Raw genomic sequence first — 57671 nt, 5'->3', positions numbered from 1 at the left:
GCCCAGGGTGGCACCCACGGAAATCATGGTGAGCTGGAAAACGCCCAGGGTGCGCTTCAGCTGCCCGCCGCCGTTGTCGGCGCGGGCTGACTCCACCATGTGGGAAATCGACTTACGGCGTCGAAGCTGCGCCGTAAGCGTGGGGCGTGGGGACCTGGTCAAGCCGCTCGGTGTACTCATGATGTTCCTTGCGTAGCTGTTCATCCATCGCTTTCCAGACTAGGTCTGTGAGCGGCATCTCAACCCTAGCCGATTTGAACTAAACTTTGAGCACATGGGACAAAATGCACCGGACTGGTTGGATCGCGCACCTGTGGCTGAAGACGCCGAGGTGCCCTGGGAAGGACTGACGGTGGCCCGCTTCCTGCGCGAAATCCGCGGCGGGGTGCGGGTCGTGGTGGAGGGCGGGGACGCCCCGCTGCACTGGGTGGAGCCCAGCGACCTGGCCGACCCCACCGCCTACCTGATCCCCCACGAACTGGTGCTGACCACCGGCGCCCAATGGCTGGACGTGCCGGCCGGGCCGCAGCGCGATCGGCGGATCGATGACTACGTGGCCGCACTGGTTGGTGCCCGGGCCAGCGCCCTGGGCTTTGGCACCGAACCCTATTTCCAAAACGTGCCTGCGGCCCTGAGCGCCGCCTGCCGCCGCCACGGACTGAGCCTGTGGCAGATCGATGTTTCCGTGCCGTTCGCGCACCTGGGCATCACGTTCGCCAAACTGCTGCGCAGTGACACCGCGCGGATGATGAAGTATGTGGCCGAGGCGAACCGGGCGCTGCTGCGCGCCCTGGACCGCGACCGGCCCGAGACGAGGCTGATCGAGGAGCTGGCCCCACGCATCGGCGCGGCCGTGCAGCTGTTGGACCCCAATGGCCGCCTGCGCCATGTGGCCCGCGGCAGCAGCGTGGACCTGCCCGATGAGGATGCCCTGCACGCGGTGCGCCACAAGCTCGCCTCCCACCGTTCGGCACGCCTGGAGGTGCTCAGCGACGGGGAGGTCACGCACCTGGTCTACCCGTTGCGGGCCCGCCAGCCCACGGCCTCCCCCGGCCAGAAGGATGCCGCCAGCCAGCGTCCGGACCCGGGAACCGGCACCCTGGTGCTCTCCCTGGCCGAACCCCCGTCGGTCGCGGTGCGCAGCATCGCCGGCACGGCGTTGAGCCTGCTGGAGGTCATCTTGCATCAGCGCCTGGTTGGCTCCTTCGCCGCGACCCAGCTGGCCACGCTGCTGGTGCTGGGAATCACCGGGCAGGACCCCGAATCGGGGCGCACCGATGAGCTGCTTGATGCTGCGGTGGGCGGAAACCCCAGGCAGCCGCTCCACGTGGTGCTCGCCGCCGGGCAGGAAGACGGGGACACCGATCCCGATCACCAGGTGGTGCTTTGCCGCAGCCTGTTCGACACCCGGCTGGTGGCCCGGCTGGATGGGCAGCTGGCCGTGGTCACCCGCCAACCGGTCGACGACCCGTTGATGCTGCGCGCCCGGGAAGCGGGAATGCTGGTGGCGGTCTCCCGTGCCCTGGATCCGTCCGCCGCCGGGTGGCGGCAACGCGGCGCGGAACTGCACGAGGCCTATCTGCAGGCCGCGGGGCTGCTGCGGCGGGTGCTCGATGAGCAGCGCAGCCTCAGGGCCGCGGATCTGGGCAGCACCTTCGCCGACTTGCTGCCGCTGAATGCGGCTCGACAACTGGCCCATGACCTGCTCGCCCCGCTGCTGGAACTGCCCGCGGCCCGCCGCGAGCTGTACTTGAGGGTGCTGCGTTCCTGGCTGGAGGCCAACGGGCAGTGGGATGCCTCGGCAGCCGCTGCGCAGCTGCACCGCAACTCCATGCGCCGGCACATAAGCGCCATTGCCGAGCTGTTGGGCGTGGACCTGTCCGAGGCGGCGGTGCGTCAGGAGCTTTATCTGGCGCTGCGTTTCATTTCCAATACCGGAACATAGTCCAGCCCAGCGGCTAGTCCGCCCGGGTTTCGGCACCCCAGCGCTGGTAGAGGTCGTTGCGCAGTTCGGCCAGGTAGGGGGTGATCCGCTGGGCTTCGCTCACCTGGCGGGCCGCAAGGTCGGTGATCAGCAGTTCGGCCTCGGCCCCGGCGGCGGCCAGCACGGTGCCGGAGGGCGCCGCCACCACCGAGTGCCCCGAGAGCTCCAGTCCGGCCTCCATGCCGCTGTGGTTCGCGTACGCCACGTAGACCCCGTTTTCCATGGCGCGGGCCGGAATCAGCGAATCGGTGACCGGATCATTGCCCACGCTCAACGCGGTCGGCACGATGACCAGCTCGGCACCACGAACGGCCGCGGCGCGTACGGTTTCGGGGAATTCAACGTCAAAGCAGATCATCAGCCCGATGCGCAGGCCCTCAAGCTCGAACAGGGCCGGGGCGCCGGTGCCGGGCTTGAACACCCGTTGCTCCTCGGGTCCGTAGAGGTGCACCTTCACATAGCGGGCCAGCTGGGCCCCGCTCCGGTCCACCACATAGCCGACAATCATCCACTGGCCGTCAACGTATTCCGGTAGGCAATAGGCAATCGCGATCCCGGCGGCGCGCGCCACCTCGGGCATCCGCTGGCCCCACGCCGCGGCCTGCTCGGGGGCAAGCCGCTGGAGGATCTGCTCGGGCGCGTACCCGCTAATGAACAGCTCAGGCGTCAGCAGCAGGTCGGCCTCGGCCTTGGCGGCCTGCTCGGCCGCATGGGCGATCAGGGAAATGTTCGCGTCCCCATCCAGCACGGTCGCGGTGTCTTGCAGCATTGCCAGTCGCATGGTGATGTCCACTTCCTCGTCAGTACTACTTCAAGGCTAGGGGTCGTTACCGACGCCGCCGAGTTAAAAAAGTCCCAGCTTCCCGGGGGCGCAGGATGTTTTGCACCAGCCATGGCTGGTTTCGCTGGGCGCCCGGACGGGTCAGGCCGACCCGGAACCCGGCAGCTGGTGCAGGATGTCGGGGCCACTGAATGGTTGCGCGTCCGCCTTAACGAGTGGAGGCACCAGCCCATGGCTGGTGCCTCCAGTGGTTCAGCGCGCCGGGACTACTTGGTCAGCAGTTCCAAAGCAGCGTTCAGGGTCTTGCTCGGACGCATGACCGCGGTGGTCTTGGCCTCGTCCGGACGGTAGTAGCCGCCCAGTTCAACACTGTGGCCCTGGACCTCGGCCAGCTCGCTGAGGATGGTTTCCTCATCGTTGGACAGTGCCTTGGCCACGTCGGCGAAGGCGGCCGCCAATTCGGCGTCCTTGTCCTGCTTGGCCAGCTCCTCGGCCCAGAACTTGGCCAGGTAGAAGTGGCTGCCGCGGTTGTCCAGCTCGCCCACCTTGCGCTTGGGCGACTTGTTTTCCAGCAGGAAGGTACCGGTCGCGGCGTCCAGCGTGTCGGCCAGCACCTGGGCGCGGGCGTTGTCGTAGTTGCTGGCCAGGTGCTCGAAGGAAGCGGCCAGGGCCAGGAACTCACCCAGCGAGTCCCACCGCAGGTGGTTCTCGTTCACCAGCTGCTGTACGTGCTTCGGGGCCGAGCCACCGGCACCGGTCTCGAACAGGCCGCCGCCAGCCAGCAGCGGAACGATCGAGAGCATCTTGGCGCTGGTGCCCAGCTCCAGGATCGGGAACAGGTCGGTGAGGTAGTCGCGCAGCACGTTGCCGGTCACCGAGATGGTGTCCTCGCCCTTGCGGATGCGCTCAATCGAGTACTTGGTGGCCTCGATCGGCGAGAGGATCTTGATGGTCAGGCCCTCGGTGTCGTGCTCCTTGAGGTATTCGTTGACCTTCTTGATCAGCACCGCGTCATGGGCGCGGTTCTCATCCAGCCAGAACACCGCCGGGGTCTGGGAGGCGCGGGCGCGGTTGACGGCCAGCTTCACCCAGTCGCGGATGGCAACGTCCTTGGTCTGGCAGGCGCGCCAGATATCGCCGGTGAAGACCTGGTGCTCGATCAGTACGGTGCCGAACTCGTCCAGCACCTGGACGTGGCCGTTGCCGGTCATCTCGAAGGTCTTGTCGTGCGAGCCGTATTCCTCGGCCTTCTGGGCCATCAGGCCCACGTTCGGCACGGTGCCCATGGTGGTCGGGTCGTAGGCGCCGTTGGCGCGGCAGTCTTCGATCACGGCCTGGTAGACGCCGGAGTAGGAGGAGTCAGGCAGCACGGCCAGGGTTTCGGCTTCCTCGCCGTCCGGGCCCCACATCTTTCCGCCCAGGCGGATCATGGCCGGCATCGAGGCGTCGACGATCACATCGGAGGGCACGTGCAGGTTCGTGATCCCCTTGTCCGAATCCACCATGGCCAGCTTCGGGCCCTCTTCCAGGCCCTTGGCGATCAGCTTCTCCACGCCCTCGCGGACCTCGTCGGTCAGCTCGTCCAGCCCGCCGAGGATGGCGGCCAGGCCGTTGTTCGGGTTCAGCCCGGCGGCTTCCAGCTGCTCGCCGTAGGTGTCGAACAGCTCAGAGAAGTAGGCCTTGACGACATGGCCGAAGATAATCGGGTCGGAGACCTTCATCATGGTGGCCTTCAAGTGGGCGGAGAACAGCACGTCATCGCGCTTGGCGCGGGCCACGGCGTCCTTGAGGAACTCGTCCAGGGCCACCACGTGCATGACGGTGCCGTCGATGACCTCGCCGGCCAGCACCTTGAACGGCTTCTTCAGGATCTTGACTTCACCGTCTTCGGCGACAAAGCGGATCGAGATGCTCTTGTCCTTGTCGATGACCACGGACTTCTCGTTCGAGGCGAAGTCATCGGCACCCATGGTGGCGACATTGGTCTTCGAGTCGGAGGACCAGGCACCCATCGAGTGCGGGTTCTTGCGGGCGTAGTTCTTCACGCTCAGTGGCGCGCGGCGGTCCGAGTTGCCTTCACGCAGCACCGGGTTTACGGCCGAACCCTTGATCTTGTCGTAGCGGGCGCGGATGTCGGTTTCCTCATCCGAGCTCGGGTTGTCCGGGTAATCGGGCAGGGCGTAGCCCGCGGTCTGCAGTTCGGCGATCGCGGCCTTCAGTTGCGGGATCGACGCGGAGATGTTCGGCAGCTTGATGATGTTGGCCTCGGGGGTCTTGGCCAGGTCACCCAGCTCGGCCAGGGCATCGGCGATGCGCTGTTCCTCGGTCAGGTAGTCCGGGAAGCTGGCGATGATGCGGCCGGCCAGCGAGATGTCGCGGGTTTCCAGCTCCACCCCGGCGGTCGAAGCGTAGGCCTCGACGATCGGCAGGAACGAGTGGGTCGCCAGCATCGGCGCTTCATCGGTGTGGGTGTAGATAATCTTGGCCATAGGTGTGGCGTCTCCCTGATCGTCGTGCGGAAGCGGGGTTAACCGCCCTAAACTCAACGTTCCCAACTTACCTGATTTCGGGCTCCACGACACGTTTTGTGGCCTAGTTATCCCTGCGAACTGCCTTGATTTTGCGCTGAAATGTCGGGCCTGGCGGCCCGAGATCGGCATCCCCGCTTTAAGTTAAGGTCTCGTAACTCAAACCGCTTTTTCGCAAACCCCGCCATGGGAGGGGCATAACAGCAACCCAGACGCCCCGGGACTGCCGCCGGAAGAACCCGGCAGCAAGCACGCAACCAGATTGTTGAACAATCCCGTCATTTGCTGCATGGTTAAGGTCGGAGGCAAGTAGAGACGGGGATCACAGTGCAATACATCGACCTGAATTCCGATGTGGGCGAATCGTATGGAAGCTGGAGCATGGGAGATGACACCGAGATCTTCCAATCCGTCTCCTCGGCCAACGTGGCCTGCGGATTCCATGCCGGTGACCCGCGCACCATCGCCCACACCTGCCGCGAGGCGGCGAAGGCGGGCATCACCATCGGGGCTCATGTCGGGTACCACGACCTGGCCGGGTTCGGCCGCCGTTTCATTGAGGTTCCGGGCAACGAACTGGCAGATGACTTGCTCTACCAGCTAGGGGCGATGGATGCCATGGCCCGGGCTGCCGGCAGCGAAGTCAAGTACGTCAAACCGCATGGCGCCTTGTACAACGCCATCGTGCACCATGAAGAGCACGCCCAGGCGGTGATTGACGCGATACGGGCCTTCGGACGCGACCTTCCCGTGCTCCTGCTCCCCGGGTCGATCGCCCTGGACAAGGCCAAACGTTCTGGGTTGCGGGCGGTCAGCGAGGCCTTTGCCGACCGCAGCTACAACCCGGACGGAACCTTGGTTTCGCGTACGGATCCCGCTGCCGTCCTGCATGACCCCCAACGCATCACCCAGAACATGATTCGCCTGGCCAGCGAAGGCACCATCCGGGCCATCGATGGCACCATCATCCGCACTTCCGCTGAGAGCATCTGTGTTCACGGGGATACGGCCGGAGCCGTGGCGGTGGCCGCCGCGGTGCGTGCCGGGCTGGAGTCCTCGGGGATAGACATCAAGAGCTTCGCATGACGATCGATGCCGTCCACTTTGCCGGCACCCGAGCGGTGCTCGTGGAGCTGTCCGATGCCGCGTCCGCGATGGCGCTGACCGCCTGGTTGGAATCCCATCCCCTGCCAGGACAGCAGGATGTGCAAACCGGTGCGCGCACGGTGCTGCTCAGGACCGACTGCCTGCCCAATGCCGGCTACGCGTACCGGCTCATTCCCACGCTGCATCTTGACCTGGACCGCCGGCACGAAGGCGAGCTCATCACGGTGAACGTCAGTTACGACGGGCCGGACCTGCACGCGGTGGCCGAGCTGCTCGGCCTGAGCACCGAAGCGCTGATCGAACTGCACAGTTCACGACGATGGGCTGCCGCATTTACTGGCTTTGCCCCGGGGTTCGCCTACCTGCAGTCCGAGGGCCCGCCCCTGGAGGTTCCACGTCGCAGCACGCCTCGAACCACGGTGCCCGCCGGCGCGGTTGCCCTGGGCGGGAAGTACTCGGCCATCTACCCCGCGGCGTCCCCGGGCGGCTGGCAGCTGCTCGGGCATACCGACACCCGCATGTGGGACGTGAACCGCACGCCCCCGGCCCTGGTGCAACCGGGCGACAAGGTGAAATTCGTGCCGCAACGCGCGGCACTGCGACTGAGCGTTCCTGCCGCGAACCACCAGCCACCGGCACCACAGGTGACGTCGGGGGTGGAAGTCATCAGCCCCGGCCCGCAATCAACGATCCAGGATGCAGGACGCCGCGGCGTCGGCAACCTTGGCGTTTCCCCCTCCGGCGCTGCCGATGCGATTTCGGCGCACCAGGCGAACAGGCTGGTCGGGAACCTGCCCGGTGCGCCCGTTATCGAGACCCTTGCCGGTTCGCTGCGGGTGCGGGCCATTGGCCACCAGGTGCTGGCGGTCAGCGGGGCCGAGGTGCGGCTCGAGATCCACGGCGAAGCCGAGGATCACACCAGCATGCGCACCGCAGCGATGAACGTGCCGTTCATCCTCAGGGACAAGGAAACCTTGAGCTGTTCCGCGGCCACGGCCGGGCTTCGCAGCTACCTGGCGGTCCGTGGCGGCTTTGATGGCCACCGGGTTCTGGGCTCCCTGTCCACCGATTCCCTCTCCGGCCTCGGACCGGCACCCCTGCAACCCGGCGAGCGCCTGCCCACGGCGAGGATTCGCGGCACCCATCCGGTGGGCGGCGCCGAACCCTCCACGCTGCCCCAGCCCGAGCCGGACGGATGTTTTAGGCTGCGCATCGTGGCCGGTCCACGCGATGATTGGTTCGGACCGCAGGGCCTGGAACGGCTTGTTTCCCAAACGTGGGAAGTCAGCGCCCAGTCCAACCGGGTGGGAATGCGCCTGAGCAATGCCGCGGGCGGCAGGCCGCTGGTCCGGCTGCGCGCCGGTGAGCTTGAAAGCGAAGGCATGGTCCGCGGTTCGCTTCAGGTTCCCCCTTCCGGATTGCCCGTGCTGTTCCTGGCAGATCACCCGGTGACCGGCGGCTATCCGGTCATCGCGACCTTGGTCGATGAGGACGTCTCAAAGGCCGCTCAGCTCGCCCCCGGCACCCCCATCCGCTTTGTGCTGCTGGAACCCGGCTCATCGATGCCGCGGACGGGAGGTGGGCGCAGATGAACGAGCCCCATCAAGCAGCCGCCGCCACGGATGCTGCCCCCTGCCACGGCCTTTTGGAACGCGGGGTGGCCGCTCACGCGCACACCGGCGCGTGGGTGGCCGAACGGCTGCGTGCGCTCATCGCCGCAGGCAAGATGGTTCCCGGCCAAAAGCTTGGGGAAAAGGCGCTCTCCGAAACCTTTGGGATCTCCCGCAACACCCTGCGCGAGGCGTTCCGGATGTTGAACAACGAACTGATCATCACGCGGGTCCCCAACCGCGGGGTGTTCGTGGCTTCTCCCGGGCCGGAGGATGTACGTGAAATCTACGCGGTGCGCCGGATGATCGAACCGGCGGCGGTGGCCTGGGGCGCGGACCTAAATGTTGCCCAGCTGCACCGCACCGTGGTTTCTGGCCTGGAGGCGATGGCGGCCAGCGACACGGTCGGGGTCGCGGATGCGAACCAGCGGTTTCACCAGCAGATTGTTGCCGGGTCAGGCAGCAGGCACCTGCAGGAGCTGATGCACCGCGTGCTGGCCCGGATGCGGTTGGCGTTCCAGTCGGCGCAGGGCACCACGGATCTTCATCGCACCTACCTGCAGGGCAATGTGAACGTCGTGGGACTGCTCGATCGCGGGCAGCGGGTCGCGGCAGCCGATGAACTGCGCAGCTACCTGGAAGCGGCCGAAACCGAGCTGCTCTCACGGTTATCCGCCACGGCGCCGGGCGCTGCCCCTCGACGCGGTTAAAGCGCGTTTCCGCTGCCGCCACCGGCGGCTTGCCGACACAAAATCCCCGGGAGGCACCGGCAAGACGCGGCAGGCCCCCGCCCGCCTGAGTCATTCAGGTCGTGCGGGGGCCCGCGATGCGCCAGGACCTAGTGGAAGAAGTGGCGGGCGCCGGTGAAGTACATGGTGATGCCGGCTTCGTTCGCCGCGGCGATCACTTCCTCATCGCGTACCGAGCCGCCGGGCTGGACTACCGCCTTGACTCCGGCGTCAATCAGGATCTGCAGGCCATCGGCGAACGGGAAGAACGCGTCCGAGGCCGCCACGGCGCCCCGGGTGCGGTTCTTGGACTCGGCGCCGTCCACGTTCTCGGCTCCGCCGGCGGCGTCGGCCCCGGATTCAACGCTCACGCCCAAGGTGTTGGCGCGTTCCACGGCCAGCTTGCAGGAGTCCACGCGGTTGACCTGTCCCATGCCGATGCCCACCGCGGCGCCGTCCTTGGCCACCAGAATGGCGTTGGACTTGGCGGCGCGCACCGCGCGCCAGGCGAAGGCCAGGTCGGCCAGGGTCTGCTCGTCGGCGGCCGAGCCGGCGGCCAGCGTCCAGTTGGCCGTGTCATCACCGTCGGCTGCGATGGTGTCCGACGCCTGGATGAGCATGCCGCCGGAAATCTGGCGGAACTCGTTGGCGGCGCGGCGGTACCCCTCCGGCAGGGTCAGCAGGCGGATGTTCTTCTTGGCCGAAAGGATCTGCACGGCCTCATCTTCGAAGTCTGGGGCGATGACCACCTCGGTGAAGATGCCCTTGACGGTGTCGGCCATCGCCTTGGTGACGGTGCGGTTCGCGGCGATCACCCCGCCGAAGGCGGAGACCGGGTCGGTGGCGTGGGCCTTGGCGTGGGCGTCGGCGATCGGGTCCGCGGCGCCCGGTGTGGCCACCGCAACACCGCACGGGTTGGCGTGCTTGATGACGGCCACGGCTGGTTCGCTGAAGTCGAAGGCGGCGCGCAGGGCGGCGTCCGCGTCCACGTAGTTGTTGTAGCTCATCGGCTTGCCGTGCAACTGCTTGGCCTGGGCGATCCCGGCCGGCGCGGCGGCATCGGTGTACAGGGCGGCCTGCTGATGCGGGTTTTCCCCGTAGCGCAGCACCGCTTCGCGTTCCAGGGCCACCCCGGCGTAGGCCGGCCACTGGACCTGGCCCTGTTCGTCCTCGTCCAGGAACTGGCTGGCGGTCCAGGAGGCCACGGCCGTGTCATAGGCGGCGGTGTGGGCGTAGGCCTTGGCAGCCAGGCGCTGGCGGGTCTTCAGGTCGAAGCCCCCGGCCTTGGCGGCGTCGATGACCTGCCCGTAGAAGGAGGGATCCACCACGATGGAGACCGCAGCGTGGTTCTTCGCGGCCGAACGCACCATGGCCGGACCGCCGATGTCGATCTGCTCGACCACGTCGTCCTGCGCGGCGCCGGAGGCGACGGTCTGCACGAACGGGTAGAGGTTGACGACCACCAGGTCGATCGGGTCAATGTCCATGGAGGCCAGGGTGTCCATGTGCTTGCCCACGCGGCGGTCGGCCAGGATGCCGCCGTGGATCCGCGGGTGCAGCGTCTTCACGCGCCCGTCCAGCATTTCCGGGGAACCGGTGACCTGTTCCACCTCGGTGACGGGGATGCCGGCCGCGGCGATGCGCTGGGCCGTTGAACCGGTGGAGACCAGCTGCACCCCTGCCTCATGCAGTCCGGCGGCCAGCTCCTCCAGACCGGTCTTGTCGTAAACGGAAATCAGGGCGCGACGGATCGCTACACGGTCTAGGGCGGTCTTGCTCACGTAAATGGTCTCCCGGGCAGTGCGACATTGTGGTTGCGGCGGCACGGCGGCCGCCGCAACCATTCTAGCCCCGGGGTGCGGTCAACCTTCAGGATGTTTCGGACAGGGTCTGGTCCTGGACGATGTCGGGGAAATGTTCGCTGAGCTGTTCCGGGGTGAGGCACAGCTTCAGCAGTCTCTCGGCGTGGTCGTCGTCGGCCACGTAGGTGACCAGGTCCAGCTTGGTGCGTTCGTTCAGGGCATCACGCAACCCGATGGCCACCCTGACCATGGTGCGGTAGTAGGCGCGGATGGTTTCGCTCCAGCCCTCACGCTGGGCCTGGGTGGCCAGCGCGTCGCTCCAGATTTCGGCGGCCACCTCCTCCACCAGCCCGATGGAGGACCAGTGCCATTCGGTGGGTTCCCACTTGTCCGAATAGAATCCGTCATCGTCGTCGGCTTCCAGGTCCGCTTCCAGCGCCTGCAGCACATCGTCCAGGTCCTGGCCGTCGTGGTCCTCGTCCTCGGCCCCGTGCCCGTCGGTGGAGTCGTCCTCCGTTTCACGGTCCCCGGGTTCGACGCCGGAGTAGTCATCGGCGTCCGCCCGGTCCTCGTATTCCTCGTCCTCGTCCAGGTCCTCGCCGCGCGCCACCAGCAGTTCGCGGGTTTCGGTCAGCCGGTCGCGTTCCAGCGCCTGGATGGAGTTCAACGCCAGCAGGGGCATGTCAATGGACTCGGACTCCTCGCTGCTGACCCCGTGCAGGGCAATCGCGTAAAAGTCCTGGGTCGGGTGTTGTTCCAAAATCTCCGCCGCGTGTCGAAGGGCGGACACCCGTAGCGCCTCTTCGAGAGCGGTCCAATCTACTCCCATGTCCAGAGATTACCCCGTTCGGCGGGCCACCGGTAGGCCTTGACGCACCGGGCAATCGGGCGTAGCGATGTGCCCGAAGCCACGGCAGTGTCGGTAGGCTACTGCCTGTTGCCTCCGCAGCCGCATCCTCCACCGAAGGACTTTGACCGTGTCTACCATTACCCGCCCCTCCGGCGCCCGCATTGTGCAGGAGCTGCCCTTCAAGTGGTCCGTGCAGGGCTCGATCTTCATCATCGGCGGCCTGGGGTTCATGTTCGACGCCTGGGACGTCACGCTGAACGGCGCACTGATCCCGCTGGTCGCCGCCGAGTGGGGGCTGGAGCGCACCACCGCGGCGCTGCTGGGCACCTCGAACCTGGTGGGGATGGCGATCGGCGCGTTCATCTGGGGCGGGCTGGCGGACCGCTATGGGCGCAAGAAGGCGTTCTCGGCGACCCTGCTGATGTTCTCGGTCTTCACGGTGCTGGGCGCGCTGTCCCCGAACTTCGGGTTCTTTGTGGCGTTCCGCTTCCTGGCCGGTGTGGGCTTGGGCGGCTGCATCCCGGTGGACTATGCGCTGGTGGGCGAGTTCACCCCGGCCCGGCTGCGCGGCAAGGTGCTTACCGCCATGGACGGGTGGTGGCCGGTGGGTGCGGCGCTGTCCTTCTTCATTTCCGGGGCCGTGATTGCCACGACCGAGAACTGGCGGCTGATCCTGGTGGTGATGATCCTGCCGGCGCTGCTGGTCTACTTTGTGCGCCGCCAGGTGCCCGAGTCCCCGCTGTACCTGGCCTCCCGGGGCCGGGAGTCCGAGGCGCGGGCGGTGATTGACGACCTGGTGACCCGCACCGGGGCCAAGGTGCGCGAGTACCGGATCGAGATGCCGGACGCCAAGCCCACACCGTGGTGGCAGCAGGTGGTGGCGCTGTGGCGGTACTCCCCGTCACTGACCGCGACCAGCTGGCTGCTGTTCATCACCATCCTGCTGGTCTACTACCTGGCACTGACCTGGCTGCCCACCATCCTGGCCGAGGCCGGGATGGCCCAGTCCGCGGCCCTGTTCACCACCGCGGTGATGGCGTTGATGGGTCTGCTCGGAGTGGTGATCGCCGCCCTGCTCGTTGAGCGGGTGGGCCGCAAGTGGCTGCTGGGCGTTTCCGCGCCGCTCTCCGGCCTGGTGCTGGTGCTGGTTGCCCAGGTGCTTCACGTGCCGGCCGCCGCCATCGGCTGGGTGCTGGTGTTCGGGATGGTGGTGCAGGTGGCGATCCCGGTGCTCTACGCCTATGTCTCGGAGCTGTACCCCACCGAGCTGCGCGCCTCGGGGTTCGGGTGGGCCTCGACCATGTCCCGGCTGGCGGCCGGGTTCGGTCCGCTGCTGTTCGCCGCACTGTGGCCGGTGGTGGGCCTAAGCGCCCTGTTCGCCGGGGCGACCGTGCTGGTGGTGCTGGCCCTGCTGGTCATGGCGCGGGTGGCCCCGGAAACCAAGGGCCGCGAGCTTGACTGAACTTCCCGCCCACCTGCCGCAGCACCTGCTGCGGCTGGCCGCGGACGGCGGGGCCGAACCGGTGTGGCGCAACGAGCTGGGCGGGACGACCTTTCGGCTGGCCCCCCGCAGGCCGGTGCCTGTACCTGAAGTGGCAGCCGCGCCCGCCGGTTGACCGGCAAGATGCGCGGGCGGTGGATTTGGCGGCCGAGGCCCGGCGGCTGCGCTGGGCCCGGATGTATCACCCGGTTCCCCTGGTGCTCGGGCAGGGAGCCACATCCGCCGGATCCTGGCTGCTGACCCAGGCGGTTGCGGGCACCAGCGCCGTGGATGAGCGGTGGCGCGCCCAGCCGCGCACCGCCGTCGTCGCGATCGCCCGGGGCCTGCGAAGGCTGCATGAGACCCTGCCGGTCGAGGACTGCCCGTTCACCGGCAGCTGGGCGCAGCCCCACGCGGCACGGCTTCTGGCACCGCAGCAGTTGGTGGTCTGCCACGGGGATCCGTGCGTGCCGAACACGTTGCTGGATTCGTCCGGCGATTTTGCCGCCCACGTGGACCTGGGGCTGCTGGGGGTGGCGGACCGCTGGTCGGACCTGGCGATTGCCAGCTACAGCATCGGCTGGGACATCAACTTCGGCCCCGGCTACGAGGAGCTCTTCTTCAGCGCCTACGGGGTGGCGCCGGATTGGGAGCGCATTGCCGCCTACCGGGCGTTGTGGGACGCGCCGGAATAGTGCGCCCGGGCTACGCCTTGCCGGCGGCCAAATCCGCCAGGGTGGCGATCAGCAGCCGGCGTTCGACCACCTTGATGCGCTCGTGCAGGGATTCCTCGGTGTCCCCGGGCAGCACCTCGACCGGCTCCTGGCGCAGGATCGGGCCGGTGTCCACCCCGGTGTCGGCGATGTGCACGGTGCAGCCGGTCACCTTCACCCCGTACGCCAGGGCGTCACGCACCCCGTGGGCGCCGGGGAAGGACGGCAGCAGTGCCGGGTGGGTGTTGATGTAGGTGCCCTCGAAGGCATTGATGAACTCCTCGTTCACAATGCGCATGAAGCCCGAGGAGATGACGTAGTCCGGGGCGTAGGACAGACACTTTTCGGTCAGCGCATGGTTCCATTGCGCCCGCTCGGAATAGTCCTTGAAGTTCACCACGAAGGTTTCAATCCCGGCATCCGCACAGCGCTGCACCCCCAGGGTGCCATGCTTGTCCGCGCCGACCGCCGCAATTTCCACATTGGGCAGCTCGCCGCTGGCGATCGCGTCGATTACTGCCTGGAGATTCGAACCGGTGCCGGAAACCAAAACCACAATACGCATGGCTTCAATTCTACGGTGGCTGCGCCGGCTGCCTGGCACCGGCAAGGTGGGCGGGCGCAGCAGCGGGCCGCTAGCCGAACACCACCAGCCCGTAGACCACGAACAACGCCAGGTGGGCGGCCCCGTGCACGGCGGTGACCCGCTTCGCACCGAACCCGGCCACGGTCATCAGCAGGGTCAACCCAAGCAGCAGCAGGTTTGCCGGGGATTCACCGAGCACGACGCTTTGCCCGGTGAGCATGCCGATGACCAGCACGGCGGGAATCGTGACGCCCACCGTGGAGACCAGCGCGCCGTGGCACAGGTTGCTCACCCGCTGGATTTCCCCGTTCAGGGCGGCGCGCACCGAGGTGATGGATTCGGGCAGGAACACGATCATGGCAATCAGGATCCCGGACAGGGCCACCGGTGCCCCCAACCGGCCCAGGCCGTCATCCAGCAGGCTGGCCATGTCATGGGAGAGCAGCACGATCGGCAGCACCGTGATGACCAGCAGTCCCAGCCGAAGCAGCACTTCGGTGCGGTGGGTGGCCAGCAGCTGGCCGATCGGGGTCCGCTGCCCACCGGCTTGGCCCTCGGTTCCGCCAATCCCCAGGCGCTGGATCACCTTGGGGTCCACCTCAATGAAGTCCCCGGACTGCGCCCCCATTTGGCGGTACAGGAAGTAGGCGTACAGCACGACGGTGAGCAGAACCAGTGGGATCTCCTGCGCGGTGGTGTAGCTGCCCCCGGTGCCGATCAGGGCCGGCAGGGCGAACGCCAGGGAGGTGAGCACCACCAGCATCGCCAGGTAGGCCGAGGCACCGGTGCGGTTGGGGGCCATGGCCCCGTGCCGGGTGCCTCCCACCAGCAGGGACAGGCCGATCACCAGGTTCATGATGATCATCGACACCGCCATGACCGAGTCGCGGGCGATCGTCGAATGATCGCCCGGGCCCAGCATGACCGCGGAAATCAGGATGACTTCGATCAGCACGATGGACAGGGTCAGCACCAGCGAACCGTAGGGGTCTCCCAGCCGGCGCGCGAGCTGCTCGGCCTCGTGCACCACCCCGAAGGAGCACAGCAGGATGACCGCGACGATGACTGACAGGGCCAGCACCAGCAGCCCGCCGGGCACCGGTGGGGCGAGGAACCGTCCCAGCCCGAGCAGCAGGAAGAAGGTGCCCCAGCCAAGGACGAGCCGGAGGATGGCCACCGGGGTGACGATTGATCGCAACAAGGAAGTGGAACGCAAGGGTTCAGAACCTATTCCATGGGGTCGTCCCCATGTCGAGCGAGCGGACGGGTCGTCCCGACCGGAAAAACGGCAATGTGCCTGCCTTCAGGGTAGAACAGCGGGCAGCGGGGAGCCAATCGATGGCCCGGCACCGCGTGGTGCTGGCCATGGGCCCAGCCCACCGCCTGGGCTATCGGCCGGCAGGCGGCGCACTGGCGCTCTTGACCCAGGAGGTTGCTTGGGTGGCAGCTCAAGAGTCAGCCGGAAGACACTGGACATCCCTCGGAATGCGTCGGCCACGGCCCTAGACTGGAGCCACCATTCTTCGATTCCCAGGAGGAGCAATGGAAGGCATCGTCCCCGACGACAAGGACTGGACCGTGGTGCTGGATGAAATCTGCACCGAATGCGCCCATGACGTGCGCTCGACGACACCGGAGGAAATCGTCGATGAGCTGCCGGACAAGGTGGACCGCTACCTGTTGGCCCTGCACCGTGAGCACGCCCGCGAGCGCACCGATCCCTCCCGTTGGAGTGTCCAGGAATACGTGGTGCATGTGGCGGACATGCTGCGGGTGATGGTGCTGCGCTTTAATCTGATGCTGGCCGAAGACGAACCCACGTTCCCGAACTGGACCAGGATGAGGCGGCCGAGCAGGCCCGGTACAACGAGCTGGATCCGGAGGAGGCGGCCAGCCGGCTGCGTGCCGCCTCGGCGATGTTCATGACCCGGCTGGATGGGATTTCACCGCATGAGTACTCCCGCAAGGGACTGCGTTCAAACGGCGCCGCCTTCACGGTGGCCAGCCTCGCACAGTACGCGTGGCACGATGTGCTGCACCACTTATGGGACATCAAGGCGTAGCGGCCGCCGTGCCCGGCCCGGCGGAAGGACCTGGCTACCCTTCGAGCACCGGGTCCGTTTCAAACAAGGGCGCAATCAGGTAGCCGATCGCCGTGCCCAACCCGACCTGCAGGGCCAGCCATCCGGCCGAGGCCCACAGGTGCGGGCCCACCTCGGTCAGCCGGCCCACCGCCAGTGAGCCGGAGGACAGCCACGCCCCGGCCAGGCTCAACACCCCGGCAACAATGCCGGTGAACACCGACAGGGCCGCGGTGGAGGTGGCCAGTGAAAGCCAGTGGTAGGGGATGCGGCGGGCGAACCAGTCCTCCAGGTGGTTCTCCCCCACCCGCAGGAAGTACCAGCCGGCCGCCACCCCGGCCAGCACCGGCAGCAGCATGAACAGCCAAAAGTTTCCATGGTCGCCGGAGGGCAGCGCAGCCAGCAGCGGAATCGAGGGCAGCGGTCCCACCGTTGTCTCCAGGGTGGACAGCGTGCTGCCGGCGCCGATGGCGAACCCGCCGCCGCTGATCCAGGACAGCACCCAGAACACGGCATTGGGGATGAACCCCAGCTGCAGCAGGGTCAGCGCAAAGGAACCCACCGCCCCGGGCCGCAGTTCCTGGTACACATTGGCCACGTCCACCCAGTGCGTGCCCACCGCCACGGAAAGCACCACGCCGCTGATGCCCACGGCCGCGACATACCCCACGAAGCCGGCCACGATCACGTGCCAGACGTAGGAGCCGGCCCAGCGCCGGTGCGGGGAGATGCTGGTCAGGTACTTGGCCGTGTCGATTCCGATCAGCCTCCCCCAGGACCCGGCTTCACGCCGGGCACCGATAAGCAGTCCGAAGAACACGATCACCAGCGGCAGCAGCGCCGCGGCCACCACATTGACCGACGCGTAGTCGTTGCTGACCAGGAACCCGGTGGCCAGGCCCACCAGCCCATAGGCGGTGAAGGCGCCCAGCAGGCCCTGCCAGAGCTGGTCGGTGTAGGAGGCGCGGGCGATGCGCCGCCCGGCGCGCATGGCGAAGAACAGCGGGATCAGGCTCAAACCCAGCGGAATCAGGGTGAACCACCCGGAGACCGAACTCGGGTCGGTTTCCGGGCCGAGGTTGTGGATTTGGATCGGCACCCCGTGCACGGCCAGCCAGATCAGTCCGCCGAACTGCATGATCGCTTCGAAGGATTCCTCGCTGAAGCCCCCGCTGAAGTAGACCGCGATCAGCGGCACCAGCAGGATGGCAGCGACGAACACCACCGATTGCAGGATCTCAAATACTCCCTGCAGCATCAATGGCATCGGCCAGCCATTGCGCAGGCGCAGCATTACTGCCTTCATGGGTTTCTTTTCGCGGCTCATTAAAAAACAATGTTGCCACCATTGGCGTCGTGCTTTGCTCTGCGACGCGCAATGATGGCAACTGCTGGGGTAGTGCTGAGGTTGACCTGCTCAGTAGCTGGCCGGGGCGTCCGTCGGTCGTTCCTCGCCAAAGGACGCGGCCAGCGCCTCGCTGGCGCGGGCCAACAGCGCCACGTCGGCCCCGACCCCCACGTAGTGGGCCCCGGCGTCGATGTAGCGCTGGGCGGTGGACTTGTCGAACGCGTTGACGCCCACGAACTTGCCAGCAGCAAGTCCCGCGTTGATCGACGTGGTGACGGCCTGGACTACGTCCGGGTGGCCCTGCTGGCCGATGACCCCCATGGAGGCGGCCAGGTCCGAGGGCCCGATGAAGATCCCGTCAACACCTTCGGTGCCCACGATCTGTTCCACGTTCTCGACCGCTTCGGCGGATTCGATCTGCACCATCAGCGTCAGGGTTTCCGAGGCACGCTGCAGATAGCCGTCGATGCGGTTCCAGCGGGCCGAGCGGGCCAGCGCCGAACCCACCCCGCGCACCCCGTGCGGAGGGTAATGGCAGGCGGCCACCGCGTTGCGCGCGTCCTCGGCGGTGTGCACCATGGGGATGATCAGTGACTGGACGCCCAGGTCCAGGTACTGCTTGATCAAGACGGTGTCGTTGAACGGCGGACGGACCACCGGCACCACCGGGTAGCTGCGCACCGCCTGCAACTGGGCCAGGATGCTGGACAGGTCGTTGGGTGAATGCTCCGCGTCAATGAACAGCCAGTCAAAGCCGGCTCCGGCGCAGATCTCGGCGTTCAGCGCCGACCCGGAGCACACCCAGATGCCCAGCAACGCCCGGTCCGCGCCGTGCAGCGCGTCCTTGAAGGAGGGATCGGGTTCTACTCGAAATGGCATGTCACGGTTCCCAACGGTCCGTAGTCGGCGAAGACGGTGTCGCCCTGGTACACCCACATCGGGCGGGTGAAGGAGCCGGCGAGGATGATCTCCCCGGCCTGCAGCTTGTCGCCGTGCGGGGCGATCTTGTTGGCCAGCCAGTACACGCCGGCGGCCGGGTGGTTCAGTACGCCGGCTGCGACGCCGGTCTCCTCCACGGTCTGGTTCTTGAACAGGATGCCCGAAACCCACCGCAGGTCCAGGGTGTCCACCTTGACCGGGTTCCCGCCGATCACCATGGCACCCATCGCGGCGTTGTCGCTGATGGTGTCCACAATGGTGCGGCCTTCCATCTCAATGCGCGAGTCGAGGATTTCCAGTGCCGGGATCACGTATTCGGTGGCCTGCAGCACGTCAAAAATGTTCGCATTCGGACCTTCGATGTCCTTGTTCAGCTTGAAGGCCAGTTCCATTTCAATGCGCGGGTGGGTGTAGTCCTCCCACTGCACCGTGCAGCCAGAGTCCAGCACCATGTCATCGAAGATGATCCCGTAATCCGGCTCGGTGATGCCGGTGGCCATCTGCATGGCACGGGAGGTCAACCCGATCTTGCGTCCGGCCAGCACCCGTCCGTTGGCTTCCGAGCGCTGACGCCACAGGTTCTGGACCCGGTAGGAATCCTCCACGGTCATTTCCGGGTAGCGGGCCGTGAGCCGCGGCACCGGGGTGCGCGTGGCACCGGCCTGGACCAGCTCATCGGCGATTGCCGTGATCGTTTCCTCGGATAGCATCGACGGATCAACCTTTCACATTCGATTCGTTGCCCTGCGAGCCGGATCACTTCACGGCTCGTAAGGGGAATGCTATCGAGGATGTCGACGCTTTGGCACATCGTACTTAGATTCCCGGCCCGCCAGGGCGGGCCGGGAAAGCCGATGTTCCTTTAGGAGTTGATGCCCGAACGAACCTGTTCCAGCAGCTGTTCGAAGGGCAGCGACGTCATCTCGTCACGGGACGAGGCGTTCTCGCTGACCCGGGGCGCAATCGAGCGGGTATCTCCCAGATCCAGGTCCGCGCTCAGCCCCTTGCTGCCGGCCAGGGTGGCCACCACTTCGCGGGCCACGCGCTGTTCGCGTTCGGCCAGCGTTCCCGACCCCTGGTCCGCACCCCAGTCCTCCGAGGAGGCGAAGACGGTGGTGGGCAGGATATGGGTGCGCAGATAGGAGAAGATCGGGCGCATCGCGTAGTCGATGGCCAGCTGGTGGCGGGCGCTGCCGGCGGTCGCGGCCAGCACGACCGGCTTGCCTTCCAGCGACTTCGGGTCCAGCACATCAATGAAGGACTTGAACAGGCCCGAGACCGAGGCGGTGAAAACCGGGGAGACGGCGATCAGCACGTCGGCGCCCACCACCGAGTCGATGGCCTGCTGCAGTCGGGGCGGGGCGAAGCCGGTGAGCAGGTTGTTGGTGATGTCCGTAGCGAAGTCGCGCAACTCGATGACGTTGATATCACCCTGCACGCCGGTGACGGCCAGTTCGCGGGCAACGGCGTCCGCCAGCTGGCGGCCCAGCAGTCCGGAGCTGGAGGGGGTGCCCAGTCCCCCGGAAATCACAACAATCGATTCGCTCATCTCATACCCTCCCGTAGTTCATGCGTTTGCATACAAAACACCCTCGTCTGCAAAAACATTCCCGTGGACTCAAGGAGATGCCCCTCATGCAGTCGCCATCCGTTCACGGTTTCACCATTGTGACGGTCGCCATGATATTGATACAGTTTGGGGTATGACTACTGAGCAGCAGGGCACCAATCAGCGCGACATTGAACCGGGAGTGCACACCGACTTCCACAACACAATGTCCTACGGCAGCTACTTGGATCTGGAACGGATCCTCTCCGCCCAGCATCCGGTGAGCCAGCCCCAGCATCATGACGAGATGCTGTTCATCATCCAGCATCAGACCAGCGAACTGTGGCTGAAGCTGATGCTGCACGAGCTGATGGAGGCCCGGCGCCTGCTGACCCAGGACGAGATCGGCAAGGCGCTGAAGTGCCTGGCCCGCGTGAAGCACATCCAAAAGACCCTCACCGAGCAGTGGTCGGTACTCGCTACCCTGACTCCGCGTGAATACGCCCAGTTCCGCGGGTTCCTTGGCTCCTCCTCCGGCTTCCAGTCCTTCCAGTACCGTGCGGTGGAGTTCATCCTGGGCAATAAGCACGCGGGAATGCTCAAGGTGCATGAGGCCGACCCCAAGGCGCACCAGTTGCTGGAGCAGCTGCTGCATGAGCCGACGCTCTACGATGTGTTCCTGGCCGCGCTCTCGCGCAAGGGGTACGCCATTCCGGCAGAAGTCCTGCACCGCGACGTGACCAAGGCCTGGGAATTCCAGCAAGGGTTGATCCCGGTCTTCAAGGACATTTATGAATCCGAGGACACCTTGTGGAGCCTCTATCAGGCCTGCGAGGACCTGGTGGACGTGGAGGACAACTTCCAGGCTTGGCGCTTCCGCCATATGCGGGTCGTACAGCGCACCATCGGCTTCAAGACCGGAACCGGTGGATCATCCGGGGTTGGCTTCCTGAAGCGGGCCCTGGACCTGACCTTCTTCCCCGAGCTCTTCGCGGTGCGCACCGAAATTGGCGCCAGCTAACGCACTGGCCGCGTTCACGCTGGACGACTTTGAATCCCGCAGCGGCAGCGCGACCTCCATCATCCGCACCATCGCCGGCCTGTACCTGCGCCATCACGAGGCCCCGATAGCTCGCGCCACCGTGCTGGAGCTGGCAGTTGCCGCCGGCGTAAGCCAACCGGCGGCCCAAACCGCCCTGTCTCGACTGGTGGATCGGGGGCTGCTGGGCACCAGCGGTGACGGGGCCATCCACGTCACCTCACCGGCCCAAGCCATGTTTGCCCGCGGCAACCGGCGCATCTTCACCCCCCGGCAGATGAGCGCCCATGATGGGTGGACCCTCTTGACCTACTCCGTGCCCGAATCCCTGCGCCCCCTGCGTCACCAACTGCGCAAGCACTTCGGCCAGCTCGGCGGCGGACAGGTAACGGCTGGGGTATGGATCTTTCCCGAATACCTGCACGATGAGGTCTCGGCCGTGGTTCAGGCCCTGCAAGCCAGGAACCACGTCACGGTGTTCCGCGCCCACACGCCCGACTTTCCCGGCTCAGCGCGCACTGCCGCCGAGCAGTGGTGGGACCTGGAGCGGCTGTCACGGCGACACGAGGACTTCCTGCAGACCGTCTCGACCATGGACCAGGAACGTGAGCTCACCGACGCCCTGGCCTACCGCCACTATGTCCGGCTCATCGATGCCTGGCGTGCCATTCCCTACCTGGATCCCGGGCTGCCGGCCTACATGTTGCCGGGGACCTGGCCGGGCAGCACCAGCCGGGAGCGATTCCTCAAGTTATCGCGGCGCTTTGCCCACAGCGCCGACGACTATGCCAGGGGGCTCATCATTTAGACCTACGAAGGTTCCCGGGTGTCCCACACCGGTTCGTCCGCGCCGTAGGCCGGTGGAGGCCCGGGATAGTCAACGGTGCGGTGCCTCCTATTAAAAGGAGGTGGCACGTAGGTCAGGGTTCCATACGGGCTCGGCATCGACCGCAGTGGCGCGTCCGGCAGCCGCTCCGCCTTAACCTGCGGCACCGGGGCGTCAATGAGTTCCCTGGCGGTGCGTGCCAGCGCGAAATGGGCCACCCCGCACTTTCCGCTGCGAGTGCGTTCTGTAAGCAGGGCGATGGCCGCTGCCGCCATGCCGTACCCGGTGGCGTAGTCCAGAGCCTGCACGGGCAGGGCGCCGGGCGCACCATCCGGCGCTCGATAAAGTTCTGCAATCCCGGTGGCAGCCTGAACGATGCTGTCAAAACCGCGTCGCCCGAACCAGGGGTTCGCATCTCCCCAGGCATCGAGGGTCACGAGTACCAAGTGCGGGAAACGTTCCCGTAGGCCCTGAACGGATAGCCCATGGCGCTCCAGGGCCCCTGGGCGGTAGCCGAGCAGAACAGCGTCCGCCTTGGTTAAAAGGTCCTCCAGCTGCCTTCGTCCCGCGCGGCTGCCGGCATCCACCGTGGCGCTTCGCTTCCCGAAGCCGGTCTCGATGTGCTGTCCGATGATTTCAGGCAGCTGAGGCGGGTCAATCCGCAAGACACTGGCCCCAAACACGGCTAGCGTGCGGGCAGCCGTAGGGCCAGCTAGCACCCGGGTGAAATCCAGTACGCGAAGGCCGCGCAGAGGGGCGTCGGCGGTGGGCCCGGGCTGCCATGATCGCGTTGGGCCCCCAGACGCCATATCGAACTCGACCCAGTCCGGCGTGCTCGGACTGCCGCGCTCGATCATGGCATTCCACTCGTTGCGTGTTCTTACGGTGGCGGCCACTCCCCCGGCATTCACAATTTTTTGCTCGGCCTCTAGCGCCGTCAGTTCCCGCAGAGACTGCTCCACATTGCCATCCGCCCCCAGCCCCAACCCGCGCAGCAGGGCCTGCTCGTGGTGCGGGTAGTTGGCATGCGTCCTGATCCATCCCTCGGCGCAGCGAAAGAACCCGGAATGAGGCGCAAAACCCGGGATGGGCTGGGAATCGACACGAAGCAGCCCGAAGGAGTTGAAGGCCTGCGCCACCCGGTGCGCTGGCGTCGTCAGCCGGTGCGCGCCAGCGCCACAGCACTCAAGGGCCTGCACGCATAATTGGACCGCAGCCAGGGCCAGCCCCTCCACATCCAGGGGCCCGGCCCACCAACGACGCGGGCCCGGCGGCGCGCTGTGCACGTCAGAAGGCAGCAAACCATGCGCAAGAAACGGTGCATTCAAAGGCGGCAACGCCGCACCAGCGGAACCGGGGACCAATTGAGTGCTGCGCGACATGGAACCATCATGCCCAGGTCGGACAGCAGGTGCACAGTGTTCGCGTGGACTTACCGTGAACCACCAGCACGGGTATTACGTCGCGCCATAGGGAAAGCTCCGGCAACGCGTGGCTTCGATAGTGTCTAGCCGACTTGCAAAAGGTGACTCTTGCCTCTGCTCGTGTCTTCAGTGGGCAGCGCGCGGATGAGTGCTGTGTTGCCTGTGGGGAACATCGACGGCGTGGCGTGCGCCATGCAGTGGTTGGGCAGTCAGTCAGTTCACGCTCGAAGGCATTCTCCGCTCTGCCTACCGTTAAGGTGCGTACCTCTTTAACGTGTTCAGCCCCGGACATTGCCGCATGCGGCAGTGTCCGGGGCTGAAGACCAGGTAGGTGATTACTTGGTCGGCACGTTCAGGGTCTGACCCACGAAGATCAGGTCCGGGTTGGACAGCTTGTCGCTGTTCACCGAGAACAGCGAACGCCAGTCGTCCAGACCCAGGTCCTGGGCGATCTTGAACAGGGTGTCGCCAGCCTTGACGGTGTAGTTCTTGCCCGAGTCGGTGGCCTTCACGTTGTATACCGGAGCCTTGGCAACCGGTGCGACGTGCTTGCCGGACTGAGTCTTCACTGCGGTGCGCTCCACCGACTTCAGGGTGGTCTGCTTCTTCGGGGCAGCCTTCTGAGTGGTGTACTTCTTGGCAGTGGTCTTCTGGGTGCTCTGCTGCGGAGCAGCCTTCTTGGTCTGAGCCTTCGGGGTGCCGGTCGGCTTCCCGCTCAGACCTAGCTTGGCCGAGCATGCGGGCCATGCGCCCCAGCCCTGGCCCTGCTGGACCTTGGTGGCAACGCGGATCTGCTCAGCCTTCGAAGCGTTGGCTGCCGAGCCCTTGCCGCCGTAGGCCTTCCAGGTGGAATCCGAGAACTGCAGGCCACCGTAGTAGCCGTTACCGGTGTTGGTCGACCAGTTACCGCTCGATTCGCACTGAGCCAGGGCGTCCCAGGTGCTGGCTGCGGAGGCCGGAACTGCTGCTACGGCCATGGCGCCACCTGCAACGGCGACTGCTGCCAGAGCGGCGGTGCCGCGACGGATGGTCTTCTTGCTCTTCTGCTGGATCATGGTTCTCCAGTGCTCTTCCCACGCGTAGGCTGTCCAAGCCATCCTGGCGCTGCGCCCAGCGTCGCATTTCGACATTACTGAAACGCCTACCGAATGGGCACACGGAAGTTCCGGCGGCGTTTTGCTTTTTCCCATAACACTGCGAGTGTTATCGAAACGTTATCCATGACGATAGCCCACACCCTGACCCCCTTGGCAACTCAGGTTCCTTCCAGAATCGGCGTTTGTTGCAGTCAACCCCATTAAAAAATTTTCAAAAAAAGTTCTTCGAGACACCCCGGAGCGCCGAATTTTGGAACCAAAACGTTATTTGGATGGAAGCGAATTTGGGGTGATGCGTGCTACAAAATGTGGTATTAGCTGTTCCCTTGCTGGGAAGCTGCCGCACGCTCCCGGCGAGCTCAATGAGGCAACGGAGGGCGATCCGACAGAGCCTTTGAACCATCCAGAACCCACTAGATGACCGACGCGATCAGCTTCTCAAATCGCATTCGTCATCCGGTAGCCATGACCGCTCTGAGCAGGGCGCTTCCGACCAGTTTGGGTAGGGTGGGACTGATCAGGGTGCCCGTTGCCCTTGGTGAGCCAAACGAGCCGAGAGGACATCCATGACCAGTAGTGCCAGCCCACGCAAGGCACCGGAAGTCCTGCAGGCATTTTCCCGGGCGGTGCGGGAGTTCTTCCGCAACAACGGGTTGGACTCGGCGGCATCCCTTTCGTATTTCATGGTGCTGGCGCTCTTTCCCGGGGTCCTGGCCCTGGTTTCTCTGCTCGCACTGGTGGGTGCCAGCCAGGGAGCGACCGAGGCGATCCTGGAGATCCTGCACCAGGCGCTGAACCCGCAGGGCCATGAGCACCTGGGCGAAGACGCCCAACAGGTCATGGACATGGCCGAGCAGCTGCTGACCGGTCTGGCGGCCGAAACCTCGGGCACCAGCCTCACCATTTTCCTGGGCATCGCCGGCGCCCTGTGGAGTACCTCCGGCTACGTCAACGCCTTCAGCCGCGCCATGAACCGCCTGTACAAGGTGCAAGAAGGCCGTCCTCAGTGGAAACGCCGTCCCCAGATGCTGGGCATCACCATCCTGATCATGATTGTCATGGTGGTCTCCTTCGCACTGTTGGTCACCTCCGGGCCAGTCGCCCGCGGCATAGGCAACGTGGTGGGGCTGGGAGACCAATTCGCCACCGTGCTGAACTGGCTCAAACCACCGACCATGTTTGTCATGGCGCTGTTGGTCCTGGCACTGCTGTACTACTTCACCCCGAACGTGAAGCGCCCCTTTAAATGGTTCTCCACCGGCACCATCAGCGCCCTGGTGGTGCTGGGGTTGTCGGTGGGCGGCTTTTCCTTCTATATCGCCAACTTTGCTTCCTATTCGGCCACCTACGGCGCCATTGGCGGTGTAATCATCCTGGTGGTGGCCTGCTGGATCATCAACATTGCCCTGCTGATGGGCGCGGTCGTGGACGTCGAGTTCTCCCGCCTGTCGCAGTTGCGCAAGGGGGTGGCCGCCGATGAAGAACTGCAGTACCCGGTGCGCGATGACACGCTCTTTGCCCGCCGGGAACTGAGCAATTTCCGCGACCTGGTCCACGCCCAGCAGATTCGGATCCAGCACGGCGGGGACCCGTTGGAGAGCGTGGACGGTTCCATGCTTCCGCAGCACAAGTCGCACCATCGGCTGATTTTCGCGGCCGGGGCCGCCACCGCCGCCTGGCTGGGAATGCGGCATCTCATCAGGAAGCACGAGGCCTCCGCCGATCCGGCCGCCGCCTCAGATCAGCAGGATGAGACTGCGCACCGCTAGCCACAGTCCGCTCCCGGCAAGCGTCAGGATCACCAGCAGCCAAATCCCCGAGAACGTTCCGGTGGACGTCCCGATCAGATAGGCGTCGGATTGGCGCACATCCTGCCGGCGCCAGGTGTGCACGGCCAACAGCTTTAGACAGTCCCGGGCCCCGGCGACCAGCAGGAACCCTGCCAAAAGCAGGGCCACATAGACGAACATGTCCACCGGCGCGAAGAACACGATGCCCAACGCCAGCGCCGCGCTGGCTACGCACACCAGCAGGGCCGCGAGGTTGCGCACGAAAACCAGGGCCAGGCAGAAGAGGATCGCGTAGGCCCCCAGGGCCAGTCCGGGGTAGCCGGCCGCCGTTGCGGCCAGCAGTCCCGCCGAACACCACAGCGGAGCCGGGTAGCCGGCAACGCCCGAGATGATCACCGAGGCCTTGCCGCGCCCCCGGCTGACCACCTCCCCGGAGTGGTCCCAGCCCAGGCGCAGCCCGGTGACAAAGCGGCCGGTGAATAGCGCTAGCACCACGTGCCCGAGCTCGTGAACCAGCGTGGAGTACATCCCGGTCAGCCGCCAGGCGGGTCGCGGCAGCACCAGCAGCGCCACCAGTGCGCCCAGCAACACCCATTGCCAAGGGCTGAGCTGCAGTTCATGCTGCAGGCTTAGCCGCTGCCACATCGCGTTGAGCGTTTCTCCCACACCGCACCTTTCAGCTTTTGATTGGCGCGTCGGGCGGCGCGCCTGCAGTCGAGCTTACGCAACACCGGGCCCGTCGCCCGGATTTCCGTCCTCCCGTGCCGGGTCTCGCGTTACCGGACCGTGCGGCGAGCGCCCGGGAACCGGAGGGGCTCGGCATAGGATGGCATCAGTACCAACCACCCCGACGCAAGGAGCACCCATGTCGCGTATCGTCTCAACCGCTTTGGCCGTCGGCGGCCTGACCGGAGGGTTCGCCACCGCCCGCAGCACCCGCAACCGCGCCCTGGGCGGAGCCGTGCTGGCGGCCGCCGGCACCGGCGCGTTCCTGATCTGGAAGAAGGATGCCGGCACCGCACGGGCCGTTACCCTGACCGCCGCCTATCTGGGGGCGTTCGGCGGTTCGCATCCGCTGGCCAAGAACATGGGCCCGTGGACCGCGGTCAACACCGTCAGTGCGGCAGTGGCCGCCGCCTCGCTGATCTTCGGCGGGCGCCGGGCCAAGTAGCAGCGGGCCAGTGCCCGAACGCAGGATCCGGCACACCACAAACGTCGGGGACCGGTGCTAGGTTGACAGGGTAACTTCCAGGTCAACGAAAGGCACCTGTCCCCGTGTTCTTCCTCCAGGACCGTTTCATCTACTCGGCCAGCGACCTGGCCATCGCCGTAGGGTGCGAGTACCAGTCGCTGTACCTGCTGGACATCAAGCTGGGGCTGCGTCCGAAGCCGCACTTTGCCCCCGATGAGATGCTCGAACGCAGCGCGGAGCTCGGCGACGTACACGAACGGCGGATCCTGGCCGAGCTGGAGGAGAAGTACGGGCCCTACGATGCGGCGGCCCACCGGGGCGTGAAATCCTTCCCGGGTCGTCCGGTGATGACCCATGAGGGATTGTTGGCCGCCCACGAACAGACCCTCGAAGTGTTGCGCAACGGCGCGGACGTGGTCTACCAGGCCACCTTCTATGACGGCTCCTTTGTGGGGTTCGCCGATTTCCTGGTCCGCCAACCCGACGGGGCCTGGGCGGTGTGGGACACCAAACTGGCCCGGCACGCCCGGGTCAGCGCGTTGCTGCAGCTCGGAGCCTACGCCGACCAGCTGCAGACCGAGGGCATCCCGCTCAGCCCGCAGGCAACCCTGGTGCTGGGCGACGGCACCCATTCGGTGCACCGGATCACCGAAATCCTGCCGGTGTTCCGGGCCCAACGGCGCAAATTCCTGGCCTTGACCGAACGTCACCGCCAGTCCGGGGACCCGGTGCTCTGGGATTCGGATGCCATCAAGGTGTGTGGGCGCTGCGATTTCTGTGCCGAGCAGGTCAGCGCTACCGGGGATGTGCTGCAGGTGGCGAACATGTCCATGACCCAGCGGGCCAAGCTGCGCCGTCGCGGAATTCACAGCATCCATCAGCTGGCCGAGGTGGAGGCGGCCCCCGGCACCGCGCTGGGCCGCTACGTCGACCAGGCCCGCATGCAGCTGGGGTTGGCCGAACCCGACGGGCAGGTTGGCGCGGTGTCCTACCGGGTCAAGGAAACACAGACCATCAACCGGCTGCCGGCGCCTGATCCGGGAGACATCTTCTTCGATTTCGAGGGCGATCCCATGTACCAGGAGCCTGCCGACGGCAGCTGGGGACTGGAGTACCTGTTCGGGGTAGTGGAAAACGACACCGGCACCCCGGTGTTCCGCCCCTTCTGGGCGCACAACCGCGGCGAGGAGCGCACCGCGTTCCTGCAGTTCATCGACTACGTCACCGCCCGGCGTGAACGCTTCCCCCACATGCGCATTTACCATTACGCCCCGTATGAGAAGTCGGCGCTGCGCAACCTGTCCCAGATGCACGTGACCGGGGAGGAAGCCATCGACCAGTGGCTGCGCGAGGGGCTGCTGGTGGACCTGTATGAAACGGTACGCAACTCACTGGTGCTCTCCACGCGTTCCTACTCCATCAAGAAGCTTGAACCGCTCTACATGGGCGAGCACCTGCGCTCCGGGGACGTGGTGGATGCCGGGGCCTCGGTGGTCGCCTATGCACACTATATGCAGGCCCGGGATGCCGGGCGCGCGGCCGAGGCCCGTCAGGTGCTTGAGTCCATCGCCGACTACAACGAGTATGACTGCCTGTCCACCCTGCGGCTGCGCGACTGGCTGCTCGGGCTGGTTCCCGCCAGCCCGGTCCAGGCCCCCGCGCCACTGGCCCAAGAGCAGCTGCCGGACTCGACGGCGGAACCCACCGCAGAGGAGGAACGGCTGCAGCGCTACATCGCCGGGCTGCCGGCTGGGCAGGCGTTGAGCGCAGATGACCGGGCAATTGCCATGGTGGCCGCAGCCACCGGTTACCACCGCCGGGAACGCAAGCAGTTCTGGTGGGAGCACTTCGACCGGCTCGCCGCGCCCATGGAGGACTGGTCCGATACGCGGGGCGTATTCACCGTCGATTCGGTACAGGTGCTGCAGGACTGGCACAAGCCAACCCCGCGTTCACGCACCCTGGCGCGGCACTCCAAGGTCTACGGGACCTTGGCCGAGGGGTCCCTGGTTTCCGAAGGCACCGGCTTCTTCGCCATGTTCGGCGATCCACTGCCCGAGGGCATGGAGGTTGATGAGTCCGTGCGCGGCGGTGCGTTCAACGCCACCGTGCTGGAGGTCGGCGAGGACCACCTGGTGATCCAGGAAAAGTCCACCACCCGGGTCCCCGAATATGGGGCGGTACCGGTCGCGTTGACCCCGGACCAGCCGCTGCGCACCGCCAGCATTGAACAGGCCCTGGCGCAGGTCGCGAACCAGGTCGGCGCCATGGTCCCGGCGCTGCCGGACACCGCCGGGCTGGACATCCTGCGCCGCCGCCCTCCGCGGCTGAAGAGCTACACCGCTCCCCCGCCGCCGGAGGTCGTTGACGGTTCGGCCCAGGTCTATCCGGCTGTGGTGGCCGCGCTATTGGACCTGGACAACTCCTACCTGGCGGTGCAGGGCCCTCCGGGGACCGGCAAGACCTTCGTGGCCTCCCACGTGATCCGCGAGCTGGTGGAGCACGGCTGGAAGATCGGGGTCGTTGCCCAGTCCCACGCTGTCATCGAAAACGTGCTGAACAAGGCGGTGCAGGCAGGGGTTCCGGCGGACCAGGTGGGCAAGAAGCCCAACCACGGCAAGGAGGTTCCCTGGCAGCATACCGGGGCCAACGCCGTCGCCGAACTGCTTGAGCAGGAGGGCGGCTGCCTGGTCGGCGGGACCGCCTGGACCATGACCGGCAAGCAGGTGGCGCCCGGGGCCCTGGACCTGCTGGTGATCGACGAAGCCGGACAGTATTCGCTGGCGAACACGCTGGCGGTCTCCGTGGCGGCCCGCAACCTGCTGCTGCTCGGGGATCCGCAGCAGCTGCCGCAGGTCACGCAGGGCTCCCACCCGCAGCCGGTGGACATTTCGGCGCTGGGCTGGCTTTCGGACGGGCAGCCGATCCTGCCCGCCGAGCTGGGCTACTTCCTGGACGCCTCGTGGCGCATGCACCCACAGCTGTGTGAGAAGGTGTCCCGGCTCAGCTACGACGGACAGCTGCAGGCGGCCCCGGCCGCCGGGCAACGGCACCTGGCCGGGCCCGGGGCCGGGGTGGAAACCCGTTTCGTTGAGCACCGCGGCAACACCACCAGCAGCGTGGAGGAGGCCCACGAGATCCTGCGGCTGGTGGATGAGCATCTGGGGCTGGAATGGGCCGACGGCCCGCAATCGGCGCCGCGGCCCCTGGAACAGCACGACATCCTGGTGGTGGCCGCCTACAACGCGCAGGTGAACCTGTTGCAGCAGTTGCTGCAGGACAACGGCTACGCCGATGTCCGGGTGGGCACCGTAGACAAGTTCCAGGGCCAGGAGGCCCCGGTGGTGCTGGTCTCCATGGCCTGTTCCAGCGCCGAGGACGCGGCCCGCGGCATCGACTTTCTACTCAACCGCAACCGGATCAACGTCGCGATCTCCCGCGGCCAATGGCGGGCGGTGATTGTGCGTTCCCCGCGGCTGACCGACTACCTGCCAACCTCGATTCCCAACCTCTCCCAGCTCGGTGCGTTCTTGAGCCTCTAGCACCATAGATCCTCAGCATCCGGCTTCCTTCATGGGGAGGAAAGAGGTTGTGGGCTCATCGGGCAAGACTTCAGCGGCCCGCCTCGACAGACGCGTACTGACTGACGCAACGGGAAAGACGGGTCGCGGTCAACCACCGGCACCAACGGAACCAGCGGGCAAGCGGCGTTCTGACCGTCCATGGTGGGCAAAAGACCGTAGCAGCATGGCGGCTGAATCTATTCTGCAGCTGGGCACCGCTCAGGGGGCAGTGCGGGGTCAGTAGGCTGGAGGAATGGAACTGCGCGCAAAGGCCTTACTGTTCGATATTGACGGAACGTTGGTGGATTCGACTCCCGCGGTCGAACGGACCTGGCGGACGTGGGCTGAGCGCTATGGGTTTGATGCGGCCCGTATCCTCACCCAGAGCCACGGTCGGCGTACCGAGGATGTGGTCTCCATGCTGCTGCCGGCGGATCAGGTCGACAAGGCGTGTGCCGTACTGCTGGAGGTGGAGCTTGCTGACCTGGACGGTGTTGTGGCGCTGCCGGGAGTTTCAAGCATGCTTCAAGGTCTCGTTGCGCAGCGTTGGGGCGTGGTCACCTCGGGTGGCGCGCAGCTCATGCGTGCCCGTTTGACGGCAGCAGGGTTGCCGTCCCCGCAAGTTTTCATCAGCGCCGAAGACGTGTCGCAGGGCAAACCGGATCGGCAGGGGTACCTGTTGGCGGCACAGCGGCTAGGGGTAGATCCCTCACAAGCGCTGGTGATCGAAGATGCCCCGGCCGGCATTCACGCCGGAAGGGCGGCCGGAGCCACGGTACTGGCCGTCGCGACCTCCCACGCTGCCCAAGAGCTCTCCGATGCTGATTTCGTGGTGCAAAACCTGGAGCAGGTGCAGGTTCACCGGCAGGACGGGCATCTTATGCTCCGGGGCAAAGCCCTGGACGTCAGCCGCAGATCCTGCGTTGCCAGCCCATCCCCGCTCCCCAGCGCCCCAGGTTTGGCCCAAGTTTGGCGCATCAACGCAGGGACTCCTGCGGCATCAATCTGCGTTCATGCCGCAACGCGGTGCGTCCTGCCGTCTTGGTGACAGCAGGACGCACACGGGGATGAGGTTGGCTACCGGCCGCTACCGGGCCTTGTCGATGACCTCGTCCACGTCGAAGAAGTGGGAGAGCACCGGACGGTCCCCCCGCTTTTCCTTGGCGAACTGCAGGCCGTCAACGTTGACCCGCATCTGCCGCTGGTATTCGTCGGTCTGCTGCATCCAGGCGGTGGTGGTGCCGTCCACCCCGTAGAAGTAGCGGAAGCCGGCGTCCTTGAAGACCTTGTAGCGGGACCCGGAGTACTGGCCCACCTGGGCGATGTCCGAACCGAACGGGTAGATCAGCTGGTCGGTCTTGCCCACCAGCGGCTCCACTTCCTCCTTCCACAGCTTGGTGTCGCGCTTGAGCCGGTCCAGGGAGACCTTTCCGGTGGCGATGTGGCCCCAGGAGTGCGAGGCGAAGACCCAGCCATTGTCCTTCATCGCCTCGGCCACTTCCTTGGCGGCGGCCTTGTCCTTGTCCATGTTCTTGTTCTCCGGATACTGGCTGTCGGAGGTGCGGTAGCCGAACAGGCCGTTGTAGCCGGTCATCGCCAGCAGCCCGCGCGCCCCGCGGTAGGAGAAGTCGGGGTGTTCCTCCACGAAGTCATCGACCATGGTGCTCACGTCGTAGGCGCCGGTGTGTTCCTTGCCCTCGGCGTCGGTGTAGACGTTGCGCACCTTGCCCTCGTCGGTGACGATGAGCTTGTCGGCGAACCCGTCCCCGTCCATGTACTCGTAGTAGCTCACGTCGTCGATGGACAGCACCAGCGGCTTCTTGCCCTTGGGCAGCATGATCTCGCCGTACTTCATCTTCCCGTTCTTGTCGGGCTTGGCGAAGTCGGTCGGGTTGACCAGCACGTAGTCGCGCTCGTAGAGCTGGTCCAGGATCTTGGAGAATTCGTCCTGGGTGACCATGTAGTCCTTGTAGCCCTGGGCTTCCCCGTCCCCGTCGAAGGCGCGGTCGGTGTCGATCACCAGGGAGTGGAAGAACAGGTGCGGGATCTGGTTCGGCTTAGCCCAGGCCACCGTCGCGTCCTTTTCCTCCTGCAGGCCGCTGGCCAGCGAGCTGAGTTCCTCATTGGGCTCGTCCTTGACCAGCTTCATCGCCGCGTCATAGTCGTACCCGTCGGCCAGCCGGTTGACCTCGGCCTTGACCTGCTTGACCCGTTCGGATTCCTGGGCCTTGGCCTGCTCCTGGCTCTGTTGTTCATCCTGCTGCGATCCGGCGGCCTCCGGGCCGCCCGCAGCGTCGTCTGCCTGGCTGCAGCCGGCCAGCAGCAGGGAGAGAATTGCCACGGATGAGAGCAGCTTGGTTCGGTTCACAGGTTGACAGCCTCCAAAGGTCGGCAGGTTTACGCTTTCCTTGCTTCGACCCTACACAGGCCGGGGCCGGTTCAGAACCGCCGGTGTAACTTTGGACAAGCGTGTTGCCCGAGGTGAACATTCCCCTCCTACTCAGCCCCGGGTGCCCGGGTTGCTTCGGCTGTGGCGCCCACCGCGTGTTGCAGCAGATGAACTAGGATAAACAGGTTAGGCAGGAGACAAGGACGAAGGAAGTTTATGCAGCCCTCGCACCGCGCGAATCGCTTGTGGCACCAGTCCCAGCAGTTCCGCCGGTCCGCCGCCTACCGGCTGATCACCGCCCCGCCGTGGGCGCTGGCGTTTATTCGGGCCGAATTCACCGCTGACCGTCCCCGGGTGTCCCTGGAACTGTTCCACGCCTCCCTGGATTCCTTCCTGCGCCAGGCCCGGGACAGCGAAGAGCAGGTTCCGGCCAGTTCCACGGCCGAGGACTTCGCCGAAGGCTGGGTGCGCCAGGGCATCCTGGCCCGGCCGCTGATTGACGGACGCTTCAGCTACGAGCCGTCCGCGGCGACCCTGCGGGTGCTGCGCTTTTTGGACGAGCTGTCCACCGACGACTCGCGGCTGAACTCCTCCCGGCTGAACACGCTGCTGACCTCCCTGGAATCCCTGGCCCATGAGACCGACCCGGACCCGCAGGCCCGCATCCGGGCGCTGGAGGCGGAGATTGCCCAGCGCCAGGCGAAGATCGATGCGCTGCGGGCCGGGCACGACCCGGCGGTGCTTTCCCCGGCCTCGGCCTTGTCGGCCACCCGCTCGGTACTGGATTTGGCCTCCAGCCTGCCCGCCGACTTCCGGCGGATGCGTGACGGGGTGCGCCAGATGCTGCACAGCCTGCGTGAGGGGATCCTGGATGCCTCCACCGCCAAGGGCGTGGCCGTGGGCCAGGTGCTGGAGGCCGACCGGCAGCTGCGCTCCACCGCGGAGGGGGAAACCTTCTCCGGCTTCACCGAATTCCTCGGCTCTCCCGAGGCGCAGCAGCGTTTCCGGGCCGCGGTCAACGAGGTGCTGGAGCGCGACTTCGTCGATGATCTGCAGGCCACCGAACGCCAGATCCTGACCAACCTGCTGCGCGAACTGCGCCGCCAGGCCGCCGAGGTCCACGAATCCTACGGCCGGCTCTCCGAATCGCTGCACGCGTTCGTGCAGTCCGAGGACTACCAGCAGGCGCAGCTGCTGCGCCAGGCGGTGCGTGAAGCGGAGCTGGCGATCAGCCGTTCCACGAACCTGAAGCCGCGCAGCGCGCTGGCCCCGTTGGACTTGTACGCCCCGCAGTTCGTGACCCTGCACGGGCTGGGCATCTTTGACCCTTCCGAGCATGTGGCTCCCCCGCCCCTGGCAGAGGCGCCGCAGTTCGACGCCGCGGACATTGTGCGCACCCCCAGCACCGCGAAGGCCGACATGCCCTTCCTGCGCGAGGCGGTGCGCACCGGGCTGGAGGACGCCGACCATGCCCCGGTGGCGCTGCACCAGCTGTACACGCGGCTGCCGGCCGAACACCGGCACCTGAACACCATCAGGGCGCTGATCGAGATCGGACGGACCAACGGTGAGGCGCTGAGCCCCGCCGAACTGCACCCGGTCGAATACTTCCAGGTCGATGGCAGCACCCGTACCGCCCTGCTGCCCGCACTGAGCTTTACCAAGGAGCCGCTATGAGCACCAGCACCGTGAACCCCGAAACGATCACCGAGCCCCTGTTCGACGGCGACACCGGTTCCTTCCCGGTGCAGCTGCGCCAGCTGCTGGTCAAGCTGCTGCGCGGGCCCTACCTGGACGGCGCGGTGGACCCGGCCGGCTGGCAGCTGCTGCTGGATCAGCGCGCCGCGATCACCGGGTACGTCTCGGAAATCTTCCTGGGGTTGAGCATCGATCCCGAACGCAAGATCGCGATGCTCAGCCCGGTGGACGTGGATTTGCCGCATTCGGCCCCGATCGCCCCGCGCCGTGGCCTGAAGCGGGACGAGACGCTGCTGGCGCTGCGCCTGCGCCTGCTGCTGGAACAGCATTCGGGTAGCGGCACCGACGCGGTCATTCCCCGCACCGCCATGCACGAGATCCTGGCCGAGCACCGCACCGCCAGCGACCGGGACGACAAGCGCTTCGCCGAGTCCTGCGACGCGGCGATCGGCCGGCTGAACACGCTGCGGCTGATCACCGGCACCGAGCTGGTCGACGAGTACCGCATCTCCCCGGCCCTGGCGATGGCCCTGCCGATCGCCAGCATCCAGGACATCCCCGGCTACATCGCCGCGATCGACAACACCGAGGCGCAGCCGGCGCTGCCCGATCAGCCCGGCGAAGCCCACCAGGGGCAGTTGGCGGAGGATCCTGATGAGCCGCCGCTGCCCGGTGGGGGCGACGCCCGGATCAGCGACGAATCCCAGATGGTTCAGGAGTAGCACCGATGAGCATAGAAATGACCTTGCCGCTGGGCGACACGCTCAACCCGGGCCAGCACCGGCTTTCCCGGATCCAGATCGTGAATTGGGGCACCTTCCACGGCCTGCACACCCTGCAGGTGGACCGGGCCGGGACACTGATCACCGGGCACCCGGGGGTGGGCAAGTCCACGCTTTTTGACGCGATGGGCCATCTGTTCTTCGCCACCCCGAGGCTGAACGAGTCCGCCAACGACGCGGCCACCCGCGAGGATCGGCGCACCACGTTCTCCTACATGCGCGGACGCAAATTCAAGACCGGCTCGGGCACCGTCTACCAGCGGCCCGGGGCCACCTGGAGCGCGGTCAGCCTGGGCTACGAGGACGGGATGGGCAACACGGTCACCGCCGCGGCCGTCTTCGACCTGCCCGAGGCGGGCCTGGAGAACCAGGTCTCCAAGCACTACCTGCTGTGCGAGGGGCCGCTGGATGTGGTCGAGCTGGAACACCATGGCGCGCGGCGCTTCACCGTCTCCTCGCTGCAGAAGCTGCTGGACCCGGCCGAAGCGTTCGACACCCACAAGGCGTTCGTGGAACGGCTGCGCCGCCGGCTCGGGGTGGAGAACGACAAGGCCTTCGCCCTGCTGCGCACCCTGCAGAACGGGAAGGGCCTGGCCAAGGGCGTGAACCAGTTCTTCCGCCACGAGGTGCTGGAGGAACCGGCCACCCTGAAGGCCGCGGCCGCAGCCGTGGAGGACTTCGCCCACCTGCGCGGCATCTACCGCCAGCTGGACACCGCCCGGCGCCAGCGCGACGTGCTGGCCCAGGTGCCGGCACAGAACCGGCAGTACGCGGCCCTGGCCGAGCAGATCGCCGGGATTGAGCAGCTGGTGAACACCCAGCTGGCCGAGCTGGAGCAGGCCGTGCGCGCCGAGGTGCTGCGCCGGGACCTGCAGGTGCACACCACGCAGCTCTCCACGCTGCGCGAGCAGGAGGGGCAGCTGCAGGCCCGCAAGGAGGAGCTGGCCGGCCAGCTTGGCCAGCTGCGCCAGCTGCAGGACGACACCGGCGCCCAGGCGCTGATGCTGCTGGAGCGGGAGGCCGATGCGGCGCGCAAGGCGCTGTCCGAAAAGGAGAGCGTGCTGCGTGCCCTGCACGAACAGGTCACCCAGGCCGGGCTGAGCTTTGACTTCAGCGCCACCGGCCTGGATGAGCTGCGCGCCAATGCGGCGCGCACCGTGCAGCAGCTGGACTCGATCACCAAGGACGCGCAGACCGTGGAGTACGAGGCCATGGCCTCGCTGATGAACCTGCGCCAGCGGGCGGCCACCCTGCAAAAGCAGATCGACTCCTACCAGCGGCGCACCAGCAACATCGATGACCGTTCGCTGGCCGCCCGGCGGGCGATCGCCTCGGCCAGCGGCGTGCCCGAGGACCAGCTGCCCTTTGCCGGGGAGCTGATGGACGTGGCCGCCAGCGAGGCGGGCTGGCGCACGGCCGCGGAAAAGGCGCTGCGCACCCTGGCCCGCTCGATCCTGGTCCCCGGGGAGCATTTGGCGGCGGTCACCCACGCCATCGACCAGCTGGACGGGCTGGGCCGGATCCGCTGGGTGGACATGTCCCAAACCCCCAAGCCGGCGGTTGCCGGGGCCTCAGACCTGGTGAGCAAGCTCGAATTCATGTCCACCGCCGCCGGGCACTGGCTGCAGGCCAAGATCACCGCCGACTATCCGCTGGTGTGCGTGGAAAACGATGCCCAGATGCACCGGCACGCCAAGGCGATCACCCCGGCCGGCACCCTGAAGTCCGGCACCGGCAGCTTCGAACGCGACACCCGCAGCCTGCCGGTCTCCGAGCACCTGCTGGGGTTCACCAACGAAGCGAAGATCACCGAGCTGCAGGCCAAGCAGGCCCGGCTGCAGGAGCAGATCGCCGACGCGCAGGCCGCCGCCGACCAGCGCAGCGCCGCCAAGGAGCAGGTGCTGGCCAAGGCGCGGGTGCTCCAGGCCCTGACCGAGGATGATCGCAGCTTCGCCCAGCTGGACACCTCCGCGGCGCTGGAGGCGCTGCGCCGCAGCGAACAGAAGCTCGGGGACGCGCTGAGCCGGTCCGGGGACTCCTCCGGGCTGCGTCAGCAGCTGAAGCAGGCCCAGACCGAATCCGATGAGGTGATCGGCCAGCTGGCCCTGATCCGCTCCCGGATCCAGGAGCTGGAGGCCGAGATCGCCAAGGCGGGCCGGGTGGTGCAGGCCCTGGGCGAGGAGCAGGCCGACGCCCGGCAGCTGCTGGGACGCCTGCCCGAGGGCGTCACCCAGCTGGAACCGGTCAAAACGGTGATCGGTGCGCTGCAGCAGGCCGAGCAGGCCGACCCGGCGCAGCTCACCACCGTCTTCGCCGAGGCCCGGGTGCAGCTGACCGGTGAGCTGGGCACCCTGAACGCCGAACGGGTGGCGGTGGCCAACGAGCTTAGCGACACCTTCAAGCGCTTCGCCCGCGAATTCGGCACCTCCCACGCCCAGACCCACGGCACCGGGGCGCAGGCCGGCGAACACTATGAACGGCTGCACGACCAGATCGTCGCCGAGGGCCTGCCGCACCATGAGGCCCAGTTCCGCGAGTACTTCGCCAACCGCTCCTACGAGCGCTTCAGCGACCTGCTGCAGCTGCTTGACGAGGAACGCAGGATGATCGCCGAACGCATCAAGCCGCTGAACCAGATCCTGGCCGACGTGCCCTTCGAGCACGGATCGATCCTGCGCTTCGAGGTGGAGCCGGCCATCCCGGCCGAGGCCGGAACGTTCCGCCGCGAACTGAAGCAGGCCCTGAACGAGGCCTACAGCACCCGGGAGGAAAGCACCCTGAAGCGCTCCTACGCAGCGTTGGAGGCAATCGTGGAGGCGCTGGCCGACCCGGGCCGCAGCTCCTGGCGGGCCACCGTGCTGGATGTGCGCCACCACGTGGTGATCCGCTGCGATGAGCACAAGCCCAATGGCGAGGTGGAAACCGGGCTGGAGCCCGGAACCCTCTCCGGCGGTGAGGGACAGCGCTTCACCTCGTTCGTGATGGGCGCCGCCCTGGCCTACCAGCTGGGCTTCGCCACCGCCGGGTTCACCTCCTACGGCACCGTGATGATCGACGAGGCCTTCATCCAGGCGAACTCGGAATATGCCGCCGCCGGCATCCGGGCCCTGCAGGAGTTCGGCTTCCACCTGGTGCTGGCCGCCCCGGAGGACAAGATCGACTTGAGCAGCCACCTGGGCTCCATCACCGACATCATCAAGCACCCGGGCTCGAACATCTCCGGGTTTGTCACCACCGGGCGCTCCCCGGCGATGGCCACCACCATCGCGCTGCGCGACTAGAAGGGGCGGCGGGCGGCGGCGTTGGTTGCCGCGGCCCCAACCTTGTGGTTAACCAGGTGAAGGGCTGGTCCCACCAACAGGTGGAACCAGCCCTTCACTGTGCCCAGCCCCGGAGGGCTACTCGGTGGCCAGGCCCTCCACCGGGGAGAGCTTCGCGGCCCGGCGGGAGGGGGTCAGCGAGGCCAGCAGCGCGGCGACCAGGCTGACACCCAGCACCAGGGCCAGCTGCAGCCACGGGATGTCGAAGTACACCGTGCCCACGGCCGCCAGGGTGCTGTATGTCCCGAACATGCCGTAGATGACGCCTAGGATCAGGCCCAGCAGGGCGGCCACCCCGCCGATCAGCACCGCCTCCACCGCCAGCATGGAGCGCAGCTGCTTCTTCTTCAGGCCCAGGGCCCGCAGCAGCGAGTTCTCCCGGGTGCGTTCAAGCACCGAGAGGCTGAGCGTGTTGGCCACACCGATCAGCGCGATCAGCACCGCCACCGCCAGCAGGCCGGAGACGATCATCAGCAGCACGTCGATGATCTGGGAGAACATCGCCTTCTCGGTCACCCCGCCGCTGACCCGCGCCTGGTCAACGTTCAGGGTCTTGGAGATCTGCTCCACGACCTGCTTGACCTGGCTGTCGCTGACCGAGTCGTCCAGGCGCACCAGGGCACCGCCCATCACCTCTTCATGCTGCAGCCCGATCCGCTGCGCGGTGTCCTGGGTGATCATGTTCGGCAGGTAGCTGGCCGAGGAGGTGACCAGCTTCAGCTCATGCCCCTTGATGGTGGCCGTGGTGGCCTTGGCGTCCCCGCTGGCCCCGGTGGCGTACACCAGCTCGCCGTCCTGCGGCAGCGGGGCGTTTTGCTGCAGCACATCCTGCAGCGTCGTGGTGTCCACGATGAACAGGTAGGACTCGTCGCTGGTGCCGTTGTCCAGCTCGATCTTCGGTGCCCCGGATTCGTACCGGCTCACCGCCGAGATCCCCTCAATCTGGCGCAGCTGGGTTTCCTGCGCCGGGTTCAGGTCCCCGGACTGGACCATCAGGTCCACCGGGTATTCCTCGGTCAGCCCCTGGTTCAGGGACACCTTCGCGCTTTGCCCGCCCACCATGATCATGGACACCAGGGTCACGCCAATCAGCAGTGCCGTCGCGGTGGCCGTGGTGCGCCCGGGGTTGCGCACCGAGTTCAGTGCCGCCAGCTTGCCGGCCACCTTGCCCCCGGAGACCAGGCGCCCGATGCCGTACACCGCGGAGGGCACGAACAGCGAGGCGAGCATCAGGATGCCGGGGAAGGAGAACAATCCGCCCAGGAAGGCGATCGGCAGCGACTTGAGCATCGCCCCGGCCACCAGCCCGGCGATCCCGGCCAGGGCCAGGATGGCGCCAAAGACGATCCGCAGCTTGCCGGCGCGGTTCTTCACGCTGGCCGCGTCAAAGGGGCGCAGCGCCGCCAGCGGGGCCAGCTTCATGGCCCGGCGGGCCGGGACCCAGGCGGAGAGCACGGTCATCACGATGCCGATGGCCAACGGCACCAGCAGCACCTTCAGATCCAGCGCCAGGGTGGCGTAGGCCATGTCCGGCACCGTCACCTGCAGCAGCTTGATCAGCCCGGCCATCAGGCCCACCGCGGCGGCCACGCCGAGCAGCGAGGAGACCACGCCGATCAGCAGCGCCTCAATGAGCACCGAGGAGCGGATCTGCCCCCGCTTGGCCCCCAGGGTGCGCAGCAGGGCCAGTTCGCGGGTGCGCTGGGCGATCACCACGGAGAAGGTGTTCATCACCACCAGGCCGGTGACCACCAGAGCCACCAGGGCGAAGATCAGCAGCACCACGGTCAGCTGGTCGGTGCCGCCGGTGAGCTGGGCGACGTCCTCGATGATTTTTTCATCGGCGGTAAGCACCGAGGCGCTCTTCACCGACTGCTCGGCCAGTTCTTCGCGCAGCGCCTGCGCGGCGGCGGAAACGTCACCGGAGGCGTTGACGATCAGCTCATCCAGTTGCGCCTGCTCGCCCATCAAAAATTCAAAGGCGTCTTCGGACACGCCCACCTGCATCATCCCGCCCATGAACGGGTCGGCGCTGGGGGCGCTGAGCCCCACGATGCGCACTTCCTGCAGTCCGTCCTCACCGCTGACCCCGTCCAGGGCAACGACGTCCCCCAGCGAAAGACCTTCCTCCTGGGCGCCCTTCTCATCGACGATGATCTCGGTTTCCTTCGTCGGGGCCCGGCCCTCGATCAGGTTCAGCCCGGAGAAGCGGTTCTCGGCGGAGACCGGAACCAGCCAGGCGCCGAACGCGTTCTTGTCGGTGCGCAGGCTCGTGCCGGCCCGCACCGAACCGTAGGCGGTGGACACCTCGGGCAGCTTGCGCACCGAGTTCAGCACATCCAGGGTCATGGGCTTGTCCGACTCGGTGCCGTAGTCCTCGTTCTTCCAGTCCTGGAAGGCCACCAGGTCGGCGTTGCGGTAGACCTCGCCCACGGAGTTCTTCAATGTGGCCCGGGTGGAGGTGTCAACCGCCAGGCTGGCCCCGAGGAATGCGGTGCCGATGGCCACCGCCAACACCGCGGCGATGTAGCGCCGCGCATAGGTCTTGATATTCGCTAATGCGACGTGAAGCATGATCAGTCCTACTCCGCCAGGTTGGCCAGCGCGTCGGTCACCGAGGCAACGGTCGGCTCGGCCAGCTTGCCCACCAGCTGCCCGTCCTTCATCAACAGCACTTCGTCGGCGTAGGAGGCGGCCACCGGGTCGTGGGTGACCATGATGATGGTCTGGCCCATTTCGCGGGTGGAGGCGCGCAGCAGGGACAGCACCTCGGCGCCGGTGCGCGAATCGAGGTTGCCGGTGGGTTCATCGCCAAAGACCACCTCGGGGCGGGTGAGCAGGGCGCGGGCCACGGCCACACGCTGCTGCTGGCCGCCGGAGAGCTCGTGCGGCTTGTGATCCAGGCGGTCGTTCAGCCCCAGGATCCCCACCACCTGCTCGAACCAGGCCGGGTCGTGCTTCTTGCCGGCCAGCGCCAGCGGCAGCAGGATGTTGTCCCGCGCGGTGATGGTGGGCACCAGGTTGAAGGACTGGAAGACGAAGCCGATGTGTTCGCGGCGCATCTCGGTCAACTGGTCGTCGCTGAGCTGCATCAGGTTCTTGCCGCCGATCAGGATCTGCCCGTCATCGGCGGTGTCCAGCCCGGCCAGGCAGTGCATCAAGGTGGACTTGCCGGAGCCGGAGGGGCCCATGATGGCGGTAAAGCGCGAACGCACGAAGGAAACGTCAACGCTCCTCAACGCCTCGACACGGGTCGAGCCGTGCCCGTAGGTCTTGGTCAGGCCCCGGGCCTGCACGGCGAAATCTGTTTCCACAACGGTTTCTTGATTCATAGTCCAAGACTACAAACCCGCATGCCACCAAGGGATCGGCCAAATGAACGGTGTTTGGCGCCACAGTGTCATACCAGGGGTGGAGAGCTGCGCCCACCGGCCGTCGCAGTGCCGCAAGGCACGCGCCCCGCACGATCAGCAGTCCACGTGGTATTCGCTCCTGCGATGTGAGGCCGGTTCGATCTGGAAGGTCGAGTGGCTGATGCTCACCTCGAAGTGTTCGGCGACGCATTGCTGCAGCAGGCGCAGCAGCTCGCTGGTGGAGTCCGAGGAGAACATTTCATCGGCCACCACCACGTGGGCAGTGAGCACCGGAAGGTTCGAGGCGATCTGGCTGGCGTGCAGGTCATGCACCGCCAACACCCCGGGCAGCTTCTCCAGGTGCTGGCGCACGTCATACAGGTCCAGGCCCCGGGGGGTGGATTCGAGCAGGATGTGGGTGGTCTCCCCCAGCAGCTTCAGTGCGCGGGGCACAATCAGCGCGGCAATGAACAGTGCGGCCAGCGAGTCGGCGGTGGCCCAGCCGGTCAGCCAGATGACCACTGCGGCCACAATGACCGCCACCGAACCCAGCGCGTCGTTCAGCACTTCCAGGAACGCGGCGCGCATGTTCAGATTGTCCTGCCGCCCGGCGAAGATGATCCACATGGAAACCAGGTTGCCCAGCAAGCCAATTACGCCAAAGACCAGCAGGCCGGTGGACTGGATCTCGGCCGGTTCAAAGATGCGGCGCACCGCGTCAATGGCCGCATAGATGCCCACCGCCAGCAGCAGCGCCGCCTGCAGCGTCGCGGAGAGCACCTCGGCACGTCGGAAACCCCAGGTGCGCTGGTCGGTGGATTTGCGCATCACCAGGTTGGCGGCGGTCAGCGCCATCAGCAGCCCCAGCGTGTCGGTGAGCATGTGGGCGGCGTCCACCAGCAGCGCCAGCGAGTTGGTCAGCAGCGCCCCGACGACCTCGGCGATCAGGATCGTGGCGGTGATGCCAAACGCCCAGGCCAGGCGTTTGCGGTTCATCTCGGCCAGGCCGTGGTCATGGGAGTGGTCATGGGACACTGTGCAGCGCCTCCTGGGTGGAATTCGGGCCTTCGTGTTCGTCGAGCCAGTGGTGTTCGCCCTGCTGGGCGCGCACCAACGGTCCTGCGTGTTTCAGCAGGGTCTGCAGCCCCGCCTCGTCGTTCAGCGAGTAGAGGCTGGAACGCCCCACCGAACGGGCCTTGACCAGGTTGCCTTCGCGCAGGCACGCCAAATGGGCGCTCACGGTGCTTTGGGCCAGGCCCAGGTGCTCGGTCAGCTCCTTGACCTTGTGCTCCCCGGTCTTCAGGTGTTCCAGGATCATCAGCCGCATCGGGTCGGCCAGGCAGTGGAAGAGGGCCGCGGTGCGTCGGCGGGTCACCGCACCCGCATCTTCATCGGTCACTGACTCTATTATCGCCATATAACGATGATAGCAGGAACGGACGCGAGGGCCAGCGGTCCCGGCGGCGATGGCAGGATGGTGGCATGGGAGATTTAATCATCGGGGCCGACGGGCTGGCGCGGCCCCCGTGGGCAGCCAGCAGCGAGCTGCTGCGTGAGTACTACGACACCGAATGGGGCATGCCCATCACCGATGAGCGCGGCCTGTTTGAGCGCCTGAGCCTGGAGGCCTTCCAGTCCGGCCTGTCGTGGGCGATCATCCTGAAGAAGCGGGAGGACTTCCGCCGGGCATTCGCCGGCTTTGACCCCGACGCGGTCGCGGCCTTCGGCCAATCGCAGATTGACCAGCTGCTGCAGGACGCGGGGATCGTGCGCAACCGGCGCAAGATTGAGGCCACCATCAGCAACGCGCGGGCCACCATCGCCCTGCGCGCCGCCGGCGGATTATCGGAGCTGATTTGGTCGCACCGCCCGCAGCACCCCCCGCAGCCGGCCACCCTGGCCCAGATTCCCACGCAGAGCCCCGAATCGGTGGCGCTGTCCAAGGCGCTGAAACGGGCCGGCTTCAGGTTCGTGGGACCCACCACCATGTTCGCGCTAATGGAGGCCATCGGCATGGTGGACACCCACCTGCTGGGTTCGCACCGCCGCGGCAGTTCGGGAATCTGGCGACAGTGACGCACCGGTTCCGCCTCACCTCCACCGGGGCGCTGGATGTGGCGCATCTGTTCCAGGTGCTGCAGGTGCATTCACTGCCCATTCAGGAAACCCTGGATCCGGCGCAGGGCACGATCACCCGGCTGTTGCACACGGCCACCGGCTGGCAGCTGACCGAGCTGCGGGTGGATGCCGGCGGCGTCGGGGTGACCACCGAGGCGCCGGCGAGCGCCGAAGCAGGGCTGCGGGACGCCGTGACCCATTGGCTAGGGCTGGCGCAAGACGGCACTGCGGGATTGCGCCGCCTGTCCAGGGATCCATTGCTCGGTGCCTGCGCCCGAAGGCATCCGCATCTGCGCCTGATCAGCTACCCGGATTTCTTTGAGGCCCTGGTGACCACGGTGCTGGGTCAACAGATTTCCACCCGCGCCGCACGCACGCTGGCGCTGCGGCTTGTCACGGCACTGGGGGTCGAGCACGCGAGCGGGTTCCACGCCTTTCCAGAGGCCGCGAGGGTCGCCGGAACATCGGTTCCCGATTTGGTGTCCATCATCAGGTGCCCCGCCTCCCGGGCGGCAACCTTGCAACGGGTGGCCCAGTGGTACCTGGATTTCGGCCCGTCGATGAAGGCCCCGGTCCCGCAGCTGCGCCAGAGTCTACTGGCCCTGAAGGGAGTCGGCCCGTGGACCGTGGATTATGTGGCATTGCGCGGGCTGCGCGACCCGCGCGTCTTCTTGGCTTCGGATCTGGTGGTGCGCCGCGCCCTGCAGCTGCTGGGCTGGGAGCAGAAGGCGTCCCTGCTGGATTGGGAAAAGGACAACGCGCTGGCGACCGTGCTGCTCTGGAAGGTCGCGGGCGAACTTGGCGCTCCGCCAGGCGCAGGCGCGCTACCGATGTGAGGACGGCCCTGGCTCACCCAGGCAAATCTCACGCAGCCAAAACCCGGACTTAAAACAGAAGAAGCGCATCAAGGCGTGCATGCTTGATGCGCTTCATTCTGCGACTCGGCTGACTGAGCAGGTCAGCCGTTCCCTTTCCCTTTTACTTCAAGCCGGCCAGGCCGACCACCGCCGGGGATTGAGCAAGTCCCGTGACGGCTCTTGGTCGACTCGCATCGACCAAAGTCAGCGCCTCCCCCGACCACACACGGGGAAGGCTCTGCACTAAGCATACGACACCCCACCACAATAACGTCAAGTGCATCTGGCTTAATTTTTCAAAGTTATTCTTAGGTGTGTCTAATCTAAGAAAAAGTGGCCCGGAGCGGGTGTCGCTCCGAGCCACTGCGGGGCCAGGCCCCTAGAACCTTCCGCCGCTGGCGCTATTTTGCCGGCGCTGGCTCCTCGTCAAAGATCTGGCCGATGGCGCTACGCTTTTCGGCCTGGAATTCATCCTCCACCCGGCCGTAGGCCCAGTACGCGGACAGGGACATCTCCTGGCGCTGCACTTCGCGCTCCCCATGGAAGTACATGCGCAGTTTTTTCATGACCTCACGCTCGCCGTGGCAGAAGATCTGCACCTTGCCCTCGGGCCAGGGCACCTGGCGGACCGCCTGCTCAAGGATGGTGGTCTGCGGGGAGAACGGCGCATTGCGGTGCAGCCAGGTGATCTCGATGCCCTTCGGCGCCTGGAACTGCACTTCGTCCTTGGCATCGTTGACCTCGATGATCACCCGCCCGACCATGTCCTCATCCATGGCCTCCAGCGCGCAGGCGATGGCCGGGATCGCGGTTTCGTCCCCGACCAGGAACTGGAAGTCGTACTCCGCGCTGGGCGCATAGCGTCCGCCGGGACCGCTGAAGCAGATCTTGTCACCGACCTGCGCGTCGCGTGCCCACGGCCCGGCCAGCCCCTCGTCCCCGTGGACCACAAAGTCGATGTCCAGCGTCTGGGCCTCGGTGTCCACGTTGCGCACAGTGTAGGTGCGGCGCACCGGCAGGTCCTGGGCCGGGAGAATGGCCCGCAGCTCATCGAGGTTGTAGGGCGGCTGCAGCCCCAGCTCGGGCTTGGCGAAGAGGATCTTCACATAGCGGTCGGTGGCCTCCTTGTCCTGATAGTCGGAAAACCCCGGACCGCCGAAGGTCAGGCGCACCAGGTGCGCGGAGATCTGCTGGCGAGCCATCACTTCGAGCACTACCTGCGGACGCACCGGACGACGACCATCACTCTTGGCCACAAAAACACCCCTTGAACTAATAGGTTAGATATAGCTAGCCTAATTCATTTTTGGGGCCAACGGCACCTAGCGCCCAAAGACCGGCCGCCCCTGGAAGGGTGCCAGCCCGGCGCGTTCGGCCTCACTCAGGCGCTGCACCCGCGAGCTGGCGGTGTCAAAGAAGGCCAACGTGGTGGTGGCCCGCACACACAGAGTGTCCTCCACGGGGTCCCGGAATTCATAGCAGATATCGAAGCTGGCCGGCTTCACGCTGGCGATCCACAGGTCCACGTTGACCGGGACGTTGCGGTATTCCAGCGGCCTGGAGTACCGCACGCGGTGTTCGACCACCAGGATCTGGACCCCGGCCGGGACGGCGGAGAAGATATCCACCTTCGGACGCATCCCCGGAGCGCCGGTGCCCCCGGGCACGCCAAAGCCGGCGATGCGCGCCTCCTCCATGAGCCTGATCAGGTTCACGTTGTTCACGTGCCCGTACGCATCCATGTCGCCCCAGCGCATGGGGACCTCGACGCGCAATACGGTTCCGGCTTCCATCGCTTTATCCCTTTCCGTCATCGGCCTGGCTCCCGGACTCGGGCGCGGCTGCGGCGCCACGCTTTTCACCTTCCAGCAGGCCCAGTTGCTGCAGCCGCAACGCGATGCGCGATCCGTCGGCCTCGTAGACCCAGTCCGTATCCGGGGTGGACATTTGCAGCTCGTGGGAGCGACCGCCGGCCAACACCGCCTCGGATGGGGTGAGCTGGCGGATGACAATGGCACGCACGTGCTGCGGATAGCGCCGAGCGAACTCGGCGTAGGTGCTCGGGTCATGCTGCCCGTCGTCACCGATCAACACCCAGCGGATGTTGGGGAACTCGTGGGCCAGGCGGCGCAGCTGGTCGACCTTGTGCTGGACCCCGCTGCGGAACCAGGCGCTGGGAGTGGGTCCCCAGTCGGTGAGCAGCATGGGCCCCCGGGGATAGAGGTTGCGGCTCAGGAACCGGTTCAGGGTCTGCGCGACATTCCAGGCGCCGGTGGAAAGATAGATGGTCGGGGTGTTGGGGCGCGATGTGACCAGCCGCTCCATCATGACCGCCATGCCGGGGGTGGGCACCCGGGCATGTTCGGAGAGCACAAAGGAGTTCCAGGCCGCCAGCAGCGGCCGAGGCAGCGCGGTGACCACAACGGTGTCGTCCACATCGCAGATCACCCCGGTGCGCTGGTTTTCGTCAATGACCAGCACCTCGGTGCTGGCTCCTTCCCCCTGGGCCACACTGACATCCACCCGGTGCCACCCGGGGGCCAGGTCGACGCTGAGCTTGGCGTCAATCACCCCGCCGCGGTCGGCGTGGACCTTGAAGTCCTGGCCGGCCACGTGGACCATGACCTCGGCGTAAGGCAGGATCGGGGAAATGAAGTTTCGAAAGCCGCGAATCCCGTCCTCGATCATCTGGGCCTTGTGTCGCCCGTTTTCGAAGAATCCCGGACGCGCCAGGGCGACCCGGGCGAAGACGCGCACCCAGCCCCCGTCGCCGCTGCTGTATCCATAACCCAGATACGGCATAATGATGGGACGCAGCCCCCGGCCCTGAGCCCGACGGGCGCGCCAGCGGTGAAAGCCGTCTTCCAGGCGTGCGGCAATATGGCGCGCGGTGCCGTCAGTTGCAGCATGAGTCATGCGACCAGTCTTTCACGACTGGCCCGGACTGCGGGTGTCGCCAGAAATTTGTGCCCGAATGCACTGGACTTTTTCTACAGGACGTAGAAAACTGAGGGTATGAGATTTGAACACGACAATGACGATCCGGTCCTTAAACTGACCGAGGAACAGTGCTGGGAATTGCTGGCCCATAGCGCCCACGGACGTGTTGCCACCGCCGCGGCGGGCATCATCGACATCGTTCCCGTGAATTTTGCCGTGCACAAGGGCTATATTTTCATCCGTACCGCTCCGGGCAACAAGCTCGCGGCAATGACCGTGAACTCCTCCATCGCCTTCGAGGCCGACGGGGTGCTCTCCGACGAAGCCTGGAGCGTCGTGGTGCACGGCACCGCGGCTGTGCTGGAAAGCGAGGAGGAGATCCGCGAGGCCCGCGAGTCGGGCGTCACCCCGTGGATCCCCACCCTGAAGGACGCCTGGGTCCGGGTCAAGGTCGAGCGGATCTCCGGACGCCACTTCATCCTCGGCGCCCAACCCGAGGTTACCGACGAGGCCTGATTCCCGCTTCACCCGCCCTGCCCCGCGCCGGGCGCCACCACGCCAGGGGACCGCGAATTCTCGCGGTCCCCTGGCGTTTTCCCATCGGCGGTGCCCGACGCTAGGAGTAGTCGTAGAACCCGGCGCCGCTCTTGCGTCCCAGGCGGCCTTCGGCGACCTTCTCGGCTATCAGCGGGTGCGGCTTGTCGGCGGCGTCGCCGGTCTCGGCGTAGGTGGCCTGGGCGATGAAGTCGATGACGTCGATGCCCACCAGGTCCATCAGTTCAAAGGGACCCATCGGATGTCCCAGCGCGGTCTTGGCCGTGGTGTCGATGTCCTGGAAACTGGCGACCCCGTTGGCGGCCAGTTCCAGCGCCTCGCGCTGCAGCGCGCCCATCATGCGGTTGGCGACAAACCCGGGGACCTCCTTCTGCACCAGCACCGGGTCCTTGCCCATGGCGCGCGCCACCTGCATCACGGCCTCCACGGTGGCGTCACTGGTGTGTTCGTTGCGCACCACCTCGACGCACTTCATGACCAGGGCCGGGTTGAAGAAGTGCATGTTGCACACCAAGTCCGGGCGCCCGGAAGCCTGCGCCACATGCGAGGAGGCCAAGGTGGAGGAGTTGGTGGCCAGGATCGCGTGTGCCGGGGTGCTGCGGCCCAGCTGCTCAAAGAGCGCCTTCTTGACCTCCAGCTTCTCCACGGCCGCCTCGATCACCAGATCCGCGTTGCCGGCCGCCGCGTCCAGGTCGGTGCTGCGTTCCAGCCGGGCGAGGGCCGCGTCGGCATCGGCCTGGGTCAGCTTGCCCTTGGCCACCCGGCCCGCGGCCCACTTATCCAGTTCCCGCCCCGCGGCCTTTAGCGCCTCGCCGGAGATGTCGTTCAGGGTGGTGTTGTAGCCGGCCAGGGCCGCGCTCATGGCGATCTGGCGCCCCATGGTGCCCGCCCCGATGACCAGGATCCGCTGTATCTGCATCGTTGTCCTTCCGATTCCCGTGCCGGTGCTAGCCGCGCAGGTAGGTGGTGGTGGTGTGCGTATAGAATTCGCGGGCCGCAGCCCCTTGTTCCTTCGGCCCGTATCCGGAGGCCTTGGCCCCACCGAAGGGTACGTGCGGGTCGGCCCCGGCCGATTCGGAATTCACATGCAGAATACCCACATCAAGCTGCTGTTGCGCGCGAATCGCCGTGGCCAGGTTGGTGGTGAACAGCGCCAGGCTCAGCCCGAACTCACTGTCCTGGGCGGCGGCGAAGGCCTGCTCGGCGCCGGCGACCTGGATGACCGAGAGGATGGGGGCAAAGAATTCCTCACGCCATCCCGCGTTCTCACGCCCCTGCGGCCCCTCGGGCAGCTGCAGGATGATGGGCGGCATGAACCCGGCCTCCTGCGGGGCGGCGCCCCGATAGCGGATGCTGGCGCCCTGCTCCAGGGCACGTTCCAGCCCCTGCTGGGCCGCATCGCGGGCCCGGGCATCCACCAGTGGACCCATGTGCACCGCCGCATCCAGAGGATCCCCGGTTACCCAGTCATCGAGCCGGGCGGTGAGCCGGCCCAAGAAGTCCTCGGCGATGTCCGCGTCCAGGATCAGCCGTGAGGTGGCGGTGCATTTTTGGCCGGTGGAGCGAAACGCGCCAAACAGCACCTGCTCCACGGCCAGATCCAGGTCCGCGTCGGCCAGCACCACCGAGGCGTTCTTGCCGCCCATCTCGGCCTGCACCGGGACCCCGCGCGCCGCGCCGGCGGCGCACAGCTGGCGTCCGACCCCGGTGGAGCCGGTGAAGGACAGTCCGGCCAACCGCGGGTGGTCCATGATGGCATCGCCCAGTGGGCCCGGGCCGATGACCAGGTTCAGCACCCCGGCGGGCAGGCCGGCGGCCTGAAGGGCCTCGACCAGCCGCATTGCCAGCAGCGGCACCAGGCTGGCGGGCTTGAACACCACGGTGTTGCCGAAGATCAGCGCCGGGGCGATCTTCCAGGCCGGAATAGCGATCGGGAAGTTGAACGGGGTGATGACCCCCACCACACCCAGCGGCTTGTGGGTCACCAGGATTTGTTCCCCGGCCCGTGGCGACTGGAACACCGTGCCGGCATCGCGTTCGGCCTGCCCGGCATAGTAGTCAAGGATCTGCGCGGCCCGTCGGACTTCACCGATCCCCTCCGCCAGCGTCTTGCCTTCCTCCCTGGACAGCTCGGCGCCCAGCTGTTCGGCGCGCTCACGCAGCCAGGCTGCGGCCCGCTGCAGGTAGCCGGCCCGGGTGGCCATGGGGGTTGCCGCCCAGTCGGCGGACGCCGCGTGCGCCGCGTCCAGGGCCTGCCCGACCTGTGCGACGGTGGCCGCCGCCCCCTGGGCGAGGGTTCGTTCGGGGGTGGCCGCAGCACTGGAGCTGACCTGCTGCCCCTGGCCGGGAACCCACTGGCCATTGAGGAATTGACGCAGCTCGACCACGGTGTTCTGTTCCTTCATATGCCTGACTTTCTAGATGCTGCCCGCTGGAGGAGGCGGTGCTGGTGACGGTTCGTGTTTGGGACGCCGCGCCGGGGCGGCTGCTTGCCGGCCCCGACGCAATGCCGGTCCTAGCGGAAGGCCGGCACCCCGGTGAGCTTGTTGCCCAGGATCAGGGTGTGCACCTCATCGGTGCCCTCGTAGGTGCGCACCGATTCCAGGTTGTTGGCGTGGCGCAGCGGCGAGTAGTCCATGGTGATGCCGTTGCCGCCCAGGATGGTGCGCGCCTCCCGACAGATTTCAATGGCCTCGCGGCAGTTGTTCAGCTTGCCCACCGAGATCTGGTGCAGGTCCAGGGTTCCGGCGTCCTTCATCCGGCCAATGTGCAGGGCCAGCAGGAAACCCTTGTTGATTTCCAGGGCCATGTCCACCAGCTTCTGCTGGGTCATCTGGTAGCCGGCCAGCGGCTTATCGAACTGCATGCGGGTCTGCGAGTAGGCCAGGGCATCCTCGAACGCGTCCCGGGCGGCGCCCATGGAGCCCCAGATGATGCCGTAGCGGGCCTCGTTCAGGCAGGAGAACGGCCCCTTGAGCCCGGTGACGTGCGGCAGCACCGCATCGGCAGGCAGGCGCACGTCGCTCAGCTCGATTTCGCACTGGATCGAGGCGCGCATCGATAGCTTCGGCTCGATCGGGGTGGCCGAGTACCCGGGAGTGTCGGTGGGAACCACGAAACCGCGGATCCCCTCATCGGTCTGCGCCCAGATGACGGCGACCTTGGCCACGTTGGCCAGCCCGATCCAGCGCTTGGTTCCGTTCAGCACCCAGTCCTGCCCGTCACGGCGGGCGAAGGTGGTCATGCTGGAGGGATCCGAGCCTGCGGTGGGCTCGGTCAGCCCGAAGCAGCCGATGGCCTCGCCGGCGGCCATCTGCGGCAGCCACTGCTGCTTCTGCTCCTCGGAGCCGTGCTTGTAGATGGCGCTCATGGCCAGGGAGCCCTGCACGGAGACGAAGGTGCGCAGCCCCGAGTCCCCGGCCTCCAGTTCGGCACCGGCCAGCCCGTATTCCACGGCGCTGCGCCCGGCGCAGCCGTAGCCTTCCAGGTGCATGCCCAGCAGGCCGAGCTTGGCCATTTCCGGCACGATTTCCAGCGGGAAGACGGCCTTCTCGTACCAGGTGGCGATGTTCGGCTTGATGTTCTCGGCGACGAACTGGCGCACCTGCTGGCGCAGCGCGAGCTCCTCGGAGCTGAGCAGCGCATCGAAGTTGATCAGGTCCGAAGGGTCCAGGGCGGTGCCGGTGGTGGTCGTGGTCATGGTGTGCTCCTTGAAACGGAAGAGGGGTTGGGTGGGTAGTGGCCCGGCCGGTGAGGGCGCCCGGCCTGGGTTGGTGGCGCTAGCTGCCGGTGGGGTTCAGCAGCAGCTGCTGGTGCTGGCCGTGGGCCGGGGGCACGCTGTGATACTGGGCGCCGGTGCGGGAGAGCCCGATGGGACTGGCGATCTGCCGGGTTTCCTGCGCGGTGTGCCGGTCGCGGATCAGGGCGGTGGGTTCCAGCCCGAGGTCGCGGGCGAAGTCTATGGCCTCGGCGATCGAGTTCACCTTGCCCGCCGGAACCCCGGCCCCCATCAACGCTTCGGCCCAGTACGCCGCCGGACGGGTGACGGTGGCATTCTCGATTAATTCCTTGAGCTCTTCGCGGTGCGCCACCCGGGAGCTGTTCTCGGCAAAGCGCGGGTCCTGCCCCAGTGCCTCGAGTCCCAGTTCGCGCAGCAGGGCCGCGAACTGGCGGTCATTGCCCACGGCGATGGCCACCACCCCGTCGGCGGTGCGGAAGGTTTCGTAGGGTGCGATGCTGGGGTGGGCGTTACCCATCCGGGCCGGGGACCGCCCGGTGGCCAGCGTGCTGCTGGATTGGTTGGTCAGCCCGGACAGCAGGGAACCCATCAGGGTGATGTTCACCTGCTGACCCTGCCCGCTGGCGTCCCGCTCGCGCAGTGCCAGCAGGATTCCGGTGGTGGCGTTCTGGGCGGCCAGCACGTCCACCAGCGCGACCCCGACCTTCGAGGGGGTGCCCTGCGGCTCACCGGTGATGCTCATCAGCCCGCCCACGGCCTGCACCAGCAGGTCGAAGCCGGGGAGCGCAGCCCCCTGCTTGTCGCCGAATCCGGAGATGGAGCAGTACACGAGACGGGGGTTGAGTTCGGCGAGGCTGTGGTAGTCCAGGCCGAATTTGGCCAGGACCCCGGGCCGGAAGTTTTCCACCAGCACATCCGCGTCGCGGATCAGCTCCAGCAGGGCCTGCAGTTGGGCCGGATCCGCAAAGTCGGCGACTACTGCCTGCTTATTGCGGTTGACCGCCGAATAGTAGGTGCTGACCCCGGCGTCGGTGACCGGCGGCTTCCAGCTGCGGGTTTCGTCGCCTGCCGGGCTTTCGACCTTGATCACCTCGGCACCGAAGTCGGCCAGCGTCATGGTGCACAAGGGCCCGGCCAGGATCCGGGAGAGGTCAACGACCTTGATTCCCTGCAGTGGTTGGGTCATCGGCTAGACCACCTTTTCATCATCCAACATCGTTGTTACATGTTGCATGCAACTCTAGATCAGGTGGTCGTCGGCGACAAGGGGTGGAGCCAAAGTTACTGCGGTTTGGGGCAGTTCTCCGGCAGGAGCATCAGCTGATCCAGGCGTTCAATGAACTTCTGGGCATCCAGGCCGGGGGTGCGGGCACAGACCGAGCGGATCAGCAGCTGGGCGGTGCGCATGACGTGGTTGCGCATCGCGGTGGCCGCCGCCGCCGGGTCACGCTGGGTGATGGCCTCGATGAGTTCATCCCGGTCCCCCGCCAGCTCCTGGCTGGTGCGGGCCTGGGGGATGGTGGTTTGCCCGTGGGCCAGCACCAGGTTGCGCAGCTCGCTGATGATCGCATCCAGCTTGGCGTTTCCGGCCAATCCCAACAGGTAGAGGTGGAACTGCTTGTCGGCTTCCAGGGTGGCCCGCCCGTCCCCCGTTTCGCCGATCTGCAGCATCCGCTGGTGCAGCTCGGTGAGGGTGCGGATATCGCCGTCGCTGGCGTTGAGCACCCCGCGCGCCGCGGCCTGCGGTTCCACGGCCAGGCGCACCTGGAAGACCTCGACGATATCATCCAGGGAGATCTGGTTGACCCGTACCCCGCGGTTCTTGGCCACGGTGACGATGCCTTCCTTCTCCAGCAGCTGCAGGGCCTCGCGAACCGGGGTGCGCGAAACGCCGAGCTTCTCGGCGATGGCGATCGCCGAGTAGTGCTCCTCCGGCTTCATCTCTCCGGAGACGATGGCGGCACGGATCATGGTGGTCACCTGTTCGGTCAACGACACCTTGGGCACGATCGGTTGCATGCTACTCATGGCCAGAAGCTTATCTTGCTTCGCCCGAGCCGGGTCGGCGCATCGGCCGGTTCCATCCCGCGCGCCCGGCTCCCCGGCCCGCGCAACAAGGTGCAGCGCATCGGGGCGCTAGGCTGGAGGCGTGGAATCCCAGGCATCAAGGCACCGCGCTCCGCGTCCCGCGACCATCCAGGCAACCGACCCCCGACAGCCGCCGACGGCCCCGGCATGCACGCAACGGCAGCAGCTGGCCGAACGGCTGCGCGGTGATGCCCTGGAAGCCGGGCGCCAGGCCGCCGGGCTGCTGCGGGAGAACTTCCGCACCGGAATCGGGGCCGAGCACAAGACGAACACCCACGACCTGGTCACCGAACTGGACCGGCGCAGCCAACTGCTGCTCACCCGTGAGCTGCTCTCCCGCTGCCCCGACTCCTGGGTGCTGGGCGAGGAAACGGTGGAGGATCTGCCCACCGGCGATCCCTCGGGGTCCATCCAGTGGATCGTGGACCCGCTGGATGGAACCAGCAATTTCGTGCACGGCATCGCATTCTTCTGCGTCTCCATTGCCGCGGCCATCGACGATGAGCTGGTGGCGGCGGTGGTGATCGACCCGGTCACCGGCGATGAGTTCAGCGCCAACCTCCAGGGCGCGTTCCTGAACGGGCAGCCGCTGCGGCCGCGGCCGCGCCCCGGCCAGCAGCACGCCAACCTGATGACCGACTACCCATCGGCCGAGGCGATCGCGGCCGACGGGAGGATTGCCCTGGACCTCTTTGGCCAGTGGGTCCTGGACTTCGCGACCGTGCGGCGCAAGGTTTCCGCGGCGATGGCCCTGGCACACGTGGCGGCCGGTTGGGCCGACGCCACCATTGGCTTTGACACCAAGGCCTGGGATGTGGCTGCCGGGGCCCACCTGGTGCGCATGAGCGGGGGCAGCTACCGGGGCCTGCATCACGGCGGCGAGCCGGGCCCGGACCACCTGGCCCCGGGGTTCATCGCCCAGGGGCCAGGCGCCGACTACCCCAGCCTGCGCACCGCCGCCCAGCGCATTGCCGAGCACCGGTCCGCCGCCGCACGCCACGGCCGCTAGCACCCTTGCCCGACCCCACCTACCCGGTGCAGGGGATCGGGCAGAACCCCAGTTGCCGGTAGAGGTTCCAGGCCGCAGCCGAGGTGCCCTCCCCCACCCGCAGACTCAGCGTGCGGTGCCCGCTGCGGGCGCAGCCCGCCAGTGCCCCCAGCACCAGGGCGCGGCCCAGCCCCCGTCCCCGCTCAGCGGGGGCCACGAAGAGGTCGATGATAAATGGACCGGGAAGTCCGGGATCCCAGATGGATCGCTGGACCACAAAGACGGCACCGACCGCCCGTGCACCGAGTACGGCAGCGCTGGAGCATTCGGGCAGCAACCGCCCGTAGTGGTTGGCGAAGGTCTGTTCCATTTCCCGTGTGGCGTCGTGCAGCGTTGCTGCGGCCACCTCGGGCGGGTACGCGGCCAGGTAGGCGGCCGCCAAGTCCGCGGCGTGACGGGGATGGATCGGCTGGATCCGCGCATCTTCGGTGGCGGGCAGTTCAAGGCCCGCCTGGGTGGGATCGATCTTGAGAAGGTCTGAGGGCACGGCTGTTCCGTTCGTGGGTCTTCCATGGATCTGCGGGTAGCTCAGGAACGGATCATGGACCCGAGCCTAGCAGCTGTTCCCGGCCGTGCGGGGCCAGGATCAGCCGGCGCTTCGGCACGGGTGGCCCCACCGTCCTGCTGCCGCCAAACACGAAGGGGGGCCTGCCCACGGCAGGCCCCCCTTGGTGTTCATTGCTGGTGCCCGGTGCTGTGCGGCACGCCGGAATGGCTTACGCTTCCAGGTGCGTGGGGGCAAACATCTTCAGCAGAGTCTGCACCACCACGACGTTTGGCCCCTCGGCGGCGAAGGACTCGCGCAGCGCCTGCCCGACCTCCTCCACCGGGACCTGGCGGGCCGGAATCCCGAAGGACTCGGCCAGGGCCACGAAGTCGGGGCGCGCCAGCTCGGTGGCGGTGGCCTTGCCGAAGGCCCCTTCCATGTATTCGCGCAGGATGCCGTAGCCGCCGTCATCCACGATCAGCCAGGTGACCGGGACGTTGTGCTGCTTGGCGGTGGCCAGTTCGGCGATCGAGTACATGGCCGATCCGTCACCGGAGACGGCCAGCACCCGCGCCTCGGCGTGGCCCAGCCCCTGGGTTTCCAGCCCGACGGCACCGCCGATGGCCGCGGGGTAGCCAAAGCCCAGTCCCCCGGCCCCCTGCGCCGAATGGAACTGGCCCTGGCGGGCGTCCCAGCAGCTCCAGCCCCAGTAGGCGGCGATGGTCATGTCCCAGTAGGTCTGCATCCGCTCCGGCACGGCCTGGCGGATGTCGGCCATGAACCGGCGTTCCTTGTCCAGGTCCTGCGAATCCAGGCGCCGCTGCACCTTTTCCAGGGTCTGGGCCACCAGCTGCTGCGGGCTCTGGCCGTGCCAGTCCACGCGGGCCTGGTGCCCGGTGCGCCGCAGTTCCTCGGCCAGGAACTCCAGCGCGGCCTTCGCATCGGCGCGCAGCCCCAGGGCCGGGGTGTTGGATTCCAGCACCCGCGGTTCGGCGTCAATCTGGATCATCCGCCCGCGCGGGGTCAGGGTGAAGTAGTTGCTGGTCACCTCGCCCAGCGAGGAGCCGACCACGATCAGCACGTCCGCGTCCTCCAGGACCTCGGTGACGTAGCGGTCCTCCACCCAGGACTGCAGGGAGAGTTCGTGGTCCCACCCGAACGCGCCGTTGCCGCCGGGGGTGCTCAGCACCGGGGCCTGCAGCGTTTCGGCGACCTGCGCCAGCGCCTGCTGCGCGCCGGAGCGGCGCACGCCGCCCCCGGCCACGATCACCGGGCGCCGG

The 57671-nt window shown here is 66.7% G+C and carries 51 protein-coding genes (1 of these 51 running past the window's edge); 22 read left to right on the top strand and 29 right to left on the bottom strand.

The genetic code is table 11. The annotated features are described in order from the left end of the window. Positions 1-180, bottom strand: the beginning of a protein-coding gene (locus tag RCJ92_RS02390) for an APC family permease (protein WP_446753663.1). The gene continues 1311 nt to the left of window position 1, outside the view; 180 of the gene's 1491 nt are visible here — the first part of the coding sequence; the start codon lies at positions 178-180; its stop codon lies beyond the left edge, outside the window. 94 nt (positions 181-274) lie between these two features. Here RCJ92_RS02390 and RCJ92_RS02385 point away from each other — a divergent pair, with 94 nt between their 5' ends. Next, positions 275-1945, top strand: a complete 1671-nt coding sequence (locus RCJ92_RS02385) for a helix-turn-helix domain-containing protein (RefSeq protein ID WP_446753662.1) — start codon at positions 275-277, stop codon at positions 1943-1945. A 13-nt stretch (positions 1946-1958) separates the two neighbouring features. Here the strand turns inward: RCJ92_RS02385 and RCJ92_RS02380 are convergent, their stop codons facing one another. Both RCJ92_RS02380 and RCJ92_RS02375 read right to left on the bottom strand, forming a co-directional pair. Further along, entirely contained in the window at positions 1959-2765 is an 807-nt protein-coding gene (locus RCJ92_RS02380; protein WP_446753661.1) for a nitrilase-related carbon-nitrogen hydrolase, read from the bottom strand. 266 nt (positions 2766-3031) lie between these two features. Further along, complete coding sequence (locus RCJ92_RS02375; RefSeq protein WP_446753660.1) at positions 3032-5254, bottom strand: NADP-dependent isocitrate dehydrogenase; 2223 nt, start codon at positions 5252-5254, stop codon at positions 3032-3034. A gap of 366 nt (positions 5255-5620) precedes the next feature. On the opposite strand from RCJ92_RS02375, the gene RCJ92_RS02370 reads away from it, so the two are divergent. The 3 genes from RCJ92_RS02370 to RCJ92_RS02360 are packed head-to-tail and all read left to right on the top strand — an operon-like array spanning position 5621 to position 8720. After that, positions 5621-6379 (top strand): LamB/YcsF family protein, encoded by a 759-nt coding sequence (locus RCJ92_RS02370; RefSeq protein WP_446753659.1) that lies wholly within the window; start codon positions 5621-5623, stop codon positions 6377-6379. Next, complete coding sequence (locus RCJ92_RS02365) at positions 6376-7992, top strand: 5-oxoprolinase subunit B/C family protein (RefSeq protein WP_446753658.1); 1617 nt, start codon at positions 6376-6378, stop codon at positions 7990-7992. The genes RCJ92_RS02370 and RCJ92_RS02365 overlap by 4 nt, the downstream gene beginning before the upstream one ends. After that, positions 7989-8720: a GntR family transcriptional regulator gene (locus RCJ92_RS02360; protein WP_446753657.1), complete on the top strand. Its 732-nt coding sequence runs from the start codon at positions 7989-7991 to the stop codon at positions 8718-8720. The genes RCJ92_RS02365 and RCJ92_RS02360 overlap by 4 nt, the downstream gene beginning before the upstream one ends. Positions 8721-8848: 128 nt before the next feature. On the opposite strand, the gene purH is transcribed toward RCJ92_RS02360, so the two are convergent. Both purH and RCJ92_RS02350 read right to left on the bottom strand, forming a co-directional pair. Further along, positions 8849-10519: a bifunctional phosphoribosylaminoimidazolecarboxamide formyltransferase/IMP cyclohydrolase gene (gene purH, locus RCJ92_RS02355; protein ID WP_246049713.1), complete on the bottom strand. Its 1671-nt coding sequence runs from the start codon at positions 10517-10519 to the stop codon at positions 8849-8851. An 88-nt stretch (positions 10520-10607) separates the two neighbouring features. Beyond that, positions 10608-11330: a hypothetical protein gene (locus tag RCJ92_RS02350; RefSeq protein ID WP_446753656.1), complete on the bottom strand. Its 723-nt coding sequence runs from the start codon at positions 11328-11330 to the stop codon at positions 10608-10610. Positions 11331-11517: 187 nt separating this feature from the next. Here RCJ92_RS02350 and RCJ92_RS02345 point away from each other — a divergent pair, with 187 nt between their 5' ends. From RCJ92_RS02345 to RCJ92_RS02335, 3 genes are read left to right on the top strand one after another with little or no spacing between them, the layout of a single operon-like run. Continuing rightward, the gene (locus RCJ92_RS02345) at positions 11518-12852 is read left to right on the top strand and encodes an MFS transporter (RefSeq protein WP_138925682.1); all 1335 of its coding nucleotides are present in this window, start codon (positions 11518-11520) and stop codon (positions 12850-12852) included. Further along, complete coding sequence (locus tag RCJ92_RS02340; protein ID WP_446753655.1) at positions 12845-13006, top strand: hypothetical protein; 162 nt, start codon at positions 12845-12847, stop codon at positions 13004-13006. The genes RCJ92_RS02345 and RCJ92_RS02340 overlap by 8 nt, the downstream gene beginning before the upstream one ends. A gap of 19 nt (positions 13007-13025) precedes the next feature. Further along, positions 13026-13565, top strand: a complete 540-nt coding sequence (locus RCJ92_RS02335; RefSeq protein WP_446753654.1) for a phosphotransferase — start codon at positions 13026-13028, stop codon at positions 13563-13565. A gap of 10 nt (positions 13566-13575) precedes the next feature. On the opposite strand, the gene purN is transcribed toward RCJ92_RS02335, so the two are convergent. Beyond that, positions 13576-14148: a phosphoribosylglycinamide formyltransferase gene (gene purN / locus RCJ92_RS02330; protein ID WP_446753653.1), complete on the bottom strand. Its 573-nt coding sequence runs from the start codon at positions 14146-14148 to the stop codon at positions 13576-13578. A gap of 70 nt (positions 14149-14218) precedes the next feature. Then, a complete protein-coding gene (locus RCJ92_RS02325; RefSeq protein WP_446753652.1) occupies positions 14219-15367 on the bottom strand; it encodes a calcium:proton antiporter in 1149 nt (382 codons plus the stop codon). A 344-nt stretch (positions 15368-15711) separates the two neighbouring features. On the opposite strand from RCJ92_RS02325, the gene RCJ92_RS02320 reads away from it, so the two are divergent. Beyond that, positions 15712-16095, top strand: coding sequence for a hypothetical protein (locus RCJ92_RS02320; protein ID WP_446753651.1), 384 nt, complete (start codon positions 15712-15714; stop codon positions 16093-16095). Further along, entirely contained in the window at positions 16092-16232 is a 141-nt protein-coding gene (locus RCJ92_RS02315) for a hypothetical protein (protein WP_446753650.1), read from the top strand. The genes RCJ92_RS02320 and RCJ92_RS02315 overlap by 4 nt, the downstream gene beginning before the upstream one ends. Positions 16233-16266: 34 nt before the next feature. On the opposite strand, the gene RCJ92_RS02310 is transcribed toward RCJ92_RS02315, so the two are convergent. From RCJ92_RS02310 to RCJ92_RS02295, 4 genes are all read right to left on the bottom strand, one after another. Then, complete coding sequence (locus RCJ92_RS02310) at positions 16267-17556, bottom strand: cell division protein PerM (RefSeq protein WP_446753649.1); 1290 nt, start codon at positions 17554-17556, stop codon at positions 16267-16269. Positions 17557-17667: 111 nt separating this feature from the next. Next, the gene (locus tag RCJ92_RS02305; protein WP_346921469.1) at positions 17668-18477 is read right to left on the bottom strand and encodes an aldolase/citrate lyase family protein; all 810 of its coding nucleotides are present in this window, start codon (positions 18475-18477) and stop codon (positions 17668-17670) included. Then, positions 18462-19247: a 2-oxo-hept-4-ene-1,7-dioate hydratase gene (gene hpaH, locus RCJ92_RS02300; RefSeq protein WP_138925677.1), complete on the bottom strand. Its 786-nt coding sequence runs from the start codon at positions 19245-19247 to the stop codon at positions 18462-18464. Before hpaH ends, RCJ92_RS02305 begins: the two co-directional genes overlap by 16 nt. Positions 19248-19399: 152 nt before the next feature. Then, on the bottom strand, positions 19400-20086 hold the full coding sequence (locus RCJ92_RS02295; protein ID WP_138173478.1) for a CE1759 family FMN reductase: 687 nt from the start codon (positions 20084-20086) through the stop codon (positions 19400-19402). 154 nt (positions 20087-20240) lie between these two features. Here RCJ92_RS02295 and kynA point away from each other — a divergent pair, with 154 nt between their 5' ends. Together kynA and RCJ92_RS02285 are read left to right on the top strand one after the other, a co-directional pair. Next, positions 20241-21107: a tryptophan 2,3-dioxygenase gene (gene kynA / locus RCJ92_RS02290; protein ID WP_054820982.1), complete on the top strand. Its 867-nt coding sequence runs from the start codon at positions 20241-20243 to the stop codon at positions 21105-21107. Beyond that, a complete protein-coding gene (locus RCJ92_RS02285; protein WP_446753648.1) occupies positions 21094-21933 on the top strand; it encodes a PaaX family transcriptional regulator in 840 nt (279 codons plus the stop codon). The genes kynA and RCJ92_RS02285 overlap by 14 nt, the downstream gene beginning before the upstream one ends. A gap of 2 nt (positions 21934-21935) precedes the next feature. Here RCJ92_RS02285 and RCJ92_RS02280 read toward each other — a convergent pair whose 3' ends face one another. After that, on the bottom strand, positions 21936-23333 hold the full coding sequence (locus RCJ92_RS02280) for a CoA transferase (protein ID WP_446753647.1): 1398 nt from the start codon (positions 23331-23333) through the stop codon (positions 21936-21938). A 377-nt stretch (positions 23334-23710) separates the two neighbouring features. Further along, positions 23711-24430, bottom strand: coding sequence for a transglycosylase family protein (locus tag RCJ92_RS02275; protein WP_138173472.1), 720 nt, complete (start codon positions 24428-24430; stop codon positions 23711-23713). A 608-nt stretch (positions 24431-25038) separates the two neighbouring features. Here RCJ92_RS02275 and RCJ92_RS02270 point away from each other — a divergent pair. Continuing rightward, the gene (locus RCJ92_RS02270) at positions 25039-26241 is read left to right on the top strand and encodes a YihY/virulence factor BrkB family protein (RefSeq protein WP_446753646.1); all 1203 of its coding nucleotides are present in this window, start codon (positions 25039-25041) and stop codon (positions 26239-26241) included. On the opposite strand, the gene RCJ92_RS02265 is transcribed toward RCJ92_RS02270, so the two are convergent. Next, positions 26209-26928: a M50 family metallopeptidase gene (locus tag RCJ92_RS02265; RefSeq protein WP_446753645.1), complete on the bottom strand. Its 720-nt coding sequence runs from the start codon at positions 26926-26928 to the stop codon at positions 26209-26211. The genes RCJ92_RS02270 and RCJ92_RS02265 overlap by 33 nt on opposite strands. 199 nt (positions 26929-27127) lie before the next feature. Between RCJ92_RS02265 and RCJ92_RS02260 the strand changes: the two genes are divergently transcribed. The 3 genes from RCJ92_RS02260 (at position 27128) to RCJ92_RS02250 (ending at position 32065) form a co-directional block, all read left to right on the top strand. Then, positions 27128-27433: a hypothetical protein gene (locus tag RCJ92_RS02260; RefSeq protein WP_138173466.1), complete on the top strand. Its 306-nt coding sequence runs from the start codon at positions 27128-27130 to the stop codon at positions 27431-27433. A gap of 104 nt (positions 27434-27537) precedes the next feature. Beyond that, positions 27538-30996, top strand: coding sequence for a TM0106 family RecB-like putative nuclease (locus RCJ92_RS02255; RefSeq protein ID WP_446753644.1), 3459 nt, complete (start codon positions 27538-27540; stop codon positions 30994-30996). A gap of 274 nt (positions 30997-31270) precedes the next feature. Then, positions 31271-32065 (top strand): HAD family hydrolase, encoded by a 795-nt coding sequence (locus tag RCJ92_RS02250; RefSeq protein ID WP_446753643.1) that lies wholly within the window; start codon positions 31271-31273, stop codon positions 32063-32065. Between the two features lie 39 nt (positions 32066-32104). On the opposite strand, the gene RCJ92_RS02245 is transcribed toward RCJ92_RS02250, so the two are convergent. Next, positions 32105-33385, bottom strand: coding sequence for a polysaccharide deacetylase (locus RCJ92_RS02245; protein WP_446753642.1), 1281 nt, complete (start codon positions 33383-33385; stop codon positions 32105-32107). 237 nt (positions 33386-33622) lie between these two features. Between RCJ92_RS02245 and RCJ92_RS02240 the strand changes: the two genes are divergently transcribed. From RCJ92_RS02240 to RCJ92_RS02230, 3 genes are read left to right on the top strand one after another with little or no spacing between them, the layout of a single operon-like run. Then, positions 33623-35083, top strand: coding sequence for a DUF3375 domain-containing protein (locus tag RCJ92_RS02240; RefSeq protein WP_446753641.1), 1461 nt, complete (start codon positions 33623-33625; stop codon positions 35081-35083). Next, positions 35080-35826, top strand: coding sequence for a DUF4194 domain-containing protein (locus RCJ92_RS02235; protein WP_446753640.1), 747 nt, complete (start codon positions 35080-35082; stop codon positions 35824-35826). Before RCJ92_RS02240 ends, RCJ92_RS02235 begins: the two co-directional genes overlap by 4 nt. A 5-nt stretch (positions 35827-35831) precedes the next feature. Next, positions 35832-39167, top strand: coding sequence for an ATP-binding protein (locus RCJ92_RS02230; RefSeq protein WP_446753639.1), 3336 nt, complete (start codon positions 35832-35834; stop codon positions 39165-39167). Between the two features lie 117 nt (positions 39168-39284). Here RCJ92_RS02230 and RCJ92_RS02225 read toward each other — a convergent pair whose 3' ends face one another. The 4 genes from RCJ92_RS02225 to RCJ92_RS02210 all read right to left on the bottom strand — a co-directional run bounded on the left by RCJ92_RS02225 (position 39285) and on the right by RCJ92_RS02210 (position 43958). Beyond that, entirely contained in the window at positions 39285-41780 is a 2496-nt protein-coding gene (locus tag RCJ92_RS02225; protein ID WP_446753638.1) for an FtsX-like permease family protein, read from the bottom strand. 8 nt (positions 41781-41788) lie between these two features. After that, positions 41789-42538 carry an ABC transporter ATP-binding protein gene (locus RCJ92_RS02220; RefSeq protein ID WP_446753637.1) on the bottom strand — a complete coding sequence of 250 codons (750 nt, stop codon included), beginning with the start codon at positions 42536-42538 and terminating at the stop codon, positions 41789-41791. Positions 42539-42673: 135 nt separating this feature from the next. Beyond that, positions 42674-43594: a cation diffusion facilitator family transporter gene (locus RCJ92_RS02215; RefSeq protein WP_446753636.1), complete on the bottom strand. Its 921-nt coding sequence runs from the start codon at positions 43592-43594 to the stop codon at positions 42674-42676. After that, positions 43584-43958, bottom strand: coding sequence for an ArsR/SmtB family transcription factor (locus RCJ92_RS02210; RefSeq protein ID WP_446753635.1), 375 nt, complete (start codon positions 43956-43958; stop codon positions 43584-43586). The genes RCJ92_RS02215 and RCJ92_RS02210 overlap by 11 nt, the downstream gene beginning before the upstream one ends. A gap of 83 nt (positions 43959-44041) precedes the next feature. Between RCJ92_RS02210 and RCJ92_RS02205 the strand changes: the two genes are divergently transcribed. Both RCJ92_RS02205 and RCJ92_RS02200 read left to right on the top strand, forming a co-directional pair. Beyond that, entirely contained in the window at positions 44042-44635 is a 594-nt protein-coding gene (locus RCJ92_RS02205; RefSeq protein ID WP_446753634.1) for a DNA-3-methyladenine glycosylase I, read from the top strand. Next, positions 44632-45513 (top strand): DNA-3-methyladenine glycosylase family protein, encoded by an 882-nt coding sequence (locus RCJ92_RS02200; RefSeq protein ID WP_446753633.1) that lies wholly within the window; start codon positions 44632-44634, stop codon positions 45511-45513. The genes RCJ92_RS02205 and RCJ92_RS02200 overlap by 4 nt, the downstream gene beginning before the upstream one ends. A 422-nt stretch (positions 45514-45935) precedes the next feature. Here the strand turns inward: RCJ92_RS02200 and RCJ92_RS02195 are convergent, their stop codons facing one another. From RCJ92_RS02195 to RCJ92_RS02185, 3 genes are all read right to left on the bottom strand, one after another. Continuing rightward, complete coding sequence (locus RCJ92_RS02195) at positions 45936-46790, bottom strand: siderophore-interacting protein (protein ID WP_446753632.1); 855 nt, start codon at positions 46788-46790, stop codon at positions 45936-45938. 66 nt (positions 46791-46856) lie between these two features. Beyond that, a complete protein-coding gene (locus tag RCJ92_RS02190) occupies positions 46857-47327 on the bottom strand; it encodes an acyl-CoA thioesterase (RefSeq protein WP_138174768.1) in 471 nt (156 codons plus the stop codon). Between the two features lie 4 nt (positions 47328-47331). Further along, positions 47332-48450, bottom strand: coding sequence for an App1 family protein (locus RCJ92_RS02185; RefSeq protein WP_446753631.1), 1119 nt, complete (start codon positions 48448-48450; stop codon positions 47332-47334). Positions 48451-48549: 99 nt separating this feature from the next. Between RCJ92_RS02185 and RCJ92_RS02180 the strand changes: the two genes are divergently transcribed. Then, entirely contained in the window at positions 48550-48990 is a 441-nt protein-coding gene (locus tag RCJ92_RS02180; RefSeq protein WP_054820856.1) for a pyridoxamine 5'-phosphate oxidase family protein, read from the top strand. Positions 48991-49090: 100 nt separating this feature from the next. Here RCJ92_RS02180 and RCJ92_RS02175 read toward each other — a convergent pair whose 3' ends face one another. From RCJ92_RS02175 to RCJ92_RS02155, 5 genes are all read right to left on the bottom strand, one after another. Continuing rightward, a complete protein-coding gene (locus tag RCJ92_RS02175) occupies positions 49091-49948 on the bottom strand; it encodes a 3-hydroxyacyl-CoA dehydrogenase family protein (RefSeq protein ID WP_343830726.1) in 858 nt (285 codons plus the stop codon). Between the two features lie 28 nt (positions 49949-49976). Beyond that, entirely contained in the window at positions 49977-51434 is a 1458-nt protein-coding gene (locus RCJ92_RS02170; protein WP_446753630.1) for an aldehyde dehydrogenase family protein, read from the bottom strand. A gap of 110 nt (positions 51435-51544) precedes the next feature. After that, the gene (locus RCJ92_RS02165; RefSeq protein ID WP_138174776.1) at positions 51545-52729 is read right to left on the bottom strand and encodes an acyl-CoA dehydrogenase family protein; all 1185 of its coding nucleotides are present in this window, start codon (positions 52727-52729) and stop codon (positions 51545-51547) included. Between the two features lie 79 nt (positions 52730-52808). Further along, positions 52809-53954, bottom strand: a complete 1146-nt coding sequence (locus RCJ92_RS02160) for a CaiB/BaiF CoA transferase family protein (RefSeq protein ID WP_138174778.1) — start codon at positions 53952-53954, stop codon at positions 52809-52811. A gap of 95 nt (positions 53955-54049) precedes the next feature. Further along, complete coding sequence (locus RCJ92_RS02155) at positions 54050-54796, bottom strand: GntR family transcriptional regulator (RefSeq protein ID WP_446753629.1); 747 nt, start codon at positions 54794-54796, stop codon at positions 54050-54052. A 121-nt stretch (positions 54797-54917) separates the two neighbouring features. Between RCJ92_RS02155 and RCJ92_RS02150 the strand changes: the two genes are divergently transcribed. Further along, positions 54918-55865, top strand: coding sequence for an inositol monophosphatase family protein (locus RCJ92_RS02150; protein WP_346922604.1), 948 nt, complete (start codon positions 54918-54920; stop codon positions 55863-55865). Positions 55866-55884: 19 nt separating this feature from the next. On the opposite strand, the gene RCJ92_RS02145 is transcribed toward RCJ92_RS02150, so the two are convergent. Continuing rightward, the gene (locus RCJ92_RS02145; protein WP_446753628.1) at positions 55885-56391 is read right to left on the bottom strand and encodes an N-acetyltransferase family protein; all 507 of its coding nucleotides are present in this window, start codon (positions 56389-56391) and stop codon (positions 55885-55887) included. Positions 56392-56620: 229 nt separating this feature from the next. Beyond that, positions 56621-57671 (bottom strand): thiamine pyrophosphate-binding protein (locus RCJ92_RS02140; RefSeq protein ID WP_446753627.1); only part of this gene is annotated, 1051 nt, incomplete at its 5' end.

The organism is Glutamicibacter sp. BSL13 (genome assembly GCF_052928425.1).
This window is presented reverse-complemented; position numbering and strand designations above follow the sequence as displayed.

Coding starts and splice junctions, on each gene's coding strand:
- RCJ92_RS02385 (WP_446753662.1), top strand. CDS start 275: ATGGGACAAAATGCACCGGACTGGTTGGATCGCGCACCTGTGGCTGAA.
- RCJ92_RS02380 (WP_446753661.1), bottom strand. CDS start 2,765: ATGCGACTGGCAATGCTGCAAGACACCGCGACCGTGCTGGATGGGGAC.
- RCJ92_RS02375 (WP_446753660.1), bottom strand. CDS start 5,254: ATGGCCAAGATTATCTACACCCACACCGATGAAGCGCCGATGCTGGCG.
- RCJ92_RS02365 (WP_446753658.1), top strand. CDS start 6,376: ATGACGATCGATGCCGTCCACTTTGCCGGCACCCGAGCGGTGCTCGTG.
- RCJ92_RS02360 (WP_446753657.1), top strand. CDS start 7,989: ATGAACGAGCCCCATCAAGCAGCCGCCGCCACGGATGCTGCCCCCTGC.
- purN (WP_446753653.1), bottom strand. CDS start 14,148: ATGCGTATTGTGGTTTTGGTTTCCGGCACCGGTTCGAATCTCCAGGCA.
- RCJ92_RS02320 (WP_446753651.1), top strand. CDS start 15,712: ATGGAAGGCATCGTCCCCGACGACAAGGACTGGACCGTGGTGCTGGAT.
- RCJ92_RS02315 (WP_446753650.1), top strand. CDS start 16,092: ATGACCCGGCTGGATGGGATTTCACCGCATGAGTACTCCCGCAAGGGA.
- RCJ92_RS02310 (WP_446753649.1), bottom strand. CDS start 17,556: ATGAAGGCAGTAATGCTGCGCCTGCGCAATGGCTGGCCGATGCCATTG.
- RCJ92_RS02305 (WP_346921469.1), bottom strand. CDS start 18,477: ATGCCATTTCGAGTAGAACCCGATCCCTCCTTCAAGGACGCGCTGCAC.
- hpaH (WP_138925677.1), bottom strand. CDS start 19,247: ATGCTATCCGAGGAAACGATCACGGCAATCGCCGATGAGCTGGTCCAG.
- RCJ92_RS02295 (WP_138173478.1), bottom strand. CDS start 20,086: ATGAGCGAATCGATTGTTGTGATTTCCGGGGGACTGGGCACCCCCTCC.
- kynA (WP_054820982.1), top strand. CDS start 20,241: ATGACTACTGAGCAGCAGGGCACCAATCAGCGCGACATTGAACCGGGA.
- RCJ92_RS02280 (WP_446753647.1), bottom strand. CDS start 23,333: ATGTCGCGCAGCACTCAATTGGTCCCCGGTTCCGCTGGTGCGGCGTTG.
- RCJ92_RS02275 (WP_138173472.1), bottom strand. CDS start 24,430: ATGATCCAGCAGAAGAGCAAGAAGACCATCCGTCGCGGCACCGCCGCT.
- RCJ92_RS02270 (WP_446753646.1), top strand. CDS start 25,039: ATGACCAGTAGTGCCAGCCCACGCAAGGCACCGGAAGTCCTGCAGGCA.
- RCJ92_RS02260 (WP_138173466.1), top strand. CDS start 27,128: ATGTCGCGTATCGTCTCAACCGCTTTGGCCGTCGGCGGCCTGACCGGA.
- RCJ92_RS02250 (WP_446753643.1), top strand. CDS start 31,271: ATGGAACTGCGCGCAAAGGCCTTACTGTTCGATATTGACGGAACGTTG.
- RCJ92_RS02240 (WP_446753641.1), top strand. CDS start 33,623: ATGCAGCCCTCGCACCGCGCGAATCGCTTGTGGCACCAGTCCCAGCAG.
- RCJ92_RS02235 (WP_446753640.1), top strand. CDS start 35,080: ATGAGCACCAGCACCGTGAACCCCGAAACGATCACCGAGCCCCTGTTC.
- RCJ92_RS02230 (WP_446753639.1), top strand. CDS start 35,832: ATGAGCATAGAAATGACCTTGCCGCTGGGCGACACGCTCAACCCGGGC.
- RCJ92_RS02225 (WP_446753638.1), bottom strand. CDS start 41,780: ATGCTTCACGTCGCATTAGCGAATATCAAGACCTATGCGCGGCGCTAC.
- RCJ92_RS02220 (WP_446753637.1), bottom strand. CDS start 42,538: ATGAATCAAGAAACCGTTGTGGAAACAGATTTCGCCGTGCAGGCCCGG.
- RCJ92_RS02205 (WP_446753634.1), top strand. CDS start 44,042: ATGGGAGATTTAATCATCGGGGCCGACGGGCTGGCGCGGCCCCCGTGG.
- RCJ92_RS02190 (WP_138174768.1), bottom strand. CDS start 47,327: ATGGAAGCCGGAACCGTATTGCGCGTCGAGGTCCCCATGCGCTGGGGC.
- RCJ92_RS02185 (WP_446753631.1), bottom strand. CDS start 48,450: ATGACTCATGCTGCAACTGACGGCACCGCGCGCCATATTGCCGCACGC.
- RCJ92_RS02180 (WP_054820856.1), top strand. CDS start 48,550: ATGAGATTTGAACACGACAATGACGATCCGGTCCTTAAACTGACCGAG.
- RCJ92_RS02175 (WP_343830726.1), bottom strand. CDS start 49,948: ATGCAGATACAGCGGATCCTGGTCATCGGGGCGGGCACCATGGGGCGC.
- RCJ92_RS02170 (WP_446753630.1), bottom strand. CDS start 51,434: ATGAAGGAACAGAACACCGTGGTCGAGCTGCGTCAATTCCTCAATGGC.
- RCJ92_RS02165 (WP_138174776.1), bottom strand. CDS start 52,729: ATGACCACGACCACCACCGGCACCGCCCTGGACCCTTCGGACCTGATC.
- RCJ92_RS02160 (WP_138174778.1), bottom strand. CDS start 53,954: ATGACCCAACCACTGCAGGGAATCAAGGTCGTTGACCTCTCCCGGATC.
- RCJ92_RS02155 (WP_446753629.1), bottom strand. CDS start 54,796: ATGAGTAGCATGCAACCGATCGTGCCCAAGGTGTCGTTGACCGAACAG.